This window comes from Parabacteroides sp. AF14-59, from assembly GCF_003479515.1.
Classification (GTDB): Bacteria; Bacteroidota; Bacteroidia; order Bacteroidales; family Tannerellaceae; genus Parabacteroides; species Parabacteroides faecis.
On sequence record NZ_QUHH01000007.1, the window covers coordinates 152,860 to 210,530 of the forward strand.

General features: G+C 42.5%; 40 protein-coding genes and 1 tRNA gene. 14 read left to right on the plus strand and 27 right to left on the minus strand.

The genetic code is table 11. From position 1 onward, the window contains the following. Nucleotides 1-250: 250 nt before the first annotated feature. Both DWW23_RS10315 and DWW23_RS10320 read right to left on the minus strand, forming a co-directional pair. Nucleotides 251-859, minus strand: a complete 609-nt coding sequence (locus DWW23_RS10315; RefSeq protein WP_122353200.1) for a type 1 glutamine amidotransferase family protein — start codon at nucleotides 857-859, stop codon at nucleotides 251-253. Nucleotides 860-986: 127 nt separating this feature from the next. Continuing rightward, on the minus strand, nucleotides 987-1,880 hold the full coding sequence (locus DWW23_RS10320) for a HEPN domain-containing protein (protein ID WP_122353201.1): 894 nt from the start codon (nucleotides 1,878-1,880) through the stop codon (nucleotides 987-989). A gap of 224 nt (nucleotides 1,881-2,104) precedes the next feature. Here DWW23_RS10320 and DWW23_RS10325 point away from each other — a divergent pair, with 224 nt between their 5' ends. After that, nucleotides 2,105-2,506, plus strand: coding sequence for a hypothetical protein (locus DWW23_RS10325; protein WP_122353202.1), 402 nt, complete (start codon nucleotides 2,105-2,107; stop codon nucleotides 2,504-2,506). Between the two features lie 690 nt (nucleotides 2,507-3,196). On the opposite strand, the gene DWW23_RS26425 is transcribed toward DWW23_RS10325, so the two are convergent. After that, on the minus strand, nucleotides 3,197-3,343 hold the full coding sequence (locus DWW23_RS26425) for a hypothetical protein (RefSeq protein ID WP_158583172.1): 147 nt from the start codon (nucleotides 3,341-3,343) through the stop codon (nucleotides 3,197-3,199). 91 nt (nucleotides 3,344-3,434) lie between these two features. Here DWW23_RS26425 and DWW23_RS10330 point away from each other — a divergent pair, with 91 nt between their 5' ends. Continuing rightward, nucleotides 3,435-4,004, plus strand: a complete 570-nt coding sequence (locus DWW23_RS10330; RefSeq protein ID WP_122353203.1) for a Crp/Fnr family transcriptional regulator — start codon at nucleotides 3,435-3,437, stop codon at nucleotides 4,002-4,004. 95 nt (nucleotides 4,005-4,099) lie between these two features. Then, nucleotides 4,100-4,492, plus strand: a complete 393-nt coding sequence (locus DWW23_RS10335; RefSeq protein WP_122353204.1) for a hypothetical protein — start codon at nucleotides 4,100-4,102, stop codon at nucleotides 4,490-4,492. A gap of 399 nt (nucleotides 4,493-4,891) precedes the next feature. On the opposite strand, the gene DWW23_RS10345 is transcribed toward DWW23_RS10335, so the two are convergent. The 5 genes from DWW23_RS10345 to DWW23_RS10365 all read right to left on the minus strand — a co-directional run bounded on the left by DWW23_RS10345 (nucleotide 4,892) and on the right by DWW23_RS10365 (nucleotide 10,083). After that, nucleotides 4,892-5,185 carry a nucleotidyltransferase family protein gene (locus DWW23_RS10345; RefSeq protein ID WP_122353205.1) on the minus strand — a complete coding sequence of 98 codons (294 nt, stop codon included), beginning with the start codon at nucleotides 5,183-5,185 and terminating at the stop codon, nucleotides 4,892-4,894. A 243-nt stretch (nucleotides 5,186-5,428) separates the two neighbouring features. Next, a tRNA-Leu gene (locus DWW23_RS10350) sits at nucleotides 5,429-5,510 on the minus strand. Between the two features lie 82 nt (nucleotides 5,511-5,592). Next, the gene (locus tag DWW23_RS10355) at nucleotides 5,593-6,603 is read right to left on the minus strand and encodes a S41 family peptidase (protein WP_122353206.1); all 1,011 of its coding nucleotides are present in this window, start codon (nucleotides 6,601-6,603) and stop codon (nucleotides 5,593-5,595) included. A gap of 9 nt (nucleotides 6,604-6,612) precedes the next feature. After that, on the minus strand, nucleotides 6,613-7,482 hold the full coding sequence (locus DWW23_RS10360; protein ID WP_122353207.1) for a DUF3316 domain-containing protein: 870 nt from the start codon (nucleotides 7,480-7,482) through the stop codon (nucleotides 6,613-6,615). A gap of 3 nt (nucleotides 7,483-7,485) precedes the next feature. After that, a complete protein-coding gene (locus DWW23_RS10365) occupies nucleotides 7,486-10,083 on the minus strand; it encodes a DNA gyrase/topoisomerase IV subunit A (protein WP_370449256.1) in 2,598 nt (865 codons plus the stop codon). Nucleotides 10,084-10,360: 277 nt separating this feature from the next. Between DWW23_RS10365 and ilvA the strand changes: the two genes are divergently transcribed. Next, on the plus strand, nucleotides 10,361-11,560 hold the full coding sequence (ilvA, locus tag DWW23_RS10370) for a threonine ammonia-lyase (protein ID WP_122353208.1): 1,200 nt from the start codon (nucleotides 10,361-10,363) through the stop codon (nucleotides 11,558-11,560). Nucleotides 11,561-11,623: 63 nt separating this feature from the next. On the opposite strand, the gene DWW23_RS10375 is transcribed toward ilvA, so the two are convergent. The 4 genes from DWW23_RS10375 to DWW23_RS10390 are packed head-to-tail and all read right to left on the minus strand — an operon-like array spanning nucleotide 11,624 to nucleotide 19,362. Further along, nucleotides 11,624-12,991 (minus strand): DUF3863 domain-containing protein, encoded by a 1,368-nt coding sequence (locus tag DWW23_RS10375; RefSeq protein WP_122353209.1) that lies wholly within the window; start codon nucleotides 12,989-12,991, stop codon nucleotides 11,624-11,626. A gap of 6 nt (nucleotides 12,992-12,997) precedes the next feature. Next, on the minus strand, nucleotides 12,998-14,431 hold the full coding sequence (locus tag DWW23_RS10380; RefSeq protein ID WP_122353210.1) for a DUF3863 domain-containing protein: 1,434 nt from the start codon (nucleotides 14,429-14,431) through the stop codon (nucleotides 12,998-13,000). A 24-nt stretch (nucleotides 14,432-14,455) separates the two neighbouring features. Next, a complete protein-coding gene (locus tag DWW23_RS10385; protein ID WP_122353211.1) occupies nucleotides 14,456-16,120 on the minus strand; it encodes a RagB/SusD family nutrient uptake outer membrane protein in 1,665 nt (554 codons plus the stop codon). A 20-nt stretch (nucleotides 16,121-16,140) separates the two neighbouring features. Further along, entirely contained in the window at nucleotides 16,141-19,362 is a 3,222-nt protein-coding gene (locus tag DWW23_RS10390) for a TonB-dependent receptor (RefSeq protein ID WP_233564306.1), read from the minus strand. A gap of 366 nt (nucleotides 19,363-19,728) precedes the next feature. Here DWW23_RS10390 and DWW23_RS10395 point away from each other — a divergent pair, with 366 nt between their 5' ends. Beyond that, entirely contained in the window at nucleotides 19,729-20,112 is a 384-nt protein-coding gene (locus DWW23_RS10395; RefSeq protein WP_122353212.1) for a helix-turn-helix domain-containing protein, read from the plus strand. Between the two features lie 51 nt (nucleotides 20,113-20,163). Then, on the plus strand, nucleotides 20,164-20,637 hold the full coding sequence (locus tag DWW23_RS10400) for an arsenate reductase ArsC (RefSeq protein WP_122353213.1): 474 nt from the start codon (nucleotides 20,164-20,166) through the stop codon (nucleotides 20,635-20,637). Nucleotides 20,638-20,779: 142 nt separating this feature from the next. Here the strand turns inward: DWW23_RS10400 and DWW23_RS10405 are convergent, their stop codons facing one another. Together DWW23_RS10405 and DWW23_RS10410 are read right to left on the minus strand one after the other, a co-directional pair. Further along, nucleotides 20,780-22,216 (minus strand): Gfo/Idh/MocA family oxidoreductase, encoded by a 1,437-nt coding sequence (locus DWW23_RS10405; RefSeq protein WP_122353214.1) that lies wholly within the window; start codon nucleotides 22,214-22,216, stop codon nucleotides 20,780-20,782. Nucleotides 22,217-22,356: 140 nt separating this feature from the next. Beyond that, entirely contained in the window at nucleotides 22,357-22,911 is a 555-nt protein-coding gene (locus tag DWW23_RS10410; RefSeq protein ID WP_122353215.1) for an NAD(P)H-dependent oxidoreductase, read from the minus strand. 574 nt (nucleotides 22,912-23,485) lie between these two features. Between DWW23_RS10410 and DWW23_RS10415 the strand changes: the two genes are divergently transcribed. The 4 genes from DWW23_RS10415 to DWW23_RS10430 all read left to right on the plus strand — a co-directional run bounded on the left by DWW23_RS10415 (nucleotide 23,486) and on the right by DWW23_RS10430 (nucleotide 30,766). Next, the gene (locus DWW23_RS10415; RefSeq protein WP_122353216.1) at nucleotides 23,486-26,776 is read left to right on the plus strand and encodes a SusC/RagA family TonB-linked outer membrane protein; all 3,291 of its coding nucleotides are present in this window, start codon (nucleotides 23,486-23,488) and stop codon (nucleotides 26,774-26,776) included. A 21-nt stretch (nucleotides 26,777-26,797) separates the two neighbouring features. Then, the gene (locus DWW23_RS10420) at nucleotides 26,798-28,462 is read left to right on the plus strand and encodes a SusD/RagB family nutrient-binding outer membrane lipoprotein (protein ID WP_122353217.1); all 1,665 of its coding nucleotides are present in this window, start codon (nucleotides 26,798-26,800) and stop codon (nucleotides 28,460-28,462) included. Between the two features lie 154 nt (nucleotides 28,463-28,616). Beyond that, nucleotides 28,617-30,161: a glycine--tRNA ligase gene (locus DWW23_RS10425; protein ID WP_122353218.1), complete on the plus strand. Its 1,545-nt coding sequence runs from the start codon at nucleotides 28,617-28,619 to the stop codon at nucleotides 30,159-30,161. 5 nt (nucleotides 30,162-30,166) lie between these two features. After that, nucleotides 30,167-30,766, plus strand: a complete 600-nt coding sequence (locus DWW23_RS10430) for an FKBP-type peptidyl-prolyl cis-trans isomerase (protein WP_122353219.1) — start codon at nucleotides 30,167-30,169, stop codon at nucleotides 30,764-30,766. A 373-nt stretch (nucleotides 30,767-31,139) separates the two neighbouring features. Here DWW23_RS10430 and DWW23_RS10435 read toward each other — a convergent pair whose 3' ends face one another. From DWW23_RS10435 to DWW23_RS10480, 9 genes are all read right to left on the minus strand, one after another. Then, nucleotides 31,140-33,482, minus strand: a complete 2,343-nt coding sequence (locus DWW23_RS10435) for a hypothetical protein (protein WP_122353220.1) — start codon at nucleotides 33,480-33,482, stop codon at nucleotides 31,140-31,142. 262 nt (nucleotides 33,483-33,744) lie between these two features. Next, the gene (locus DWW23_RS10440; RefSeq protein ID WP_122353221.1) at nucleotides 33,745-35,322 is read right to left on the minus strand and encodes a RagB/SusD family nutrient uptake outer membrane protein; all 1,578 of its coding nucleotides are present in this window, start codon (nucleotides 35,320-35,322) and stop codon (nucleotides 33,745-33,747) included. A 21-nt stretch (nucleotides 35,323-35,343) separates the two neighbouring features. Beyond that, nucleotides 35,344-38,436, minus strand: coding sequence for a TonB-dependent receptor (locus DWW23_RS10445; protein WP_122353278.1), 3,093 nt, complete (start codon nucleotides 38,434-38,436; stop codon nucleotides 35,344-35,346). Nucleotides 38,437-38,457: 21 nt separating this feature from the next. Then, on the minus strand, nucleotides 38,458-40,455 hold the full coding sequence (locus DWW23_RS10450; RefSeq protein ID WP_122353222.1) for an alpha-galactosidase: 1,998 nt from the start codon (nucleotides 40,453-40,455) through the stop codon (nucleotides 38,458-38,460). A gap of 17 nt (nucleotides 40,456-40,472) precedes the next feature. After that, the gene (locus tag DWW23_RS10455) at nucleotides 40,473-42,677 is read right to left on the minus strand and encodes an alpha-galactosidase (RefSeq protein WP_122353223.1); all 2,205 of its coding nucleotides are present in this window, start codon (nucleotides 42,675-42,677) and stop codon (nucleotides 40,473-40,475) included. A 446-nt stretch (nucleotides 42,678-43,123) separates the two neighbouring features. Beyond that, nucleotides 43,124-43,921, minus strand: coding sequence for a LytTR family DNA-binding domain-containing protein (locus tag DWW23_RS10465; protein ID WP_122353224.1), 798 nt, complete (start codon nucleotides 43,919-43,921; stop codon nucleotides 43,124-43,126). A 2-nt stretch (nucleotides 43,922-43,923) separates the two neighbouring features. Beyond that, entirely contained in the window at nucleotides 43,924-44,652 is a 729-nt protein-coding gene (locus tag DWW23_RS10470; protein WP_122353225.1) for a LiaI-LiaF-like domain-containing protein, read from the minus strand. A 395-nt stretch (nucleotides 44,653-45,047) separates the two neighbouring features. Then, nucleotides 45,048-45,632 carry a DUF417 family protein gene (locus DWW23_RS10475; protein WP_122353226.1) on the minus strand — a complete coding sequence of 195 codons (585 nt, stop codon included), beginning with the start codon at nucleotides 45,630-45,632 and terminating at the stop codon, nucleotides 45,048-45,050. Between the two features lie 259 nt (nucleotides 45,633-45,891). Continuing rightward, nucleotides 45,892-47,106: a radical SAM protein gene (locus DWW23_RS10480; RefSeq protein ID WP_122353227.1), complete on the minus strand. Its 1,215-nt coding sequence runs from the start codon at nucleotides 47,104-47,106 to the stop codon at nucleotides 45,892-45,894. Between the two features lie 239 nt (nucleotides 47,107-47,345). On the opposite strand from DWW23_RS10480, the gene DWW23_RS10485 reads away from it, so the two are divergent. Next, nucleotides 47,346-48,191: an AraC family transcriptional regulator gene (locus tag DWW23_RS10485; RefSeq protein WP_122353228.1), complete on the plus strand. Its 846-nt coding sequence runs from the start codon at nucleotides 47,346-47,348 to the stop codon at nucleotides 48,189-48,191. A gap of 392 nt (nucleotides 48,192-48,583) precedes the next feature. Here the strand turns inward: DWW23_RS10485 and DWW23_RS10490 are convergent, their stop codons facing one another. From DWW23_RS10490 to DWW23_RS10500, 3 genes are read right to left on the minus strand one after another with little or no spacing between them, the layout of a single operon-like run. Next, on the minus strand, nucleotides 48,584-49,339 hold the full coding sequence (locus DWW23_RS10490; protein ID WP_122353229.1) for a succinate dehydrogenase/fumarate reductase iron-sulfur subunit: 756 nt from the start codon (nucleotides 49,337-49,339) through the stop codon (nucleotides 48,584-48,586). Nucleotides 49,340-49,360: 21 nt separating this feature from the next. Next, a complete protein-coding gene (locus DWW23_RS10495; protein WP_122353230.1) occupies nucleotides 49,361-51,304 on the minus strand; it encodes a fumarate reductase/succinate dehydrogenase flavoprotein subunit in 1,944 nt (647 codons plus the stop codon). Nucleotides 51,305-51,335: 31 nt separating this feature from the next. Continuing rightward, nucleotides 51,336-52,061, minus strand: a complete 726-nt coding sequence (locus DWW23_RS10500; protein WP_122353231.1) for a succinate dehydrogenase/fumarate reductase cytochrome b subunit — start codon at nucleotides 52,059-52,061, stop codon at nucleotides 51,336-51,338. Between the two features lie 238 nt (nucleotides 52,062-52,299). Between DWW23_RS10500 and DWW23_RS10505 the strand changes: the two genes are divergently transcribed. Beyond that, nucleotides 52,300-53,697 (plus strand): phosphatase PAP2 family protein, encoded by a 1,398-nt coding sequence (locus DWW23_RS10505; protein WP_122353232.1) that lies wholly within the window; start codon nucleotides 52,300-52,302, stop codon nucleotides 53,695-53,697. Here DWW23_RS10505 and DWW23_RS10510 read toward each other — a convergent pair whose 3' ends face one another. Beyond that, on the minus strand, nucleotides 53,698-55,524 hold the full coding sequence (locus tag DWW23_RS10510) for a heparinase II/III family protein (RefSeq protein ID WP_122353233.1): 1,827 nt from the start codon (nucleotides 55,522-55,524) through the stop codon (nucleotides 53,698-53,700). 1,149 nt (nucleotides 55,525-56,673) lie between these two features. Here DWW23_RS10510 and DWW23_RS10515 point away from each other — a divergent pair. Beyond that, entirely contained in the window at nucleotides 56,674-57,150 is a 477-nt protein-coding gene (locus DWW23_RS10515; RefSeq protein WP_122353234.1) for a pyridoxamine 5'-phosphate oxidase family protein, read from the plus strand. A gap of 20 nt (nucleotides 57,151-57,170) precedes the next feature. Then, nucleotides 57,171-57,638: a hypothetical protein gene (locus DWW23_RS10520; RefSeq protein WP_122353235.1), complete on the plus strand. Its 468-nt coding sequence runs from the start codon at nucleotides 57,171-57,173 to the stop codon at nucleotides 57,636-57,638. The last annotated feature ends 33 nt before the right edge of the window (nucleotides 57,639-57,671 follow it).

Consider the following 57,671-nt stretch of genomic DNA (forward strand, 5'->3'; position numbering starts at 1 on the left):
GCCTCTAGCATAACTACCATACAGAATAATATATTCCGTCTGAGGTAATCTTTTCAGTATCTCTTTAACCAGAAATACCAAATCGTCCTGTTTGTCTTTCGGCAGATAAGCTATCGAGTCTTTCATTATGCTTGATTATGTACAACATTAAACACACAAATGTATAAAAAAAGCCGGACTGACTTAATCTTTTTATTCTAAATCATATACTTGCATTACGTTTCTATTTCTTGATCCAAGTATTTCATGTTTATTCTACCTCAGGTGCTTCCCAAACGCCTGTTTTATTCATTCGATAGCTTTTCTCTATCATTTTCGGAGTATATGCATCCAAAGCATAGAGTATTTCACGGCAGAACTCCAGTGCAGAAAATCCGTTGGCTGTTACAATGTTACCATCTCTTACTGCCGGGCTGTCGATATAGCGGCATTCACCTTTATAGCCTGCTCCGGCAAACGCTTTGATGTATTCCAATGCATTACTGGTGTGGTTCACCTCATCGAGAAACCCGTGCATCCCCAGAAAAACAGAAGCATTGCAGATACCTGCAACCAGTTTCTTATTCTCGATGGCATTTTTTACTAACGGTACAATCAGTTCGGCTTCCGGGGTAAACCAACTCATACCACCGATCAATACGATTCCCGCATAATCGGCAGGAATATCGTCGATGCTGTAATCGGGCAATATCTTGAAACCACCGCACGAAATGACAGGGTCTTTTGTCACCGACACCGTTTTGACCACATATTTACTCTTAATATCAGGCCCACAGCCGAAATTTAAGTACGGGCCAATATACGCGCCTTCCCAATCGGCAAAGTCTTTGAGCAGTATAAATAAAATCTCTTTTTTCATGATTTTGTTGCTGTTTAATTGTTGTTGTTAATAAACTGTTTTTCACATATAGATTTAACAATCTCTACAAACCGTTACGGCTCTTCGAGAATACTTAAACGTTGTACAGGGGTCAGGCTGGTATCATCTATATAGTACTCTGTTCCCCATACTCCTTTATCTTCGCCTCGCAAATCCGTTTCGCAATATCCCTGAGCAATTCGACTTTCGGGATAAGGGTATCGATATCCTCTTTCGTTACTACAAAATACGGGGTATACCTCGCTTCCACATAGGCTGCTTTTAAAAGTACAAAAAGTTGTTTTTCTTCAGGTGTATTTTGTGGAAACACAGTCCCCAGATCATCGGCATAGCGCCTTACAGAAGAAGATAACTTAGAAAGATTGTGTTGTTTGTTATTTCGTAAAGTAAAAGTCAAACGAATGGCATAATAGTAATTCTCACAAGCTTGATGTAAATAAAATGAAGACATTTGAAATCTCTCTCTTCCTTTATTCGTTACAGCATCATCAAAAAAGAAATTTCCCTTTTCAAATTTCTCATCAAAATACTCCTGCGCCTGTTCCTTTATTTCCGCAAAGTTCAGTTTTCTTCTACGTGATAATTTGTATTTACCACTGTTATACAAAACAATACCTTCCTGTTTAATCTGGGTATAGAAATACCGACCCTCTTCGAGATACTTATTTAACGCCTTAATATCATCAGTGATAAACTGAACAGGCGTATCGCGATCGAAATCTTTTCCGGAGAAGAAGATATCTTCTACATTATCCAGTACCGTTTCTGCCTTTTTATTGTTGAAACCGCTTGTTACCACATAGATATCGTAATCAGATATCTTGACTGTAGGAATACCACCGTCTTCAATTCGTACGCTACGACGCACATAATTACCTCTAGCATAACTACCATACAGAATAATATACTCCGCCTGAGGTAATCTTTTCAGTATCTCTTTAACCAGAAATCCCAAATCGTCCTGTTTATCTTTCGGCAGATAAGCTATCGAGTCTTTCATTATGCTTGATTATGTACAACATTAAACACACAAATGTATAAAAAAAGCCGGATTGACTTAATCTTTTTGATTCTAAATCATATATTTGCATTACGTTCCTGTTGTTATTTGTTTTGTCCACCAGTAGAAAACAAATAAGCCTATATAATACAGGTAATTAAAATATCATAGTATTAATAGAAGCTTGATTCTTCCGGATCAGGCATAAAAAGGAACGTATTCATATGGACAATAATAATATAATTGGTATAAAAAGCTATTACTATCTACTGCAACAAATTACTTCTTTATTAGATCTGTCATTACCAGAAATCAGACAGAAATATAGAAACTATCCATATTGCTTAATTGACTATTTCGAAAAAGATGTGGAAGAAAAATCGATTGAGATACGATTTGACCAGGAAGAGTTTACGATAACCTGTCTTTTTAGCGATGAAGGTAAATGCCAGTCCGTATATTTATTCCCTGATAAGAATGAATATGTAACAAAATTCATTTCTTATCTGGAGATAACCCAGAACTATGACTATGTAAAAAATAGATGGACAGCACCCAGTTGTTATATAAAAGCGGAAGCAATCAGCCATTTACCCTGTGATATTTGCCTGATGTTTTATAATTAATTGCATAGCCCTAAACAATAAAGGACTACCCCAAAAGCCTCTTTATACTTTTTTACAGGCACGGATTATACGGATTTGACAAATTGTTTATTGATCAGAACAATGAAATCTGTGTAATCCGTACTTGAGTTATATTATTATGAAGGACTCACAAATATCAAACTGTCAATTCAACCCACCTATGAAAAAGCTGTACGGGAGAGAATCAACACCTGTTGCCTTTTATGCCACTGTCAGCAACTTAAGAAATAACATAACCACCTTGCTCTAATCAAATAGAACAGCATTATGCCACCTATATCAAATAAAACAAAACAATCGACCAAATATTTATCGTACATACCACATATTGTCAATTTACTTACAACACTCATTCACCATGTTATAGAACAAAAAAATGTTATTCAACATGCTTTTATACTACAAAATAACTTCTAAAAAGGCCAAAATCAACATTCATTAACAAATAATTTTCCTTTAAATAAATCTCCATCTCGTTTAAAATGAAAAAAAACTCGTTTTAAACGAGATGTAAAATCCTTTTAAACGAATTACAAAAGTCATATACCTAAAAAATATTGTTAAATATTGTATCCAGCACTTTTCTATAATACTAATTTAGCACAACACACAAGTTACAAATAAGTCTATAATAAAATCTTTTTTATTGAAAATAGGAGCACTATTATTTCATTTTGTCAAATCCCACAACTTTACTTCAAAAGTCCGTGTTGCCATCTTACCATTGATCTGTTTCAACATACGGACTACATAATAATAAGCAACAGAATGAGTTATTAAAGCCTGTTCCTCTACATAGTCATAGTAAATATTCAATACATCTTTTTCAAAATGTGGTTTTAGATATACTTGCCGAAGCCTCCACTATTGAAAAATCATATCTTTGCAAATATAAACGGATTACAATATGGTGAACTTCAATGAATACATAAATGAGATTGACTTCTCAGAATTTGAAAAGTACTTTTTGGAAAAGGGAAAGTCTATTGAGATTAAAAAGAAGGATTATTTTGTTAGACAAAATGAACCATGTAAGTATGTGGGATTTGTCGAAAGTGGTCTTTTTAGATATACTCGTATTAATACTGTCGGTAACGAATCTATTGTCGGTTATAGTTTTACCGAAGAGTTTGTGTGTGATTACCCATCACTGATTAAGCATACGGGATCATTAACTAATATTCAAGCTGTTACAGATTGTTCTGTATGTGTGTTATCTATGAAAGAACTGAATGATTTTTGGGAAACAAACATAAATACTCAACGTTTTGGTAGATTGGTTGCAGAAGAAATATTTGTAGAAATGTATCAACGGCTACTTGGCTTTTATTGTGAGACAGCAGAGCAGCGTTATGTTGCGCTACTAAAACGCTGTACAAACCTCCCTCAGCATATTACTTTAAAAGAGATAGCCTCGTTTCTTAGTGTGACACCTGAAACCGTCAGCCATATACGGAGAAAACTACGGCAAAAATGAAAGTCTTGAAGTATTTCAAGCTTTTTTTTATTCATGTTCTCTAATTTTGCAGGTAGTATTATTCCTTGAATTATTATCAATTAAAATATAGTTACATGAAAAATTTATTCAGAACATTTGTAATACTATTTTTGGCAATCGCATCTACTTCTTGCAGTAATAATAATGATTTTAGATTTGACTCTGAATCATTGAAACAGACGACATGGGAGGGAGTTAATCTCGTAACCGATGGAGATAAAATTCTAAGGACAATAAATATTGAGATGCAATTCTTTGATACACAGAATGGTCAATATATTCTTCGGGAAGACGGATTCGGAACCGAGGTCTATGAGTTTAACTATTCCATTGAAGGTAAAATCATGAATATAGAGGACGGACCTCTTTTTAGTAAACGTACTATTTTAGAATTTAGTAAAGATAAAATGGTATTAGAAGCACTTAATTCATATAAATCGACACTTACCTTAAATCGACGATATTAACGAAACTGTTTATCGCCAATTATTACTACCATTTGATAATTAAAGGAAATCATAAGCAAGGGGGAACTTGCTCTCAAATGGGAGTAAAGTATCCCTTTGCTTGTTTTCGGAAGTTCGTAAATCCTCAATATCAATCTCATTATTAATCATTTAGAAATTAAAAACGACGAATAGATTAACAAAGATGAGCCACCGAAGCATTGACGACAGTGGTAAATTATTTTTGTTAATGTAGCATCTATTGATGAAAATATTTATTTCAATCTTATTTGTGTATCAATCTCTCAACTCCACTAGGTGTTGTTAAGAAATCATCTGGAGTAAGTATCGTTTCCGACCTCTTTAATATTCTGTCTAAAGCTGTCTGTATTTTCGTTAAAGAAGAACGGATTAACTCTGTCACACATAAATACCCTCCTTTTCAATTCGATTTTTCAAAAAGGAATCCATTTGGTCACGCAATCGGACAATATCAACATTACAACCGAACAGGTTTTGTAAATCTTCTTTTATATGAACTAAAGCAAACATATTTGGTTTTGAAGTCTCCAGATAAACATCAACATCACTATCCTCTGTTTGCTCTCCTCTGGCGACAGAGCCAAATATCCCCATACGAATAATGCTATATTTAGAAGCGTTCTTCGCCATATAATCACGCAAGATGTTTACATATTCAGCCGTTGATTTCATATCTTCTTAATCATTTGATACAAAAATACGTGTTCAAATGGAAAAATCAAATAGGATTACTCACAAATCACTTTTTTGCCTTCCTATTTATTAGTACCTAATCCCCGATTTGGCACCTGAAAAGTATTATTTCGACCTGATTTATCTATTTCAGAAAGAAGGAAGAAGATACTGTAATCACTTAATAAACAGTGTATAACAAAAAAATCCTCCCGAACGAATTCAGAAGGATTTTACATTTTGTGCGGCTGAAGGGACTCGAACCCCCACGCCGTGAAGCACCAGATCCTAAGTCTGGCGTGGCTACCAATTACACCACAGCCGCATTTGGTTTGCGGTGCAAAGGTAAGTCTTTTTTATTAATTTGCAAGTATTTCAGTGGAGATTTTATTTTTGTTAGGTTCCGGTTAATCGGCTGTAGATAAAACATGTCCGATAGCAGCCTCAATAATAGTATCTTTCCCCTTTTTCATATCCTCTTCGGTCATGGATACTTTTTCATCCGGTTCAATGCCAAACTCTGTATGCTTTTTGTCTGCATCCAGTATGGGACAGGCAGAAAAACGGATACCCCATCCAATAGGCAGCTCCGAGCTGAACGGGAAGCCGCTACCACCTCCGGTACAATCTCCCATAACTGTCACATGAGGTAATAAACGCATGATACTCACTAAATTATTCGTAGCACTGTAACACTGGCGATTTGTTAGAACAATCACCGGCTTAGTCCAACGAAGCCTGTCGGAAGGCGAAAGATACAGAGGATAGGGAGAGGAGAAATCCGTATGGCCGTTACCTGTTTTATAAGTGACATAACCGGTCAGTATTTTTTCTTCCAGAAAACGTTGGGTGATACGGTCGGAATTAGACATGGCCCCTCCTCCATTATTACGTACGTCCAGAATCAGCCCCCTACAATCTTTAAAATGAATGAACATGTTATCCAGATTACTCTCGCCGACTCCACTGGAGAAATTACCATAATATACATAGCCAACCTGATCATTGGACAGACGCTTGTATTTCAATCCTCCGGCAATTTTATAATCTGTCCCCAGATAATTCTTTTGTATCTCTGCATTGAAATTCGCCGGATAATCTTCATACCAGGCCCAATAACGCGCCACATCAAAGGAAGAGAACAGATTGGTATGCCCGTCTTTCAATTCTGCCAACATCTTACCCAAGACTTCAAACAGGTCATACTGGCTCATCGTCTCATTGATCTGCACGCTGTAACGGTCGTGCACCTCATCCCAATCGATATCCTTAAATTCAAAAAAACAATAGTTCTCATCCAGGATCTGCCAGAGAGCCTCGAAGTTATCGCGGGGAGAAGGGTTATATTTATCCGCCTTTTCGCAAGCCGAAAAAAGAATACCGACCAACAACAAATAATATATGATGCGTAACTTCATCTTCCGTTCTTAATAGTAGGCACTGCTGTACTCATGCGTCTTTTTCAGGCGCTTTCCTCCAAAAGAAACAAACTCCTTCACCAGCCCGATCATAAATGAATTGGATAGTACATGCGTTTTAACCCCGTTTACATCTGTCCGGTACATACTGTTCAGATAACCCGCCCGGACAGTAAAATTCGCTACTGGGAAATCGAAAGTAAAGTAATTCCTCATCGCGAATTTATTATGGAGCGAACTGAATTTGATCACGCCACCACGGTCTCCCTGACTAAGATAATAATAAGGTTGCCCTTTATGGATAGCGAACAAAGCACCGATAAAAGGTATCTCCATCTGGTAACGGAAAGTTATGGGATAATTCCTGATTTTAAAACCATAAATACCCATAGCAGAAAAGTTCAGATCCAGATCGGCCTTTCCCGAAGCCGGGTTATTGCTGTTACGGGTATTGTAGATAAAACCACCCGACAAGCGCGCCGAAGCACCGGCAAGCACTTTCAGGTTCGGTACTATATTCGTAAAACGATAATGATATCCAAGCGAGTAATCCACGAAGCCGATATAATCAGTTGCAACATCGGCTGCATTCCGGGTGGAGGCAAACTCGACATTAAGGAATTGTTGCCGCGAGACATTGTAATTCGCCAGGCGGACAACTTTCATCCGTTCGTTCAATATCCTCAGTCCCCACCCCGTATATTTAGTTTCTATTCCGGGAGTCAGATACGTATCCATTACATTATACCCACCCACTCCGATCATCGTTGCCTCATTCACTGACCGCGGAATATCATCCTCCTCACTTTCGTCCGTCTGGGCCGCTAAGGGAAACACCAGACAAGAGAACAAAATCATCAGAGAGGCAACCGTCTTCATAGGCTATTCGTCAAAGAGTTTCATCTGCCCGGTTATCTCGTCTATAATATCCGAATCACTTTCATTCTGTCCGGCATCATTATTATCAGGAGTTTCTCCGTTATCTCCGCCCGGTTGTTCCGCCGGGGCAAAGCGGGTTGGCTCCAGTTCGTTGACCGTCTCCACATCAAATGTAGAGATACGTTTTCCTTTCGCCTTGAAACCTTTCACGCCGATAAACTCTTCGGCATCCAATACCATCGGTTCACGGAAATCGTCATGCCCGCCGAATACCACTTCAATGCGCGGATACGTCTCATCCGTAAGCAGCAATAAACGACTTTTCGGATTTTCACCCAGGAAGTTCTGTTTCTTACTTCCGGCTTCCAGCACAAAACGTTTCAGATAAGGATATTTCTGGTCAGCATCATACAAAGCCGCTGTCCAGACTTTATTGGAATTGAATTTCTCTATAATCTGTATATTGTCGTCGTAATGGTTACTCAAATCGAAGTTCGTCGTATAGAAATCACCATTACGCAAGATTACCAGGATCAAGTCGTCACTCTGGAATTCACCCAGTTCATCACCACGGCCGTCATAGTTCAGACGCAACACATCCCAGTCGAACCAAACCTGACGTCCTCCAAGTGTAGAGCTACCTTTTTGTTTCAGGCTGATCTTGTGAACATCCGCTTTCGTCAGGATATTACCCATCGAACCACGTCCTTTAATAGCAATCTCACTGAAATCCTTTTCAAAGACAAGCAACTTCTGGCGTGGCTTCGGCTTCAGGATTACTTTAACCGTTTCGGCTTCTCCATTCGGATTCGCACTGAAATACAGTACACGTGAACCTTCCGTTCCTTTAGTTACGTCATATTCCTTATCACGGGTCACTCCGGTTACGGCAAAACGTTTGATGTAATTAAATCCGACTTTTCCGTCACGGTAAATAACATTATAGATGGTTCGGGTATCGTTCCGTTTGAAGACATTCACATACAAAACGTCTTTCCCGACAAACATCTTGTCGCTGACCTTTACGATCTTATAAGTTCCGTTCCGGTAGAACAGGATGATATCGTCTATGTCCGAACAATTACAAACATATTCGTCCTTTTTAAGGCTCATACCCATGAAACCTTCCGCACGGTTGATATATAGCTTTTCGTTCGCTTCCACCACCTTCGTTGCTTCGATCGTATCGAAGTTGCGCACTTCGGTCATACGCGGATAGTTCTTGCCGTATTTTTCTTTCAACATGGTAAACCAGTTGATCGTATACTCGACAATGTTATCCAGATGGTGATTGATACGCTCTATTTCTTCGCGGATCTGGGCGATCAGGGCATTACTCTTTTCCGAATTGAATTTCAGGATACGTCCCATCTTGATCTCCATCAGTTTGAGGATATCATCGCGAGTCACTTCCCGGATAAAATCAGGCTTGAACGGAGTCAGGCGCAAGTCGATATGGGCAACCGCCTCATCCATATCTTTGGAGTTTTCAAACTCGGCATCTTTATAGATACGCTCTTCAATGAAGATTTTTTCAAGAGAGGCGAAGAACAAGGTTTCTTCCTGCTCGGCCTTCTGGATCTGAAGTTCCGTACGCAGCAGATGCAGCGTATCGTCTGCCGAATGGCGCAACACATCACTAACCTTCAGAAAGTGAGGCTTGTTGTCCATGATCACACAGCAGTTGGGCGAAATACTGATCTCGCAATCGGTAAAGGCATACAGCGCATCGATCGTTTTATCCGAGGAAACGCCCGGAGCCAGGTGCACAAGAATCTCTACATCCTTTGCCGTATTATCGTCTACCTTCCTGATCTTGATCTTACCCTTGTCGTTTGCTTTCAGGATCGACTCGATCAGGGAAGAGGTTGTCCTTCCGTAAGGAATTTCACTGATAACCAAAGTTTTGTTATCCAGCTTCGTGATTTTGGAACGTACTTTTACCGAGCCACCACGTTCGCCGTCATTATATTTAGAGACATCGATATAGCCACCTGTCTGGAAGTCCGGATATAAAGCAAATTCCTCCCCTTTCAGATAAGCGATTGAGGCATCCAACAATTCATTAAAATTGTGCGGAAGTATTTTAGAAGAAAGACCGACAGCAATCCCTTCCACCCCCTGGGCCAGCAACAACGGGAATTTCACCGGCAAAGTGACCGGTTCCTTGTTACGTCCGTCATAGGAGAGTTGCCAAAGGGTTGTCTTTGGGTTGAATACTGTTTCAAGAGCAAATTTAGAAAGACGCGCTTCGATATAACGGGGAGCAGCAGCACCGTCACCGGTCAGAATATTACCCCAGTTCCCCTGACAGTCGATCAACAGGTCTTTTTGCCCTAGTTGTACCAGCGCATCGCCGATAGACTGGTCTCCGTGAGGATGAAACTGCATGGTATGCCCCACGATATTAGCGACCTTATTATACCGGCCGTCATCCAATCGCCTCATCGAGTGAAGGATACGACGCTGTACCGGTTTCAGTCCGTCATTAATATGCGGCACGGCACGTTCAAGGATCACGTACGAAGCGTAATCCAAAAACCAATCCTGATACATCCCTGACAGATGATAGGACACACGGCCTTCGCCCTTCCCGGGTATTTTATATTCCGAATGTGTAGCAGCATCAGATTGCCCGTTTTCCTGAGAATCTGTATTTGTTTGCTCTATTTCCTCGTTTTCGTTTTCCTCTGTGAATTCTTCAATATCCTCTGGTTTCATATACTTATATGGTGCTCTTTCTTCTTTTTCAGCCTCTAACCGGAAAACAATTTCCAGCGTGTAAATATACGAAATATTGGCGAGATAATAAAAAAGCATTCCAGTTTCAGTGAGATATCTGATTTCTGGCTATATTTGCTCCCTCAAAATTACATTCATGCTCACACTCGATAAGATATATCAGGCATCTTTTGCCCTGAAAACGGTTATCCGTCGCACAGACTTGATCAGTGCACCAAATATCAATCCGGAGTCACATATTTATCTGAAACCGGAAAACTTACAGATCACAGGATCATTTAAAGTCCGTGGCGCCTGCTTCAAAATCTCACAACTTACAGAAGAAGAGAAAGCAAAAGGTGTCGTAGCCTGCTCTGCCGGCAACCACGCCCAGGGAGTTGCATTGGCTGCGACCACTCACGGTATCAAATCCCTTATCTGTTTGCCGGATAATGCTCCGATCTCTAAAATAGAAGCCACCAAATGGTATGGAGCAGATGTCTGCCTGGTGGAAGGCGTGTATGACGATGCTTACCAGAAGGCGTTGAAATTAAGAGATGAAAAGGGATACACCTTCGTCCATCCTTTTGACGATGAAGACGTTATTGCCGGACAAGGTACAATCGGACTGGAATTACTGGAACAGCTACCGGAACTGGATGCTGTGATCGTACCGATCGGTGGCGGCGGACTGATCTCCGGGGTGGCTTTTGCGATCAAGCATTTGAATCCGAACGTAAAAATATACGGTGTACAGGCCAGTGGTGCCCCAAGTATGCTGAACTCGATCGAACATAACAAAATTGAGCGTATGGGGTTCGTCCGTACCATAGCCGACGGCATTGCCGTGAAGGAACCGGGCGAGCATACCTTCGAGTATTGCCGTAAGTATGTGGATGAAATCGTTACGGTCAATGACGACGAGATATCGACAGCGATCCTGGCATTGATCGAACAGCATAAACTAATTGCAGAAGGTGCCGGTGCGGTAGCTGTAGCCGCTGCGATGTTCAATAAAGTTCCCATCAAAGGGAAAAAGGCGATCTGCCTGGTTTCGGGCGGTAACATCGACGTTACGATCCTGTCACGCGTTATCGGACGTGGTTTACAGAAATCCGGCCGTTCCTATACCATGACTATCGAACTGGTAGATAAACCCGGACAGTTGCAACATGTCTCCGAGATCATTGCCCGTACAGGAGCGAATGTAGTATCCGTTCACCATGAACGGGTCAGCCATACAGCCGACATCAACGGTTGTTATCTCCGTCTGGAAATGGAAACCCGCAACCAGGAACATATCGACCAGATACAGTACACGTTGACGGCAGCAGGGTATAAAATCATTCCAGGGTAAAATAATCAGGCAGGATCAATCGATCCTGCCTGATTATTTTAGTAGATGCTATTGTTTTTCTTTTTAAAAACCAAGATTAATACCTTCTTTAAGGATCAGCGCCTTCTGTTCCTCAGATAGTTGATTCTTAGAAATTGGAGCATCTTGTTTACGAGTTTGCTTTTGATTAATATCACCAAACAAAGTCCAGTTACGAGTAGATCCGGATTTTGGTTCCTGCGCCTTTACATCATAACGAGTAAAATCGATAATCTGCTCTTTTTGCGTATTCAAATCCTTTAAAATAGCCAATCTGAAACTTTTATTCATATACCAATAAATCTCTTTATCAGCGTCAGAACCGCCAATTCCAGAACCTTTTTCATAAAACCGATAATCAAAGTTATTCTCTTTATATTCAGATCTCCACAACAATCCAAATTCACCCTGAGTAATAAATTTAACTTCCGGCCAACGATTCCGAATTTCCTGCAACCATTTTGTCAGTCCTTTTGTATCGATATCCAAAGAGAGCTCCCAACAATTTGTCACCCATGCAAAACCATTTCTCTTGAAACCATCATCAAAGTGAATTGCAGTTGAGTGCATCATCTCTTGTAAACCTTTATCATCCCCGTGAGCTCGCAATGTCTCGATCGGACCGACTCCCATACGACTGTTAAATCCATCTGCAAAACCTTCACGACGGGCAGCTAAAAAATCCATTGTCCAACCATCCAGATTCACACAATCGACAAAATCCTCTTTTCCCTGAGCCGGTTTACAGAAATGTTCTATAGAAGGATAAAACGGATAACTAACCGCCCCGTCACCATCCTGGTTGTCGATTGCATATTGACTCCAAATATTCCCCTGACAAACATGAACACCCTCTTTTTCAGCTAAATATTGCTGATTCTTGGCAGACAAAAAACCGGCAACAATACTATTGGGCCTGTACGAATCACCTACAATTTCCGATACACGTTGTAAGCCTTCATGCAAATCCTTATTAACCTGTTCCGTTGAATTATACGCATTTGCAAAATAAGCACCCGGAATAAAGGTAATCTCATCACCATATTTATGATGATAATCCACCACCAACTGACGAATTTTCTGATAATTGGCAGTCGTGTCATGCAAAGCCAACCAGCTAAATGCCCATGTTATCTTAGAACCGGGAAAACCTTTTTCAATCGCATCACGGAACTGTATTACCCTTTCAGGTGTATGCCATGCCCGTTCATCCTCTCCAACACTTTTATCTCTGGTCACTTCAATCTGATTGACTCGGATAATCGTATTAAATGTCAGAAAACGATTCTCTTTTAAAGTAAGTTTAGATTGATCAGCATCCACTGAACTATAAGAAGTTCCTTCCGCACATATATTATTCGACACAAATGATGCGAATAAGCAACAGAAAAGTATAGTTTTTATGTTTTTCATATGTTATTAAAATAATTCCGGATAATACTTTTTAATCAATGCCTGATCCTCTGAATCCAAAGCATTCAACTCTTTAGGTTCATCCTGCGGGCGAAGATTCTTTTGGTTGATTCTGTTTATCAAACTCCAGTCCCGAACCGGATGTTCAGGCGAGGGATCTTTCGGTTCTTCAGCAGGTAAATCATAACGAGTAAAATCAATCACCAAAGTAGGAGATTTCTTGTTATGCCAGTCACGCAACAATGCCAAACGAAATTCCTTGTTCATAAACCAACGGATTTCCAGATTATTATAAGAATCGCCTAGACCGGAACCTCTTTCAATGAATCTATAATTCCAATCGTCATTCGACTTATATTCGGCTCTCCATAATTCACCAAATTCACCATAAGTTACAAAATGGACATCCGGCCAACGTCTTTTTGTATCACCGACCCATTTCTCTAAAGCTCCGCAAATCAAATCTTTACCGAACTCATAATACATCTGAGTTTCCCAAATATTAGTAACCCATCCAAAACCATTCAGCTCCATTCCTTTGTCAAAATGAATAGATTGCGTATGCATTACTTCACGATGTCCTAAATCCAACCCCCAACCTTTATAGGTTTCGATCGGTCCGACACCACGACGACTATTATAGCCTGTAATTTCATGTCCGCTCTGTCCTGCACGACGGGCACAGATAAAATCCATTGTCCAACCATCCAGATTGACACAATCGATAAAATCATTCTTCCCCTGAGCCGGTTTACAGAAATGTTCAGTAGATGGATAAAACGGATAAGAAGGTGAGCCATCAGCCCCACCGCCATCAATACTATGCTGGCTCCAAATAACGGCATGGGCTACATGGATATTTTCTTTTTCAGCCAAATACTTCAAATTGTCTGCAGAAAGGAATCCCCCCATAATACATTTAGGACGATAACCATGACCAACCATATTCGAAATAATCTGAATGGCTTCCGACATTTCACGGTTGATACGTTCGCGGGGTAAATACATGGCAGGAAAATAACCTGGGAAATAAGAGATTTCATCACCATACCTCTTTTGACATTCCACCACATATTCACGAATTTCACAATAATTTTTGCGCTGGTCTTCCAATGCATTCAATGTAAATCCCCATGTCAAACGACCATCCGGATTATTTTTAGCAAATGATTCACGCAAATCACGAACCGATTCAAGTGTATGCCAGTCCACCTCATCACGCGGATGCAGCTTGACATCTCTAGATACTTCCCAAGGTGTAGTTCGGATCATGAAACATAATGTCACAAACCGACTCCCATTCAGTTGCATTGGTTTTACAGATATTTCCGATACCACGGGTGTCTCAGCCTTCACCTCAACAACAAAAGTCGACAGACATATCCCAACCAATGCGACCAAACAGCCTTTTAACAAGTTTTTAGTTGTTATATTTTTCATTCTACAAAACTAAAACAAATCAAATTACCAACCAGGATTATTCGGTGCCAAATTCGGATTTAAGAATAGTTCATCCAAAGGCAATGAATAATAGTAATGCTTCGGAGTTTCAAAATGACGATTTTCGGCTGGTTCTACAATTAAGAAACCATCCTTATCCGTCAAACCCGGATTACCATCGTTCAGTACATTTAGATTTTCATATTCAGAACCTTTCAGCTTAATACCACGAAGAGCTTCAGTTAATTCTTTTTCGGCAGTTTTCCAACGTCTCAAATCATCCCGCCTGAAACCTTCGAATGCCAACTCTATAGTACGTTCACAACGAATCTCTGTCTGCATATCTAAGCCATTACTTGTAACAAAAGCATTCGTTAACGGAGGCATCTCCACGCCTTTACGAGATCTGATAACATTGATCGTCTTATTCAATAACTCATCACTAATCGCTCCATCCTTTTCAAAAGTAGCCTCTGCCAAAATCAACAGTACTTCCGGGTATCTGATAATATGATAGTCGAAAGCATCCTTGTCCGATGGATTTGAGGTTTCCGCCATAAATTTGTATAATTTATATCCTGTACGAGTTTCAGGACGCACTGTAAATGATGCTGTACAAGAATCTGTTCCGATCTGCGGACTCCAATAAATGGTTTTAGGCATAAGAAATGTTTGTTTCATACGCGGATCCCGATTTTCATATTCACTTTCAATTGTCGCATAACCTTTAAATTCGGAATCAGCATTCTCAATCGGTAAACCGGTACTTTTGCATCGGTACATATCTGCCAATTTCTTCGTCGGCGTACCTCTCCAACCCCAATAAACAGAATGGGCTGTCCCATGATAGCGAATATCTTCATAATAGCGGCTATCCAAAATACCTTCCGGAGAATCATCGCCAGCATCGATAAACAAATAACGATAACTTTCATCCCCGGAACCTTCATATAACGCATACTCTTTACTGTCAACGACTTTTTGCGCTGCATCAATCGCCTGTTGTAATAATTGCTGATAGTCTGAACGATGTTGCTGATATTTTGCCCAGGTTCCGGCGAACAATGCCACTCTTGCTTTCAAAGCCAGAGCTGCCCCCTGCGTGACACGCCCTTTTTCTTCGGATGTTAATTCACTCTGCAATGGTAACGACTGCCAGACAGCATCCAACTCCGACAAAATAAAGTTCTCGACTTCTTCCTGAGTGTCACGACTACCATATAACTCCGAAGACTCGACATCCAGCACTTTCGTCAAAATAGGTACATCATTGAATTTTTTCATCAAACGCCAATGCGTGTAAGCTCTAAAAAAACGTGCCTCAGCCACATAGCGTTCTATCTCAGCCTGATCCCCTTCATATAGCGCTGCCTTTTCAATAATTATATTACAATGGCGCAAATCTTCAAAACGATCAGACCAGTCTGTATCGCTATTCGGTGCTATCAATGTCCCGTTACTTGTTGTATTCTCACTCATCTCATAACCTATATCACTATCCGTATCCTTGGTATCGAATGATTCCGTACGGGAATATAGCCAATTTGCTTCTTTCATAAAATCCTCCGGAGTTTTCCAATAAAGCTCGTCAGGCAAATTGTCTTTAGGTAACAAATCTATATCCTGACAGCCGGAAAACAATAAAGTCGCAGAGATTAAGCCTCCCAATAATATTTTATATTTCTTCATGATCTTTTGATTTTTAGTTTTTAAAATACAACATTGACGCCAAAAGAGTAATTACGGGCAAAAGGATAAGATGTAATCTGACCATCTTCTTCCGGATCCCAACCTCCTGGTGTATTATGAATTTCAAACAAATCCTCACCGGAAAAATAAACACGAAGCTTTTGTAATCCGATCTTGGCAGTAACAGATGAAGGAATAGTATATCCTAACTGCAAATTCTTCAAACGAGCATATCCTACATTATGTTTTGTGTTTGTAGAATAATAATAATTATAACCTCGCTTACTTGTCGACGTAATCGCAGGATACTGTGCATCAGTTCTTTCTGCCGTCCATGTTTTCCCATACCAATAGGCTGCCGACTGGAACCATGCTTCTGCCATTGGCTTATTGGCCACGTCTTCCAAAAACATTGTCCTACGACCAACTCCCTGGATAAATGCACTGAAATCAAACCCTTTATATGCTGCGCTCAGATTCATACCGAAATTGTATCGTGGATTCTTATCACCCAAATACTTCACGTCACCGCTCCCTTCTTTACCATCGCCTAAAACAGAAAGTTTTCCATCGCCTAAAACAGAAAGTTTTCCATCGCCATCCAGATCTTTATATTTAGCATCACCAACGCTTAAATCTCCGGGAATACCACCATTCGGGAAACGGGCAATATAATCTTTCAACTCCTGCTCATTCTGGATAATGCCATCAAACTCATATCCGAAAAAAGAATTTAGCGGATAGTCGGTCGGAGTTTCATTCAGTCCTAACTTGATCAAATTACTGCCGACTCTCTCTACCACCTGGTTACGAGCATCACTCAAATTAAAACGGACAGAATAACTGAAGTCATTTATTTGATCTCTCCAACCCAGTGCTACCTCCCAACCTCTAATACTCAAATGTCCGCTGTTCGTACTCGGAGCATCAGCTCCTAACATGGAAGGATACGTTTTCGGTATCAACATATTCTTATTCTCTTTCCAGAAATAATCAAACGATCCATACAGACGGTTTTTCAATGTTGCAAAATCCAAACCTATATTTGTCGTCTGGATAGTTTCCCATGTACGGGATGTCGAAACAATATTACCAGACTTTGCCATCTGCCCTTTTGTTCCGCCACCAAATGGATAATAATCGCTACTCAAAGAAATCAACTGGATATAATCATATAAGCCAATACCGGACTGATTACCCATCTCACCATAAGAAGCTCTCACCTTCAAGTCATCAAACAGATTCAGATTTTTCATAAAACCTTCTTCACCAAGCCTCCAGGCAGCATTCACTCCCGGAAAATATCCCCAGCGATGATCCGGATCAAATCTGGAGCTACCATCTGCACGAAGTGTTCCTTCAATAATATATCTGTTCTTAAACGTATAATTTACTCTCGAGAAGAAAGAATTGATCGTCCATGCATTGCCTTCACTCCACGCCGATTGATTTTCAGAACCACCCAATTGTAAAGACATGTTCTCCTGCTGATCAAAATTAATACGTTTAGCAGTGAACTTATCATAATTCTGAGATTCATGAGAAGTTCCCACCATTACGCTCAGGTCATGTAAATCGTTGAAATTCTTTTTATAATCAGCATATAATGTGAAATTCTTCGACAATGTTTTCGAATAACGGCGTTCTGCATTATTCGGTGTACGGGCAGTTCTATGATTTACATCTTCCCAATTACGGCTATAAATAATTTTATTTGTCACATTCTCATCAAAGTCATATTTACGGATAACAGCTTGTCCTACCAGATCCAAACCATCAATAACATTCCAACGAAGCTGATTATTCACAGTGACATTCCCTGTCGTTTTATTAGCCATACCACCTTCTTCCAAAACCTGGGCCGGGTTATCAAAACCTTCAAATGTATAAAAATTTCCAGCCGGATTACGTAATGGTGTCCATGAACGAGTTTTATAAATCAACTCCCATATATTCTGTCCCTCCGTTAAGCCTGAAGAATAATCCCGATTACTTGCTTCATAAGCAAGATTAAGGTCATAAGTCAAATTCTTAAAGATTTCAATACTGGATTTTGCACGAACAAAATAGCGCTTGTTGAGGTCTTTCCCGAATTTAGGTAATCCCTCTTCACGTTGATGTCCTAAAGAAACCAAATAAGAATATCTTTCACCACCACCGGAAATATTTACATTATAATTCTGCATATTACCATTCCCGATAACTATATCGTTCCAATCCTGGTTTTTAAAAAACTTAGGATAAATATTACCCCAACGCCCCCATTCTACTCCAGTCAATATCTGATCACTATTTTGCCTGATCAACTCCAAATCTTCTTTTGTATATTCAATAGGGAAAGAACCATCCGTTATTTCCAATGCCATTTCTGCATGTTGCAGCAAACTGGCTGTCTTCTTTAGCAGAGCAGGAGTCTTCACTGAATAATAAGCATCAAAACTAACTGTAGTTTTCTGATTGCGCTTACCACTTTTTGTTGTGATTAAAACAACACCATCGGATGCACGCGCTCCATAAATAGCAGCTGTACCATCTTTCAATACAGATACATTTTCGATATCAGAAGGATTAATTAAATTAATATCACCTTCCGCACCATCAATCAGAACAAGTGGAGTACCACCATTAATAGAAGACACATCACGAATCTTCATCGTTGTTTCCGCCCCCGGGGCACCACCTCCGGAACGAGTAATCGTCAAACCCGGAACTTCACCCTGCAAAGCTGTCACTGCGTTTTGAACAGGACGAGCTTCAAATGCTTTGGCATCCGCTGTAGCAACAGCACCACCTAGATTTGCTCTTTTCACAGTACCGTAACCAACAACAACAACTTCCTCTAAAGCTTGAGTATCTTCTTTGAGTACTATATTCAAACTCGTTTGTTGCTTTACTTTAACCTCCTGAGTTAAATATCCTATATAAGAAATGGAAATAACTGTTTCCGAAGGTACATCCAGCAAAAAGCTACCATTAATATCTGTAATAGTACCCAAAGTTGTACCTTTAGTCGAAACATTTGCTCCAATAATAGGCTCTCCATTTGTATCTGTAACTTTCCCGGTAATCCGGATAATTTTATCTGCTGAGTTACTTTTTGTAATAATTATTTGATCATCTTGATAGGAAGCTTTTTGTTCCTTTGCATTCCCAGCCAGGCAGGAAAACAGTAAAACAGTTAAAACTAACAGACTGATTTTATTTTTATTATAATCTGATAGTATTAGAAAAGTTAATTTCATATCTTTGTTTTATTAAAAGTGAAACTTTATTTTAATAGCATTATTAATGTGGGATCCTTTTGATGTCAAAAACCGGGAAGAAAGGTCGCAAACTTTGATCTTCCTGGTTTTCTTTTTTACATATTCTCTCCTCCTATAAGTTTATTGATTTATAATTATAGTCATTTTGCTTGCTTTCCTTTTTTAACAAGATGAACATTAGATATAAAGACCTTAGCATCAGTCTGCATTTTCTTCTTTTATTGAATTAAGAATTATAAAATATTTTTACTTTACAAAGTTAAACTGAAAAGAGATTATATTATATCCACCTAATTTGTTACTTTTGACCGATAAAAGAAGAATATTATTCAATTTTTTACTACTATGGCTACAGATTTAAAAAAATTAGTGGGGCAACGCCTTCAATTACTTCGCTTAGAGAAAAATCTCACTCAGGAACAAATGAGTGAAAAGCTCAATCTTTCTACCAGTGCCTATTGTAAAATTGAATATGGAGAAACAGACCTGACTCTTACCCGTCTGAACAAAATAGCAGAAGTACTCAATATGTCGGCTGTTGAACTTTTCACACGAATAGAGGGTGATACCTATAATAACTACCCCAAAGACCATGGTCGGGTATGGATCACACGTGACAGTAGCATAGTAAATGTCGACAACAATGATGATCTCCGCGAATTGGTTAAGTCAAATTCGCGTCTTATCGAAGTTCTTTTGAAAAGGATAGAGGATCTCGAGAAGAAATAAGGGAACAAATACATATCTTTGTTTTTTTGAAAAACATATATATTCCCAAACGTGAAAATATTAATATTATGTACCGGCAACAGTTGCCGCAGCCAAATGGCGCAAGGTTGGTTACAGTCTTTCGACAAGAATCTGATCGTTTGTTCGGCAGGAACAGAGCCGGAAAAAGAAGTGAATCCGCTAGCTATCAAAACGATGAGCAATTCTGGTATCGATATAAGTCACCATATACCTAAATCGATAAATGAATATCTGAACGAACCCTGGGATTATGTCATTACAGTTTGCGGTGAAGCTAATGACAACTGTCCGGTTTTCAAAGGAAAAGTCAGACATCGTGTGCATATCGGTTTTTACGATCCATCTAAAGCCAAAGGAACACCCGAATTTATAGAAAGTGAATTTCGTCGGATATGTAATCAGATCAAAACAAAAATGTATGATTTTTACACTGACGAAATACAAAATGGCGATGGTGGTCCCACATGTACCTGTGGAGCAAACAGATTTTGCAGGTGTAATTAATAGTCAAAGCCGGATCCTATATTTACCGGCTTTAGCCACTTTGTTTTCCCGGATATTTTATAACTTGTAATGTTTGAAGGTTGAAAAAATAAAAGCCCAAAATATATTTTGATTAATACACTTTGGGCTTCTGCTTTTTATATTATACATTATAATATTGTTCCCATCCTTTACGCGGAGGCTGACCGGACAGCATCTGGTTGGCGAAGTCGTCATTTACGATCTCCTTGGTATCGCGGTCGAATACCAATTTGCGGTTCAGATGTTGTGCCAATACGCCAAGACAGAATACCTGGCTTAACGGACCTGCTATCGAGAACGGTGAACGTGTCTTTTCTTTTCCCTGACAAGCCAACAGGAAGTTTGCATAATGGTTTGACGGGCTTTTCTGGTATTCAGGAAGAGTCGGATTCATTTCTTTGGCGATTTTATCCGGGATAACAGACAAGGTGCTACCATGAGAACCGCCCTTAAATGTCAATGTCTTTGAATATATTTCCTTTCCGGGATTCAGTTTCATCAACTGAAGTTTTCCACCGGCTACAGTCGGTATGTTCGGATCGACATCTGAAGAACCAAAGTTTTCAGGTACAGGAGGAATATTATCCAAACCATCATACCAGGTTACATCAACAGCCGGCATGTTTCCTCTTTCCGGGAATTTGAATAAGATCGTAGAAGACATCGGGAAGAAGAAATTGTTATGATCTTTCAGATAGATCGGATTCACTTCGGAAGGTAATCCCATATCCAGAAATTCATGAGCCGTATCGAGGATATGTGCTCCCCAGTCGCCCAGCGCGCCCATACCGAAATCATACCAGCAACGCCACTGTCCCATATGATAATCATGGTTATAATCGTGATGTTGCACTACACCCAGCCAGGTATCCCAATCCATTGTTTCAGGAACAGGCTCTCCCATCGGCATATGTTTGATATTCGGATTCCATCCGTGCCAGCGGCGCGGAGAGTTCATGTGTGCGGTGATGGCTGTCACATCCTTGATCAATCCGGCTTCTTTCCATGCCTTGAACTGGAAATAATTCGCTTCCGAGTGGCCCTGGTTACCCATCTGTGTAACAACACCGTATTTCTTTTCGCCCCGCATCATCAGCTCTATCTCCTGGAAAGTACGGGCCATCGGTTTCTCTACATATACATGTTTTCCATGTGCCATCGCTTCGATCGTGATCGGGAAATGGGCATGGTCGGGAACACCTACCGTCACCGCATCGATCTTTCCGGCCATCTGATCGAACATCTTACGGAAATCCTGATAACGGGGAACTTTCGGGAACATAGATATCAACTCTTGTGTATGCGCTGCACCCATATCCACATCACACAGGGCCACTACATTACACAATCCGGTCTTATACAATTCTTTGGCTATTTCACCACCACGGTTTCCAATGCCAATAAATGCAATATTCACTTTCTCGTTCGCACTAACGAACGGTACACCCGGCATTGCACCCGCTTTCGAAGGGATCCAAAACGAAGGAATTGCAGTTGCAGCCGATAAAGCCAATGCCCGTTTCAGGAACGAGCGACGTGAGATGTCTTCTGATTTCATGGTATTCTTTATTAGATAATTAATTACTGTTTGCGCAAACATTAAAAACATCAACTTCGCAAAAATAGATATTTTTTATTGATTTAAAAGAATTTGAGGAAGAAAGTTCTCAAATTAATCCGATCCTCATCATATAGTAATTACCAAATATTCTGCATCGTATGGTCTGTCAATGCAGCTTCTACCCTCTGTTTATAAGCTTCAGCCCCGGCCACAATGTTTCTGGAAGCATCCGCGCTACCTATTCCATAGACAACCAATGGCGTGTGCCAGGTCATTCCGGCATGTATCGCACAACCCTGGTAAGGACGTAGAAGTTCATCCATAGTAAAACCATTCCGCCCTCCACTGCGATAAGCAGCATACTCCGACCCTGTCGTCGTAACGATCTGCAACGGTTTACCGGCTACTGCAGGTGTTTTCGCCAGCGAAGTAAAAACTTCATCCAGCCATCGCTTTAAAAGCGAAGGAGCCGACATCCAGTAAAAAGGAAATTGAAAAATAATCATCGAAGCATCAGAGATGATCGTACTCCACAGATTTACATCGAAAGATTGATCCTGATATTCATACAGATCATATACCATGACACCGTCAATATCCTTTACCGCATCGGCTAGAGCTTTGTTTGCCTGTGATTCCTTCAGGTTAGGATGAGCCAGAAGAATTACTACTTTTTTTGAACCGTCATTCATAATATTACTTTTTTAATAATGTAAAGTCGCATTCTAATTATGTTTTTACAAAAATAAAGAAATCTATGAAATTACAACAAATAAAATAAATTATGATCGAACGATCATCGGAATTACAATCGATCTGAAAAAAGAGTTATTCCGGAACGAGGGAGAAATGAAAGCTATCTGATTTTAACATATAAAAACATTATTCATTTCCTATGCAGTTCCGATTAAAATTCAAATTAATTATATGGTTTACAAATATATAGTTACTATTTGATAGTTTTCCAAGTGATATTGTTCTAGTAGAACTTATTCATAAATTCTATTAAAATCAGATTTTCAGTTAACACTTAATTCTCGATCTCCTGATATCGTAAACTAATTACAACTAATTTGTTACAAAATTAACTCTTTTAAGACACGGAACTGCTCCGTTGACGAATTTAAAACATATTTAGCCTATTTTAGCCAAATAATGATACTTCCATTTTGACAGCATTCCATAGTTCTACTAGAACTATAACAATTTAAATATGCTGAAACAAACATACACACATCTATTTTTTTACCTATAAATCAAACGCTTATGTCTAAAAAATTAACATTTCCAAGCTTGATTTTGCTTGCCGGTGCATTGGTCTCTCCATTAGGAGCCTATGCAGATGTAGTACCCGACAAGCAAAGTGTAAACATTTCACAACAGAGTGGACAAGTCACCGGAGTTGTAGAGGATTCAATGGGTCCGGTTATTGGAGCATCTGTTATTATTAAGGGAACCACAAGTGGGATTATGACGGACCTCGATGGTAAATTCACGCTAAACGATGTCAAAAAAGGTCAAACCTTACAGGTATCTTTTGTTGGTTATAAAACAAAAGAAGTCGTCTACAACGGCCAGGCAACACTGAAAATCTTTATTGAAGAAGATTCACAAGCTCTGGAAGAAGTTGTTGTAACAGCTCTGGGTATGTCCCGTGATAAGAAATCACTCGGTTACGCCATGACAGAACTAAAGGGAGATGAAATCGCCAAAGTAAACTCTCCAAACCCAATCAATGGACTACAAGGTAAAGTTGCCGGTGTACAGATCAACATGGGTAACTCCGGGCCACAGTCTTCACAACGTATCATTATTCGTGGTAATACTTCTTTGGGAGGTAACAACCAGCCGATTTTCGTGATCGACGGTATTATCATCGACAATGAGGTAACAAAAACAGGAGCAGGACAAGACTGGGGTAATGACCTGAAGAACCTGAATGCCGATGACTTCGAGTCGATGTCTGTATTGAAAGGTGCTGCCGCAACTGCTTTGTATGGTTCGCGTGCTTCCAACGGTGTGATCCTGATCACAACCAAAAAAGGCCGTAAAGGTGAAGGTATAGGTGTTTCCGTTTCACATACGCAGCAATGGGAAAACATCTATGCGACACCGGATTTGCAAAACGAATTCGGATCCGGTTCTTCTCCGGCATGGGCACAGAACCCCGACGGTAGCGAAAACCGATACACTTCTGCCGGTCGTAGCTTCGGTCCTCGTTTCGACGGCAAACCGTTCTATGTGGATGGCCAGGAAATGATCTATTCCGCCAAAGACAACAACTTGAAAAATCTTTATCAGACCGGACACTACATGAACACCAACGTTGCTTTGCAAGGTGGTTCCGAAAAAAGTGCATTCCGTTTCTCTTATTCAAACCTGCAGTCAGAGGGGTTGACTTTCAACAATGAATTCAAGCGTAATTCATTCAGTTTAAACGCATCCCACGATATCAGTTCACGCTTGAAAGCTGAAGGCGGATTCTCATATATCGAATCGACCGCCCAGAATCCGACAAGACAGGGAGGCTCGGGATCTCCGATCTATGACTTCATGTACAGCATCGCCCGTGAATATGATACTGATTACTGGTTGAATAACAAAAACTATGTCAGTCCGGCCGGCGACGGTTACAACTCATTAGATCCGTATGGCTATTCTAAAACGATCTACGACTACCTGGAAAATATCTATACACAGGACGAAATGAGTGTACGTGCTTTCTTGAATCTGGATCTTAAAATATTGGATTGGTTGTCATTGAAAGTAAAAGGCGATATTTACAAGCTATATACCACTAACGAATCAAAAGTAATGGCTACAGGTGCCAGCAAGTACGACGGTGCGGCTTATAAAATCCATGAAAATAAGAAAGACCAGTACAAAATTACCGGTATGTTGACTGCTAACCATTCTTTCGATGATTTCAATATCAGCGGTAGCGTAGCAGTAGAACAGTGGGATACCAAAAGGGGATACCACAAAACCAACTCGGAGAATGGCTTGCGCGTTCCTGGTTTGTTCGATATGACAAACTCCGTTAATAAAGCGACAACAGAAGTCAGATATAATACTGACAGAAAACGCATCAACTCCATCTACGCTTTTGCCAATATGGATTATAAAGGGGTTTATTTCCTGGATATAACAGGACGTAACGACTGGTCGTCTGCATTGATCTATGAAAACGGAACAGGACACACCTCTTACTTCTACCCGTCGGTTGGTGCTTCCTGGTTGTTTGCCGAAGGTTTGCGCGATGCGATACCTGAATTTATCTCTTTCGGTAAGTTGAGAGCTTCTTATGCTATCGTAGGTAACGACTGTGCTCCTTATCTGACAACCGGTACCGGTTATTATGCATTCGACAACACATTCGACAACCAGCTTAACGGTGGAACTTATCCTTATTACAAATTCGACAAGGACGAATTACCGAACTTGAATTTGAAACCGGAGAAACAGCACTCCATCGAAATAGGTTTGGATATGCGTTTCTTTAAAAACCGTCTCGGCTTCGACTTTGCATGGTATAAGACCAATACAAAGAACCAGATCCTGGCATTGCCGATCGCATCCGAATCCGGTGTTTCAAAACGTTGGATCAATGCCGGAGACATCCAGAACAAAGGTATCGAATTATTGATTACCGGTACTCCGATCGAAACGAAAGACTGGCGCTGGGATTTGTCTTTCAACCTGACGCGCAACAGAAACAAGATCGTCTCTTTGTTTGAAGGCGTTGAGAAATACCAGTTAGTAGGAGGTGGTACGGATACACAGGCATGGGCTACCGTAGGCGGCGCTTATGGTGATATCTACACTTCTTATGCTTACACACGCAACGAAAATGGCGAAAAACTGTTGAACGCAGACGGTTCTTATCCTCGTTCAAATAAAAGTGAGAAAATCGGTTCTTTACAGCCTAAATTCTTGTGGGGAGCCACCACTTCCGTAAGCTGGAAAGGCATTACGCTGAATGCTGTAATCGATGCCCGTTTCGGCGGAGACGTCTTCTCGGCAAGTTACTATTATGGTATGAATTCGGGGAACGTTAAATCTTCATTGACCGGTCGTGACACACAATACGGCGGTTTACCTCGTACATTGAGCGATGGAAGAGTGGTTAACGACGGTGTAATCCCGGAAGGCGTATTTATACCGGGTACGGAAATCAAAGGAGTGGACGTTTCCGGCAAGAGTTATCAGTATGCTTACGATCAAGGATTAGTCGATCCGTTATCTGCTTACAAATATTATGACAACGTGTACAGTTGGTCCGGAGGTATCCGTGAAGAAGGTATCCATAAATGTTCATGGGTTGCCTTACGTGAAGTTTCCGTACATTGGCAATTGCCTAAAAAATGGGTGAACAAAGCCTACATTCAAAATGCAAGTATCGGCTTAATGGCCCGTAACTTAGGATTCCTGTATAACAGTCTGCCGGACAATATTCACCCGGAAGGCCTGAATACATCTTACAGCTCTGAATATATGGAAAGCGGTGGTGCCGTATTCTCACGCAACATTGGTTTCAGTGTTAACGTTTCATTCTAATCACCTTTATAATTAAGTAAAATGAAAAAAATTAAATATTATATTCTCGGAGCGTTAGCTTCCATGGCTGCATTAAGCTCCTGCGATGCCGACTTCACCAAAATCAACAAGAATCCTGATACGGTATACGAAGTTGATCCCGAAGTGTTCCTCTATCAGATTGAAAATGTAATGTGTAATGCCGGAGAAACATGGGCAGACTCATATGCCTGTCGTTTGAGATGGATGCAGTATTGTGCCGGAATCTGGGGATATAGCACAACTAACTTCACCGAATGCGCCGGTTTTTCCGGATCATTATACAGCAACTATGTAAACGCTGGTAAATATGCCCGTCACATACCTTATTACGTCAAAACCAATATGCCGGAACAGGAAGCTGCTTACAGCGACTTAACCGAAGTAGCCCGTATCCTCTTGATTACAAAAGGTATTCAAGCATCCGACGTATACGGTTCTTTAGTGTACACCGACGGTTGGGGAACCCGCAACGGTAACGTGGAAATTCTTGAACCGACTTTCCAAACTCAGGAAGAGTTGTTGACGACCTGGAACCAGGAACTGAAAGAAGCTGCCAATAAGCTGGCAACATCCAGCAACCAGGTGACTTTCAAGAATTATGACCTGGCTTACAGTGGCGACATGAGTAAATGGGTGAAGGCTGCTAATGCCGTACGTATGCGGATCGCTTTGAGATTGTTAAAACAGAAACCGGCAGAAGCTAAAGCCATTGCACAAGAGGTATTATCTTCCGGCAACATTTTCAGCAGTATCGACGATAGTTTTATCCTTTATTTCGATAACTACTGGACAACCCAAGGCGACTGGCATTCCGTCATCGACATGGATCGCGCTTCTGCTGCTTTTATGGCTTACTTACTGAAGTATAACGACCCGAGAAAACGTCTGTTTTTCCAGATCAACAATTTAACTCCGGAAAATGTAGCCGCATTCAATGCCAAAGAAACAACGACTCCTGCACAGGTTATTCCGACTCATTTAGGTCGCTGGACCGGTGGTAGCGTAAGTTACGACAAATGGGCAACCGACTCCTGTCGCACATCTCGTTATCTGGACGATATCGACATGCGTCCGATGAACAGACCTCAGACTCGTTTGTGGAAAGGTGCGCAAGACAATGGTAGTGCCGGTGGCTGGATTCCTTTGGTAACATATGCAGACTTCTGTTTCATGGCTTCCGAATTTACGTTGGAAGGCGTTGCCAACAGCAAAACAGCTCAGCAATGGTATGAAGAAGGCGTAAAAGCCTCTCTGAGACAATGGAGTAAAATTGCCGACTACTGCAAAATCAATGACTACGAAGCGGTTACAGAAAGTGAAATCGAAGCATTCCTGAAACAGGATGGTATCGCATGGAACAGTGCCATGGCTAAAGAACAGATCTACTGCCAGACTTGGGTAGAACATTTCAAGAATAACAGTGAATCATGGGCCATGTACAAACGTACCAACTATCCGAGCACTACATCTACATTGGTTACCTGGGAACCGATCAATGTATACGGTGAATTGCAGCAAGTACCGCGTCGTAAAAAATTCACCATGCCAGCCGATGGTTCTGCCAACTATGCAAATCAGGTAAAACGCCTCGAGGACATGCAGAAAGAATCGAACTTCGGTCGTCTGGACAGCGAATTTGGTCGTATATGGTGGGATAAAGAATAAACCCAGAACTAAATTTTCAATATAATTTTTGATGGTGAAAGGTGGCCGGGATGGTCACCTTTCTTTATATGTATTAACTAATAAGCCGCTGAAAATGCTGTAACTTACAGAAAAAATCATTTACTTTGCAGGTTGATAATAATTACATATACTTATGGCACAAGAAGATGTTTTCAAGAAATTAGTTTCACACTGTAAAGAATACGGATTTGTATTTCCCTCTTCAGAAATATATGATGGTTTAGGAGCAGTGTATGATTACGGACAGTATGGCGTAGAGCTGAAAAATAATATAAAGAAATACTGGTGGGACAGCATGACCCTGCTTCACGAAAATGTAGTAGGCCTCGACTCCGCTATTTTCATGCATCCGACTATCTGGAAGGCATCCGGCCATGTGGACGCATTCAATGACCCTTTGATCGACAATAAGGACTCTAAGAAACGGTATCGTGCCGACGTACTGATCGAAGATTATCTGGCTAAGATCGACGAAAAGATACAGAAAGAAGTCGACAAAGCTGCGAAAAAGTTCGGTGAAGCATTCGATGAGACCCAATTCCGTGCTACCAACGGCCGCGTATTGGAACATCAGGCTAAACGCGACGAGATACACACCCGTTTTGCGAAAGCACTGAACGATTCCAACTTTGAAGATCTCCGCCAGATCATTATCGACTGCGAAATCGCTTGTCCGATCTCCGGAACACGCAACTGGACGGAAGTACGCCAGTTCAACCTGATGTTCTCCACAGAAATGGGATCTACTGCCGACGGCGCTTCCAAAATCTACCTGCGTCCGGAAACTGCACAGGGTATTTTCGTAAACTTCCTGAACGTGCAGAAGACAGGCCGTATGAAAGTACCTTTCGGTATCGCTCAGATCGGTAAAGCATTCCGTAACGAGATCGTTGCCCGTCAGTTCATCTTCCGTATGCGTGAGTTCGAACAGATGGAAATGCAGTTCTTCGTTCGTCCGGGAGAAGAAATGGAATGGTTCAAACAATGGAAATCGACTCGTCTGAAATGGCACAAAGCAATGGGACTGGGTGATCAGAAATATCGTTACCACGATCACGAAAAACTGGCTCATTATGCCAATGCAGCTACAGACATCGAATATGAAATGCCGTTCGGTTTCAAAGAAGTGGAAGGTATCCACAGCCGTACAGACTTCGACCTGAGCCAGCATGAGAAATTCTCAGGTAAGAAGATACAGTATTTCGATCCTGAATTAAATAAAAGCTATACTCCGTACGTTATTGAAACATCTATCGGTGTCGACCGTGTATTCCTGAGCGTTATGGCCGGATCTTATTGCGAAGAGACACTCGAAAACGGTGAAACACGCGTAGTATTGAAATTGCCTGCAGCTCTGGCTCCTATCAAGTTAGCCGTATTGCCGCTGGTTAAGAAAGACGGGCTTCCTGAAAAAGCGGAAGAGATTGTCAACATGCTGAAATTCGATTTCCGTTGCCAGTATGATGAAAAAGACTCTATCGGCAAACGTTACCGCCGTCAGGATGCCATTGGAACTCCGTACTGTATTACAGTTGACCACGATACTTTGAAGGATAATTGTGTAACGATCCGTTTCCGTGATACCATGGAACAGGAACGTGTAAGCATCGACAAGCTGCACGAGATTATTTCTGAAAAGGTTAGTATGAAGTCATTATTAAAAAAGATAACTGAATAAATTAAATGAAGAAGTACCTGCAATTCGCGTTGATGATTTTTTGTATGTCCGTAGTCTTTACCTCCTGTAAAGATGACGATGACAGTGATGATGCAGCCGTTGAAGCATACAAACTGAAAAATGAACAGGCTTTCGCGGCAAAGGAAAAAGACACCGATTTCTTTAAAGTAAGTATACAAGGATCCGGAGATGATTTTGTTTATGCTAAAAGGATAAAACAAGGAGACGGCCCTGTAATCTATTACAACAGCCGTGTGACTGTTTATTACAAAGGATGGTTGATCGATAGCAAAGAAGGCGAGTATTTCGATCAGTGCGTTCCCTATGCAGCACCAGCTAAATTCGCTGTAAGCTCCGCTTCCTCCAACTATAACTATACTTATGGCTATGGAGTTCCCTCTCCTATAACTGGATGGACCATTGCTTTGCAAAATATGGTAGTTGGTGACAAATGGGAAGTTTGGATTCCTCAGAAACTAGGATATGGTTCTAATAAAAAGGATAACATTCCTGCATACTCTACATTAATTTTTGAGATAGAGGTCATGGAAAGAACATCTGAAGTTGCAGGAACCGATGATAAAGAAGATTATCCAACATCTTAAATTCACTTTAGAATGAATAGAAAAGGGGACATCAAATATTTGATGCCCCCTTTTTATTATTTATAAGTTTGATATAAAAAAGGCTGCCTCATAAAGCAAACCCTTATAAACAATTAAAGCCTGTCTCACGACAAGCCCTAACCAAACTTTGTTAACCTTAAATCTAATACTATTATGAAAAAACCACAGTACAAAGATACAGGAGTAAAGGGCTTTTGTCAAGTCTTTTCTGACTAATAAACGTTAAGCAGAACACTTATTCCAGTCAAATTTTGTTATCGAACACAAAACTATATAGATTACAATCAAATTCTACTAAAATTAACAGCCTAGAGCCCTAATTTCAGTAGATTTGATTGTATCGACATGGATCTTATTTTATGAACTTCAAACATTCGGAATCCTGTGGGGAAGTGACTGCCTGAACCAGGAATATACCTTTGGGCAGATCAGCAATATTGATGTCATAGCAGGTTTGCGAAGATAAAGCAGGATACTTTTTCAGTAACGCTCCCTGTGTCGAGTAGATAAGAATATCTTTCAGTTCTTTTTCCGTCTGTATAAACAAATGATCGTCCTTTACCCAGCCGGTTATCTTTCTATCCGGCGTAGTAAGATCGGACACACCCGTTCCCGTGCCTTTCTTATCTATTCTGTATAACTTCACACCAAAATTAGGTAAAGAGAAAGGAATTTCTTCACCTTTCAGCGACACGCCCTGACCAGTCCAGAGCTCTTTAATACCTTTCACATCGGAAGAAGCGATTCCCAGTCGTGACAACTTGATATCTTCCGAGACTGATTCAGCTTTATAATTAAATGCAGCGACATACATATAATCATCCGTATCCAACATAAAAAGACTCTCGCCACGGTTCCTTCCCCAACTGTTTTTACCTGAAGCCGTGGCACCTTCCACCGGGTAAAAAGATTTACCGATGCGCGCAATTTCGTTCACGTCGGCATTCGTCGCAAACTTTTCTGCTTTCTGGCGGGCAGCGAGATCCCCTATACAAGTTCCTTTCTGGCTGAAATTATCACCGAGAATATAAGTTCCCGTGATCACTCCCGATGTAATACGCATACGGTTTTCATCTTCATTATAAGCATCTTTATGAAGAACCAGATGGTCGGCATCATTGAAGTTGTAGACCTTGTCGAGCCACCAGCCAAAAGAAAGTCCGTTCATTACATATTCCGTATCTTCCTTAGCTCCCCAGGCATCGCAACTGATGCGGCGGGAGTTCCCGTATTGCGCAGGAAAAGCAGGAGCAATGGATAAAGCCATGAACATGTCATCCCCGCACAATTCTGTCAGATACTTCATACCACTGTTATAAGCCTGCACACCGGTCGTAACGTTCTTATCGTAATAAGAGTCCGCTTCAAGGATCGCATTGTTCAGGAAGTCGAATTTGATGTATTTATATCCCAACTCTTTAAAACGGTTGATGAAGTAACTCATCCGTTCACGGGTACCGGGATGGGTCGGGTCTAACGCACGGGAAGCAATCTTCTTCGGTTTTCCGTTCACATAGAGGTAAGCGTCTCCGTATCTGTAGCTGCTACCTTCCATAGAACGGCTACCGTCTTCTCCCCAATCGGAGAAAGGAGACCAATAGATGCCCGGAACCTGTCCGTTATCGACACATTGCTTGGCAAATGTCTTCAACTGATAATCGTTCAGGTTATCCCAGTAAGAATCGAGGATCACATAAGCCGTGCCGTCATTATTGAAATGATTCGGTTGCAGGTTCGTACTGATATAATCGGAAACATCGAGAGCACCAGTAAAATTGAGTTTTTCGGCCATTGCGCCCCAACTGTTCCATCCGAAGATATTTCCTTTCGCCCATTTACGGGGAGGAGCAACCAACGCATTTGCTTCGCCGTATGCTTCAAGCCCTTTGCGCCAGTCATCGAACATGCCGACCAGGAGTTTCGGAGATTTCAGTTTCGTACCGGAGATGCTGCCGTGAGGTTTTGAACCTTCGGCATCGATATCGTGGGTAAGGCGGTGGCTGATCCCGCCAAAACATTCCAGACGGTTCAACTGCTGGTTGCCGGAGGTTGAATAGCGTACGCCGGTCTTCCATGTATCATGTTCAACGGAACCGAGCACCAGTCCTTCACGTGTATCACCAGAATAGATGGAAGTGACCTCGAAAGAAACAGAGTCTACCGACAATGCCAATGAGGAATAACCGATCCAGGCATCATTGTCGAACGGTACAGATAAAACCCGGTTGGAGGCATTTGCATTCAGGAAAGAGCTGGTCGTTTCTGTGACAACCGGAGCAATATAATTACTTGAGGTTGCAGTCTCCGAAATGATATAGGCTTCTGTTAGAAAGTAACTTTTATCCGGATAGAAATAGAACGACTGTTGCAGAGCCGGTTTTCCATCGTGTGCTGCATAGGTAAATGTGTATTTATGTCCGGCACCGAAGACATCATCGACAGTTTCCTCCGAAAAAGCAGGCTGTCCGTACTCCGTGCTTCGCAACCATGTTTCCTTCTCTTTCGCCTGAACAAAAACACCCGCCAATATGGTCTTTTCCTTATGGATAAAGTCGCATGTCTTTGTTCCTTCATTATAAACGATCTTCCAGCTACCGGAAGCGATCACTTGCTGTTCACCTGCAAAAGCCTTTGCCCCCAACAAGAGACATACAAGACCAAAAAGCAGGGATGTTCCTGTTAAATTATTTTTCATGACCTACTATTATATTAGTTTGATTCGGTTTTTTTATTAAACAAAACACCGGGCAAAGACATGCCTTCCCGGTGCTTTCTCCTTTTACAATCCTTTTGCCTTTAGTTTATTAAACATCAATCAATTACAGTTTCCTTGTAGTTTCGCTATTTGGAAACTGTAGTTCCCTGCGGAGGGAACTGTAATTTCCTGCCTGGGAAACTCTAGTTTCCTAAGGAGGAAACCGGAGTTTCTTCCCTAGGAAACAGAAGTAACTTTATAGTTATCTGTATCCGGGGTTCTGATCATCCTGAGTCATGTCCGGATTCTGTTCGATCTCTTCGTTAGGGATCGGATAGCGAACGTTATAATCCTGGATCGTACCTGAGCGTTTCGCCCATTTGTTGCGTGCTTTGATATACTCAACGAATTTGCCTGTACGGATCAGATCGGCACGACGCCAGTTCTCACCCAGAAACTCACGCATACGTTCATCCATGATCTTCACACGGAAGTTATCCTGAGACATACCTGCATCCCATTTCTTATCAGCCGGGATATTAAAGCCCCATGCACGGTTACGCACTTCATTCACCTTTTCTACCGCCTGTCCGGTTTGTCCTAATTCATTCAGACATTCGGCATAGCTAAGAAGGACATCCGCATAACGGAGAGCCGGGATATTCTTCCCTGAGTTCCACATATTGTTGATACCCAAGCCTGAATACTGGTCGGTACGATAATCTTCATATTTCTTTACGTGCGGTTTCAATTCGTCATGGTCTTCACCCAGATCTTCCCAGGCAACACATTCGTAGTTAGGGACTTCACCATGATACGTAAAGTCGTAACGGATACTTTCCTCTTTACGGACATCACCGTCTTCCCAGATACCACCGTTTTCCACCGTTTCATATCCATATTCAGTAACAACGACATGGTCGTAACCGGCAAAGTAACAACCGTCTTTCCACCAGTTCTGCGCCACACGTGAACCGATCTGGAACTGGATCTGGTTACGGTTCGGATTATTATTGAACTGGAATTCATAAATAGATTCCGCCGTATTCGGTTTCTCGTAATTCCACAGGTCGGCATAGTTTACCAATGAATAGCCCATCCCCATTACTTTCTCGAAACATTCTTTCGCCTTGTTGAAGTCGCGCAGACCGGTTTCTACCGGAGCAGACATATAAGCCTTACCCAACATCGTATAACCGGCACCGGAAGTTGCCCGTCCAGCCGTATTTGTCTTAGGAGCATATTTAGCCGCTTTTTCCAGGTCATTGATAATAAACTGCCAGACATCGGTCAAAGACTGACGGCCGTAGCCGGTTTCTTCCAGCTTATCCAGGTCGATGATAGGTATTTCACCCCAGTATAACGCCAGTTCATAATCGACGAAACCACGCACGAAACAGGCCTCACCCAACAGTTCAGCTTGTTTGGTTCCTTCTGCCAGATCAGGCGTATCCAACGCACGGACGATCTTGGCAGCAGCGGTAACTATCGGGAAACGTTTGTTCCACTGATCTTTCACCTTGCTATGCAGGGAGTTCATATTGGCATCGTAACGGTCCATAGCCGCTCCTTCGCCACCCCCTTTATTCTGTAATGCACCGCGCTGTATTTCGTCGGTACCGGTCATCAGGAACCAGGCACGTTCATCCTGGCGGGTATTGTCACGCCAGGTATTATAGATACCCTTCAGATTCAGTTCGATAAACTCTACATCCGAATAGATCTGCTCTTCTGTCAATGCTTTCTTGTTTTCCTGTGTCAGGAAATCGGAACAAGATGTGGTGATTCCGGCAGTAAGCGCCAAAGCCAGCAATCCGATCAAATTATATCTCTTTTTCATAATTGTAATCCTTTTAAATCATTAAAAACTAAAGTTCAAACCAAATACATACATTTTTGTCGGAGGATATCCGTAATCGCCTGTTTCAGGATCGAAGCCTTTATATTTGGTTGCGCAGAACAGGTTGGATGCCGTGAAGTAAACACGCAGGTTTTCCACTTTGAGCTGGCTTAACAAAGGTTTCGGGAATGAATAAGCCAATGTCAGGGTAGACAAACGCAAATAAGAGGCATTCTGGATCGTGTAATCCATATCGGACGGATTATAACGGTTATAACCGCTGGTCGTATTGGCAATCACACGCGGAACGGAAGCGCCGGTATTTTCCGGAGTCCAACGGTCCAGTAGGTCGATAGACGACATGCCTGTACCTGTACTGTTGATCAAACCTTCGTAATATGAACTGATTTTCTTTGCACCGTAAGAATAGTTGAATACAGCATTCAAGGTAATTCCCTTATAGCTGAAATCGGTGGCAAACCCGCCGTAGAACTTCGGATCCTTCTTTCCTACCACTGTGCGGTCAAGCTGGTCGATTACGCCGTCAGGCACACCGTCAGGGCCGGAAATATCTTGCGGGAACAAATCACCAAGGCTTACATGTTTTCCATTGAAATCCAGATTTTCCCATTCGCTACGGTTCGATTCGTTCGCGATACCGCCAGTCTTATAAGTATAAATGTTATTCAATGATTCGCCCAGGAAGATATTCTTTTCACGATCTGAACCGTTCAGGATCTCCGTCACCTGGCCATACAACTTAGACACCTCATTCTTATCGAAAGAGATATTGGCATTCACATTCCATGTAAAGTCTTTTGTCTGTATCGGAGTAGCGTTGATCGTCGCTTCAAAACCTTTATTCTTTACAGAGCCGATATTTTCCCATGTTTCACTGTAGCCGGAAGTCAACGGCAGAGAGTGTTTCATCAACAGATTATCATTCTTGATAAAGAATCCGTCCAGAGAAACGTTCAAACGGTCATTGAGGAATGCCATATCGACACCGATATTGGTTTGTTTCTGTTTTTCCCAGGTAATGGCAGGCGTACCTCTCAAACCGCTGGTTGCGTAGGAAGCTTCGCCGTTGCTGACAGAAGAGAAATACAATGTACGATATGCATAGTTTTCGATATCCTGGTTACCAACCACACCATAACCTACACGGAACTTCATCCGGTCGAAAATAGTCTGGTCTTCCATGAACGCTTCATTCGTTATATCCCATGCGGCAGAGAAAGAAGGCAGGATACCCCAGCGGTGGCCTTTGGCAAACTTGGAAGAACCGTCGTAACGGGCCGTTGCCGTCAGGTAGTAACGCATATCATAGTTGTAGTTCACTCTACCCAGGACAGAAACGAGGGTATTGCCTTTGAAGTCAGAATCGAGTTCTTTCTTATCGTTAGCGGCAGCACCTTTCAGGTCGTACCACAGCAAATCGTCGCTGGCATAACGGTCGCCCTGTGCTTTAGTATAGTTTTCCGAGTTCTTGGTCGTACTTGTACCGAACAGGAAGTTCATGCGGTGTTTGTTGATCGTCTTGTCGTAAGTGATCGTATTATCCCACTGCCAGTTCAACTGTGACCATCTTTCGTGTTTTGCTCTCGCATCACCGTTATAGTGGCGGATAGCTTCCTGGATATAGCTCGGTGTATATTCGAACCAGGTCTGTGAAGAAACATCCAATGCGAACGTTGAACGGATATTCAGTCCTTCGATCGGATTGATATTGATGTAATTGGAAGAAAGGAAACGGTTACGGGCACGTTCGCGGGCCACTTCCTGCGAGTTGAACGGGTTATAATCGTTATTGTTTCCTTCGTTGTGCACACGGTAGTACAATGTCAGATAATCCCAGGTGTAACGGGTTGCCGGATCTTTGTAAGGTGCCGGATTCAGCAATGGGTTCGCATTCAGCGCCTTGTCATACACATCGTCTGTCGGCAGGTTATTTTCCGTACGGGAGAAAGAAGAGTTCGTACCGACCTTCAACCACGGTTTGATCATCGATTCCGCATTGATACGTCCGGAATATTTCTTTTCTTTCGAATCACCGATCAGACCGTCGATATTGGCATAATCAAAGCTGATGTAGATATTGTTCTTTTCCGTTGCATTGGAGAAGCTTACGGAGTGGTTCTGCTGGAAACCGGTGCTTGCCACCTCATCCAACCAGTTATAGCTCTGACCTGCATTGTGAGTGGCAAACTCCTCATCAGAGAAAGCGGTATTCGTTTTCATCAATGTGTTATTGATGTAATCCTGGCGGTTTGCCGTAGGATTGTCCTGCATGTACCCATTGGCAAAAGCATCTATACGCAGGTCGAACAACTGGGAAGCATCCATTGTCTTCGGACGCTGGGTAATTTTTGAGAAACCTACCCAACCGTCGTAAGTAACACGTCCCTCGCCTATTTTACCTTTTTTGGTCGTGATAAGAACGACACCGTTGGCACCACGTGATCCGTAAAGGGCTGTAGCCGAGGCATCTTTCAACACCTGTACGGAAGCCACATCGTTCACATTGATGGCGTTAAAACCACCGTAACCGTTGCCCATAACCAAACCGTCGACAACGTAGATCGGGTCTGAACCGGAATTGATCGTATTCACACCACGGATCTTGATACTTGAATCGTCACCCGGACGAGTTCCTTTGGTGATCAAAACACCGGCTACACGTCCCTGAAGGGCTTCATTGACGGTCGTTACCGGGCGTTCTTCCAACACTTTCGCGTCGACATGCGCAATAGCGCCTGTCAGGTCGCTCTTCTTCATGGAAGCACCTACGATCACTACTTCGTCGATAGATTGTGAGTCTTCTGAAAGTGATACGTTGATCACGTTCTGGTTACCGACTTTTACTTCCTTGGTGTCATATCCGATATAGCTGATCACCAGGGTGGCGCCCGGTGAGGCTGTCAAAGAATATTTTCCATCCATATCCGATATAGTCCCTTGCGTTGTTCCCTTGAGAACAACGCTCGCTCCCGGGAGCGACTCCGACGTTTTTGCGTCGGTGATCGTACCTGTAATTGTTATGCCTTGTGCGAAAACGGTACCGCAGCATACTACAAGCATCATCAAAATACTAAAAACCTTGATCTGTTTCATAATTGATAAATTTAAGAACATTTAGTTGTTTTCTATCTTGTAAAGCAACGCATCCCTGGCGGGGACCGTCACTGTGAGTTTTTCCTTGACAGGCTGTTCATATCCGCTCCAGAGCTCTCTTGCCCTGTAAGTAACCGTCGGCTCCAATCCGAGGCGTTCAAGCGAAACTGTGGCATTCATCTCCTCTTCCGAATAATTAAAGATAGCGAAATAAGATGATCCGTCTGCATCATGGCGAATAAATTGATTTTCAGAACGTTCTCCATTTCCTTCCACCGGAGCGAATGAAATACCTCTGGCGACATCATTCACTCTTTGGTTGGTCATGAATTTCATGGCACGGTCCTTGTCGATCTGTTTACCGCCCTTACTGAAATCGTCACCAACGATATACAAGCCGGTAATAGCACCGGAAGTCATACGGGCCCGGTTCTCGCCTTCGGTCGCTTCGCGCAGCACCAGGTGGTCGGCATCGTTATACTGGTACACCTCATCCTGCCACCAGCCGTAAGAAAGGGCATTCAGCGTGTATTCGGTATCTTTGATCTTATTCCAGGCATCACAGGCAATACGGCGTGAATTAGCGTAATGAGCCGGGAATACAGGAGAGATAGACAGATTGATGTACATGTCGCCGAAGTATTTGTTCAACAGCTGCATGCCGTAGTTGTAGGCCTGGATACCTGTCCGGATCTCCGGATTGTACCATTTGTCGGCTTCCATCGCCCCGTGTGTCATAAAGTCCATCTTCACGTATTTGAAACCGCAACGATGGAATAGCTCAGACGTTTTCTTCATCATTTCCTCAATAGCCGGATGAGTCGGGTCGATCGCATAGGCACCGTCCAGTTCCTGCGGCTGGCCATTCGCATACAGATAAACATCTTTATACTTATAATCAGGAGCATCCTTGATGGTCCGATCCGGACGTCTGCCCCAATCGGTAAACGGCGTCCAGTATACGCCGGCAATCTGTCCGTTAGCCGTACAATGATCTACGAAATCTTTCAGTTCTTCATCCTTAAAGCTATTCCAGCCGGAGTCGAGGCCGATCGTCACATTGCCGTCGGGATTCACAAAATGGTTGTTCTGCAAATTATCCCTGAAGAAATCGGACACCTCCAGCGCCTTCTGGTAAGTCAGCTTGAACTGAAGTGCACCCCAACTGTTCCAACCGAACGTAACGGCACCCGGCCATTTCTTCACGGGAGCTACTACAGCATTCGCTTTTCCGTATTCTTCCAGTCCGGCACGCCAGTCATTGAAGAAACCGACAAAGACCTTCGGCGACTTCACTGTTTTCCCTTTCAGGCTACCATGTGCTTTCGAATCACGTGTCAGCGTATCGGCAACACCCCCGAAACAAACCAGCGAACCGATATTGCTGCGGTCGCCTTTGACCATATCGATACCTGTCTTCCAGTCGGAATGCTCTACCGAACCGATGACAAGACCTTTACGATCCTTATTATTGAATACGGTAGCCACTTCATAACTACGCAACTGATCGAAAGTCAGCGGATGAGACTGATAACGAATCCAGCAATCGTTATCGAAAGGCTGGAACAACGCACGGTTATCCCCTTCGGCGAGTAAAGCAGGCATACGATCGATGTTGACCGGAGCCATATAATTCGATTCGACATCGGCATTCCCTCCCTGAAGGGTAAATTCCGTCAACAAATAATCTTTCTCCGGATAGATGTAGAAAGATTGCACCAGTGTAGGCAGGTTGCTATCGGTATAGGTAACCTGTAATAACGATCCTTCGCCGAATGCATCGCTGATAGCGGTTGCTTTCGAACGACTACTCCTGTAGTCACGGGTTGTGACCAATTTGTCGCCTAACTTATACGAAGCGTAGACCCCATCGGAAAGAAGCTGGCTCTCTTTTTCGATACGGTGGCCTTTCTGCTCCTGATCGTAGCTGACCGTCCATTTCCCCGAAGAGACGAAAGGTTCGCTACAGGATACAACAAGGGCGAGCAATAGCAGCAGATTTAAATTGATGAGTTTCATGTATTGATAATTAAATATTACTGTTCTGTAATCAGCAGGACCGTACTTTCATACGTATTCCCGATTGTCAGGCTGATACCGGCATTCATCAGATAATCACCGGGGAATACCTGCCCGTCGCCGTAGAAGGAACTGTTTCCGGCTTTATTCAATTCAGTGATCTTATACATTTTAGCCGGATCCAGTCCTTTCAGTTTGGTCTCAAAGAATGTTGTACGTCCGTGATATTTCAGGCTGTAAGCAAAAAATACAGATTCCTTTTTATCTTTGGATATATACATATGCGAAGCCCATCCGGTTCCGTCGTAAGGCGATTTGAGACGATAAAGATCGCCCAGCTGTACGATCGGGCGGATACGTTTATAGTTCTTTATGGCCTGTTCTGCAAAAGGCAGTTCATCACCTGTCAAATCCTTCGGTTGCAATTCCATACCCAGACGCCCCGTCATGGCAACATCAAAACGGAATTTCAGCGGTGCCATCATACCCGTTTGATGGTTCGGAGTAGTCGAAACATGGGAAGCTGTGGCTTTTGCCGGGAAGAAAAGATTCGTACTGTACTGGATGAATATACGGTCGAGCGAGTTGGTGTTATCGCTTGCCCAGAACTCATCGTGATATTTCAACGCTCCGAAATCCAGGCGGCCGCCACCGGCCGAACACAACTGGATCATAACATCCGGATGCTTTGCACGGATCCGTTCGTAAGCACTATACAGTCCTTTTATATACTCGATCCAGAAATGGGTCTGATCCTCTTTAGAAAGGTAATCGGAACCGAAATTGTCGACGTGGCGGTTCGCATCCCATTTAATATAGGAAATATGAGGAGACAAAGCGATTACATCGTCGAAAGTCTTCACCACAAAATCCTGTACAGCCGGATTGCTCAGATCGAGCAACCATTGGTTACGCATCGGGATAATATCACGCTTACCGCTCTTTACAATCCATTCCGGATGTTTTTCTGCCAGTTCACTCTTTGGACTTACCATTTCCGGTTCGATCCAGATGCCGAATTTCAGTCCTTTATTTACTGCATACTTCGCCAGATAATCGATCCCGCGCGGTAATTTTTTCTTATTTACCTGCCAGTCACCCAAACCGACCTTATCCGAGTTACGCGGATATTTGTTGGCAAACCATCCGTCGTCGAGTACGAACATTTCAACACCGAAAGCAGCAGCATCATCGATCATATCCGTGATTGTCTTCTCAGTAAAGTTAAAATAAGCACCTTCCCAACTGTTCAGGACGATCGGCAATTCCTGATCGCCATGAGCCAATGCATAGTTACGCGACCAGTCGTGCAGATTTCTGGAAACCTGTCCTTTACCGGTAGAACTATATGTCCATACCATTTCCGGGGTTTGCAATATTTTACCCGGTTCCAGATTATAAGTAGAGGCAAAATTATTCATACCGGTCAACACATGCAGCATGCCGCATTCATCCACTTCAAAAGAGGTCAGATAGTTGCCCGACCAAGCCAGTGAACCGGCATAGACTTCACCCATATCTTCATAAGCCGGTCCGTTCAGAGACAACAGGAAAGAAGAGTTTTCAGACTGCGTGGTCCGTATGCCTTTCTTGGATTCCACCCGTTTGACACCGGGAGTCAGTTGCTCTTCCACCAATTGCATTTCAGAAGCCCATGCGCCATGAAAATGAGTCAGATAGTAAGAGTCTGCATGTAAGGGAAGATAAGCGGAAGATATATTTTCGACAGCCAGCCGGGTCTTTTCCTGATGAGAGATGGAAACAGACTGACAGATCACATTTTCCTTTTGGTAAGCTACAAAATTGAGATTGACGAAAACCGGGTACAAAGGATCTTTCAACTGTATTACGGTTTCTATTCTATTATTATCGATATTCTTTACGGAATGGTCCGCATATATCAATTCTGTAGTCTGAACACCGTCATTATGCGTCAGCTTCAATGCCGGATTCAGGAAAAGGCGTCCTCCGTAAGCAGGATAGATTGCCGGAGCATAACCGATACCGTTATCCGGTTGTTCTTTATACTTCTTATTAAGGAAAGGGGAAACATGCCGGAATTTATCTCCAAAATAGTTATATACTACTTTTTTATCCGAAGAGATAGAAAAGATCATGCTCAAGTCATTTGTAGAGACGGATATGATGTCCGCATCTTTCTCCTGGGAAGAAACATTCATACACCCCAGTAAAAGGGCTACAGTTAACAATAGTGCTTTCATGTCTATCAGTTTTATTTTACTTATTCAAGGTTGATGGTGCAAACTAAGCCAATAAAGAGAAGTACGGAAAGCACGGATTCGCCAATAATTTGTATTTATGCATTTAATTCATAGAGAATTAACAGGATTGCAACATTTACGTCATTTTTTGACGCATTTGTTACAGGGTAGAAAACAAAAAAGGCTCACATCCGAAAATGCAAACCTCTATAAAACATTAAAGGCTGTCTCACGACAACCCCTAACCAACTTTGTTAACCTTAAATCTAATACTATTATGAAAAAACCACAATGCAAAGATACACTCACGACAAGCATTTGTCAAGCCTTTTACAGACAATATATGTTAAGCTCTTCACACATTCCGGCTAAAAAATGTTTCTGAAGACAAAACTTTATACAATACAGACAAAAACTGCTAATTTTAACAATTAAAGTGAGCTATTTTACAGGGAAAGGCGTTCTTTAAGCAACCGATAGCCGGTCAGACTGGCACGCAAACAGACACCTGTTTTCAAACGAACCTGGTAACTGTCTTTCCCGAACAATTCCACACGGATGATCTCCCCGCTATTCACGATACAAGACCGGTGAATACGGATAAAAGCATTCTCCGGCAGATGCGTTTCAAAATATTTCATCGTCTGTTCCTTGACATATTGACCTGTCGAGGTGAACAACGTCACATAATCGCCGCTTGCCTGGATATAGAGCAGTTCGTCCAACCGGATCAGATGGATACGGGTGCCGTCTTTCACAGAGATACGATCCAGTAACGCTTCTTCAGGTGGCAGTGATGTTTCAGTCTCAACAGAAACAAGAGAATCCTCAGACGGTTCTTCTTTCCGAATCTCCTTCCAGCGAATAAAATACCATTGAGCCAGAATAATCCATCCCAGCAGACCAAACAGAAAACGGAAAGGGATAGTCGAAGCAAACCATTCCATCCGACCGGGACAAATCAATGTCCCCACCATATACCCTCCTATAATAGAAATCGCCAGGACACCGATAGTTAATGCAATCTGGGCCTGTATCGGACGCAATACTCCGGTAACATACCAGAGCAGAAAACCGGAAACAGAGAATAACCCTACCGAAACCAGACTGTCAAGCCATGCAAGCAGCCACCCCGTATGTTCGTAGTAATACAACAACAAAGCCCCTGTGCAACAGACGATCGATGCCAGCGTGATACCGGCAATCCTATAAAAGACAGAGTTTATAAACGGATGCGTCTGCATAATCAACTTTTGAATTCGATTCCGCCAAAAGTCGCATTTCCGCGTACCACCAATACATGATCGTTATCCATGTTTACAGAAGCATTGAAACGTTTATCTTCACAGCCTCCCATCAGGGTACGGACATTAAAATGAAGCCGCCAGTCATTGGGCACATATATTTCCACCCCGGCAAACGTACAATCGATGTCAATATAGGTCCGCGGACCTTCCAGCTTTGTTCTTCGCAAATCCAGAATGGTTCCCCCGAACAAAACCTTGATCCGTGCTCCTTTGAAAACCGGATCCAGAATGATCTGCTCCACGGAACTAAACGTATTATCCGATTCCACATAACCGTCTATATTGATAAATTCACTTTTTGTACCAGTGTCTGCCTCGTTACCTGTCGTTCCCCTTCTATTTCTCCAATGAGTATTGTTTTTCTTCCGTGGCGAAAAGAGTATCACGATACCGGCCAACACCAGAAGTAGCGGCCAGATAGTCATTCCACTGCCATCCATCCAGTCCAACTCAGGCATCAGAAAGTATAGTCCGAATAAAAAGGTGATCAATCCTCCGACATACTGGCGGGAAAAAAAGGTAGAAACTCCCACATACATCACCAGCATCTGCCAGGATACTATAATATCAAAGATATCGGTAGCAATCATACCCATGTTCTTCAGCAACCATACAATCCCGACTACGATAAACGGGATTGCCCAAAAGATGTTTTTTCTAAGATTCATAATCTGTATTGTTTAAATGTTTGAAACAAAAGTAGGTATCAGCCACCTCCCGGACAAGAGAGAAACGTCCTATTACAGTCAAAGATCGGTGAATCGCCGAAAATAACCGACAAAAAAAGGAAATATTCAATGCAGAAAAACAAAAAGGCCTGCATCTGTCCTGAATGCAAACCCCTATAAACAATTAAAGCCTGTCTCACGACAAGCCCTAACCAACTTTGTTAACCTTAAATCTAATACTATTATGAAAAAACCACGATACAAATATACGGCTTAATCCAAATTTGTCAAGGGGTTTTATGCTAAATCATGTTTCGTGTCGTATAAGAAAAGCTAACAAGTTTCAATATGTTTGTTTTTTACTTCCGAAGTGTTAAAATAAACACTTTCTGTTCCTATTTCTTCTTCAATATCCGCTGAGCGCAATCAGACAGGACAACGATCGCCCCGGCAATAATCGCCGTGTCTTTTATCACCAGACGACCTGCTCCCGTAAGCAACGGGAAGCCATGCTCTCCGCTACCCAGATCCGGAACCCATACCTCCGGCGTAGTGACGAGGAACGACAAGGTGCCTATCGTCATTATGATAGCCAGTAGGGAGCCTACCAGACCAATCTTCGGAGAAAAGATCCCCAGAAAGGTCAGTATACCGATCGCCATGATCAGGATACCCAGCCCATGTGAGAAACCATATGTATTGTTTTCTACATGCCACTGATGTTTGGCTTCATTGAATTCACCCTCTTTCAATTTATATTCTTTGTATTCAGGTGCGCTCTTGGTATAGAAGAAGCTCATAAACGGGCTGTTTGCCACAAAGGGAACGATCCCTTCCGCTTCATAATTCCAGAATTTCAGTCCGCCGATCCATACGAATATGATCAGAATAGCAACACGGATCAGGTTAATACCCAGTTTCTGTGAAGAAGCTGCCATGTTCAGAAATGTGTCAAATAAATCCTTTAGTTTAGTAGTCATGTCTTTCTTTGTTTATCAGTTTAACTTATGATGCAAAGATCTGACATTTTTACCCTATAGGAAATGGCAATTCTGCCGGATAACTTGACAATTATTCCCTAAAGACAAAATAGAGGGTGTGCCAAAACAAATAAACCGGACGCAGATTACGCAGACGAGCGCAGAGTAACGCAGATATATTAATTATCAATAAAATAAGTCTGCGTTAATCTGCGCTTTCTGCGATATCTGCGTCCGGTAAATACCGTCTTAAATCTTTTTAGTTACGTATTCCCAGTTCTACCAATTTCTGTTCGTCCAAAGCATACTTCCGTTCGATGCTCTGCAACAAGTCTTCACTGATATCCAGCGGACGGTTCAGTTTCTTCATTTCGCGGTATCCTTTATATACATGGGTGATCATCTTACGCGGATTGAAGACCAGCGATGAAGTGATCCAACATCCATGCGTACACCAGCAATTCGCCTTATCCCCATGACCGATAGCAGCGATCTCCTGCTTCATGGCATCACTCTGCATGATCTTAGCGATATTACAATCGTAATCCTTTACATTACCGATCGGCTCGCGAAGCTCGCAGGCACGGAAACGGCCGTCATAGTCGATCACCAAGGTGGTCTCTCCCGCCGTACAATCCATTCCCCAGGGAGTCGGATGATCGATATTGGTCGCACGTACATTATATAATGTACGGATGAAGCCCAGATAGAAGAAACGGGCAATCGGTTTTCTGAAGCCACCGGTCTCTTCCGCCATACGTTCCCCATAGACATTATAGATAGGCACAACCTCGTCCTGCAAAGCGCGTAAAGTAGGCTCGGTAAGCACCTTCACCCCGTCGTCGCGCGTCATTCCGCGTGCAGCCTCGATAATATGGTTGGACAGATGGAAACGGCCTAAAATCCAAAGCATCAAATCCTGTACCTCCTCCAGGTTATATTTTGTAATTACGGTGGCAAGGTTTTTCAGCACCCTGCCGTCGTCAGCAAAGTTTTTCTCAATCATCTTCAACGTCCCCATCGCTTTGTAGAAGTTACCGGGGACACCGCGCTGTATATCGTGTGTATCACCGAAACCGTCCAATGAAAGACTGAGGTTGATATTCAGTTCCGGACAATTCCGGCGGATTTGTTTCACCCAGGCAATGATCCGGTCGGGCTTCAATCCGTTGGTAGGAATGTTCACGTCTTTTATCTCGTTATTCTTATAGAACATCTCTATAATTTCAGGTAATTCCTCACGCAGTGTCGGCTCACCGCCGGATACCCACAAACGATTGAACTGTCCGGCTGTTTCGGAGATCTTCTTTATTTCTTCAAAAGTCAGGTCTTTTTCTTTTTTATCCATGTCTTCCGCATAGAAGCACATTTTACATTTGGCATTACACCGCCCTGTGACAAACAGGAAAACAGATTCTAATTTTCTGTTTGTGCTCATTGTTCTGAAAGAGCTCTTTGTTCGTTTTGTACCCATTGTTATTATGATTAGATTTCTCTATTAGTATTAGCTCCCATATCTTATTAAGCAGACAGACAAATATATACCATACCCATAAATCTATCAGCCAGACTTGAAAACATTCGCAAATTTCACCTATTATATATCATAAAACAATCTCCATTTGTGGGATTCGATGTTCTATATTTAAGAATATCAGTCAGAAAATCTAAATAGTCTTATATTTGTACATTTAAAATAGTGGAGATAACAACATGGAAGACAACATTCCTAAATTCGACATTCCTCTGGATTTTATCGTCGGAGACAGCATTACGGGTGAAATATTAAATCAATACGGCCGCTTCCCCTGCAAGATCAAAGCCGGTGTTTTTGTGCTTTGCGTACAGGGCAGTGTACAGGCCACCGTCAACCTGACAAAATTTATTATCAAACCCAATGATTTCATTACGCTTCCTCCGGGATGCTTTATCCAGATACACGAAGTATCCGACGATGTCAAACTGTGTTTTGCCGGATTCTCTTCTACGTTTGTGAGTCATATCAACTATATCAAAACTATCACGAACTATCTGCCCGTTATCTTCGACAGCCCGGTGATGCCTCTGCCCGTACCGGTCTCCCAGTTATACCAGGAGGCTTTTTCCTTGCTGATCAAGGCGTATTCTTTGCCTAAGACCATCGAGAACAAAGAGATCATAAAGGCTATCTTCACCATCTTCATGCAAGGAGTAATCGAACTGTATAAAAACCATACGCCATATAGCAATGCTCCGATGACACGCAATATGGAGATATGCCGCGAGTTCGTGCAGCTGGCGATGGAGAACTATACGAAAGAGCATAGCGTCTCCTATTATGCCAAGCGGCTTAATATCACCTTGCAACATTTCTGCTACGTAATAAAGAAAGTCAGCGGACGAACCGCGTTGGATATCCTGAGCAATATCATTATCATGGATGCGAAAGCACAGCTTAAATCGACCGATATGCCGGTTAAGAAGATTGCATTCGCTCTGGGTTTCGACAACCTGTCGTTCTTCAATAAATACTTCAGACAACACGTGGGAATGACCCCTCAAGAATACAGGGAGAGCTAAAAAAAGGGATATGCCGGATGCAAACCCCTACAAACAATTAAAGCCTGTCTCACGACAAGCCCTAACCAACTTTGTTAACCTTAAATCTAATACTATTATGAAAAAACCACAGTACAAAGATACAGGTATTCTCCAACTTGTCAATAGTTAAAATGCTAATTAGTGTTGTATAGCATATAAGAAAGGCTAACAAGGTTCAAGATATTTATTATTAGATTTCGAAATGTTAAAATGAGGCGTTCGTTCGTGAAATGACACACCCCCTGCCCCCTCTCCAGAGGGGAAAAGTTAGCATCGGTCAATACGATAAAACAATAAAAAAAGCTGGGCATAAAAAAAGAGGCGCTGCATAAAGCAACGCCTCCCAAGCAATACATATATTATAATGTATATTAGTCTTGTAATTTAGCAACGATGAATTCGCGGTTCAGGCGAGCGATGTTGCTGACAGAGATATTCTTCGGACATTCCATTTCGCAAGCGCGAGTGTTGGTACAGTTACCGAAGCCCAGTTCATCCATCTTGGCAACCATTGCTTTTGCACGGCGAGTCGCTTCAACCTTACCCTGAGGCAACAGAGCCAGCTGGCTAACCTTTGCAGAAACGAACAGCATAGCCGAACCGTTCTTACAAGCAGCAGCACAAGCACCACAACCGATACATGCAGCAGCATCCATAGCCATTTCAGCATCTGCACGAGGGATAGGAATTGCGTTTGCATCAGGCACACCTCCTGTATTAACAGAGGTGAAACCACCAGCCTGGATGATCTTATCATAAGCATAACGGTCTACCATCAAGTCGCGGATTACCGGGAAACCGGCAGAACGCCACGGTTCGATCGTGATTGTTTCACCATCGTTGAAACGACGCATGTACAGCTGGCAGGTAGTAGCACCTGTTGCCGGTCCGTGCGGATGTCCGTTTACATACAATGAACACATACCGCAGATACCTTCACGACAGTCATGGTCGAAAACGATAGGATCTTTGCCTTCGTTAATCAGCTGTTCGTTCAGGATATCAAGCATTTCCAGGAAAGAAGTACCCTGGTTAATGTTTTTCAGCTGGTAAGTTTCGAACTGCCCTTTTACGTTAGGACCTTTCTGACGCCAGACTTTGAGTGTGATATTTATATCTTTATCCATGATTCTAATTTTTGAAAATTGTTACTTCTTGTAGTTACGTGTCTGAGGTACTACGAATTCATAATTCAGATCTTCCTTCAGCATAACAGGATCTTTGTCTTCACCCTGATATTCCCAGCAAGATACATACATAAATTTATCATCGTGACGAAGAGCTTCACCTTCTTCAGTCTGATGTTCAGTACGGAAGTGTCCACCACAAGATTCAGCACGATCCAGGGCATCATGAGCCATCAGCGCACCGATCTCAATAAAGTCTGCCAGACGCAAAGCCTTTTCCAACTCAACGTTCAGGTCATCAGCTTCACCCGGGATATGTACATTTGTCCAGAATTCCTTCTTCAGGTCTTTCAATTTCTGGATAGCTTCTTTCAAACCTTCGGCATCGCGAGCCATACCGATGTATTCCCACATGATGTGACCCAGTTTCTTATGGATAGAATCAACAGATTCTTTACCCTTGATGCTCATCAATTTCTTGATACGGTCCTTGATAGCCTTTTCTGATTCTGCGAACTCAGGCAGGTCGGTGCTGAAACGCGGAACCTGAATCTGGTCGGACAGATAGTTCTGGATAGTATAAGGCAATACGAAGTAACCGTCAGCCAAACCTTGCATCAAAGCAGATGCACCCAGACGGTTAGCACCGTGGTCAGAGAAGTTGGCTTCACCGATAGCGAACAGACCCGGGATAGAAGTCTGCAATTCATAGTCTACCCACAGACCACCCATCGAGTAGTGCAGTGCCGGATAGATCATCATCGGAGTTTCATATGGATCGTCGTTGGTAATTTCTTCGTACATGTCGAACAAGTTACCATATTTTGCTTTCACAACATCCTTACCCAGACGGTTGATAGCGTCGGAGAAATCAAGGAATACAGCCAAACCTGTGTTGTTTACACCGAAACCGGCGTCGCAACGTTCTTTAGCAGCACGTGAAGCCACGTCACGCGGAACCAGGTTACCGAATGCCGGATAACGGCGTTCCAGATAGTAGTCGCGGTCTGCTTCAGGAATATCTTTACCTTTCTTGGTTCCGGCCTGCAATGCTTTTGCATCTTCCAGTTTCTTCGGAACCCAGATACGACCGTCGTTACGCAGTGATTCAGACATCAACGTCAGCTTAGACTGGTAGTCGCCGTGTACAGGTACACAAGTCGGGTGGATCTGCACCATACAAGGGTTAGCGAAGTAAGCACCTTTCTTGTAGCACTGCCATGCAGCAGAACCGTTGGAAGCCATTGCGTTGGTAGACAGGAAGAATGTATTTACATAACCACCTGTTGCAACCACTACGGCGTGAGCAGAGAAACGTTCGATCTTACCGGTGATCAGGTTACGGGCAATGATACCGCGAGCGCGGCCATCCACCTTAACAACATCCAGCATTTCGTGACGAGTGTACATCTTTACTTTGTTCAAACCGATCATACGGCTCAAAGCAGAGTAAGCACCCAATAATAACTGCTGTCCGGTCTGACCACGGGCATAGAACGTACGGGATACCTGAGCTCCACCGAATGAACGGTTATCCAGCAGACCACCGTATTCGCGAGCGAAAGGTACACCCTGTGCCACGCACTGGTCGATAATAGAGTTTGACACTTCAGCCAGACGATAAACGTTTGCTTCGCGGGCACGGTAGTCACCACCTTTAATTGTATCGTAGAACAGACGGTAAACAGAGTCACCATCATTCTGATAATTCTTTGCAGCATTGATACCACCCTGTGCAGCGATAGAGTGTGCACGGCGGGGAGAATCCTGGATACAGAAATTCAATACATTGAATCCCATTTCAGCCAGAGAGGCAGCAGCAGAAGCACCGGCCAGACCAGTACCAACTACAATTACGTCCAGGCGACGTTTGTTTGCGGGATTCACCAGTTTCTGATGATCTTTATAATTTTTCCACTTCTCAGCCAACGGGCCCTGAGGGATTTTAGAATCTATCTGAGTCATAATGATTTATTTTCAATTGTTACACCTTAAATTAATGTCCTGCACAAACAGCTACATAATCACCGCCTACACCATTCAGGTAGAATACGATAGTAATAATAGCAAAGATCACGCAGATAGCAGTTGCTACGATCTTTGAAATGCAGATCCAACGGTTCATCCAGATCGTATTGTTCCAACCGATTGTCTGGATAGCGCTCCAGAATCCGTGAGTCAGGTGGAACCACAAAGCCACGTACCATACCAGGTAAAGAACTGTGTTCAGGATATTACCCTGGAAATAGTAGTTGATAAACGCTGCACCGTCCTGAGGAGATACGGTAGTCGTTCCGTCGCAAAGAGTTACTGTGTGATTGCCCATCAGTTCGGCGAACATCATCTTATACCAGAACTGGCTGAAGTGCAACACCATGAACAGGACAATGATAATGCCCAGTACCAGCATGTTCTGAGATGCCCATTCCACACCTTTCGGACGAGCGTTGATTGCATAACGGTCGTTACCGCGAGCCTTACGGTTCTGAAGTGTCAACATCAAAGCATACACAAAGTGAATCACAACGCCTGCAGCCAGCACCAGTGTTGCTGCAACGGCATACCAATTAGCTCCCAGCAATGAACAAATCATGTTATAGGCTTCTCCCGAGAAAGCAGCCGCCACATTCATTGACAAGTGGAACAATAAGAACAAAACAAGAAAAAGCCCTGTAATACTCATAATGAGCTTTTTCCCGATAGAAGAATTAAGTAACCACATAAGATAATAATTTAAGTTATTTAATTGTTTTTAAAGATTCATATCAATGTACCCAATTGTCAGGCAAAGGTATGCTAAATACACGTATCACGCAAACGATTAAAGAAATATTTCGCCAATCAAACCCATACATTTCGGGAGCAGTAAAACGCAATATTTGATCAAGACAGAATTTAACTAAAATGTAACAGGCACGCACCTGCTTTTTCATATCTTCGCAAAATAATTAGAGGATTGCATGTTACAACGTAAAGCACTAAGCATCTTATTTATAATGCTTATCACATCGACTGTCGATGCCCAGCGGAAAGACAGCTTGATATTCAGGAATTCAAGAAATGAGTTTGAAACCACTTACAATAAAATATCAGAGAATAAGGTATACCAGATGCTGCGCGTTCCCGTGCCTCTTTTTGTCATATCGGCCATCACCTACGGGCAGGGAGATAAATTCCGGACATTACGCAATACCCACGTACCTGATTTCCATTACAGGTATGACGATTTCCTGCAATATGCCCCGCTGGCAGCCGTGATCGGGATGAAACTGGGAGGTGTAGAAAGCCGCAGTTCGTGGCCTCGCCTACTCGTATCGGACCTGTTTGCCGCCGGTATCATGGCGACAGCCGTCAACAGCATGAAATACACCATCAAACGGGAACGGCCGGACGGTTCAAAAAACAATTCGTTTCCTTCGGGGCACACGGCAACTGCTTTTATGGCGGCCACCATCATGCACCGGGAGTATGGCCTGACACGCAGCCCGTTATACAGCATAGGAGGATATACGGTAGCGACCGCCACCGCTTTCAGCCGCCAACTGAACAACCGCCACTGGCTGAGCGACGTACTGGCAGGTGCCGGTATCGGTATCTTATCCGCCGAACTGGGCTATTTCCTCGCCGACCTTATTTTCAAAGACAAAGGACTGAATCTGCCTGATAAGCTCAGGGAATCTGCCCCTAAAGGCGGAAGGCCGTCTTTCCTTGAATTTTCAGTCGGATACAGCATCATCAACGGGAGCGTCGAGATCGGCAAGAACATACGGCTCAGTTCTCCGGGGGCAACCAACGTAAGCGTAAAAGGCGGTTATTTCTTCAACCCTTATTTCGGTATCGGAGGTGAAGTGACGGCACTCGCCAGTCCGATGGCTTTCGATATGTCGCTATACACCGGGACAACCCCTTCGACCAAATATAACATTACCCGTGTCCATGCAGATCCTACCGGTATTTTTACCTTTACGGCAGGGCCTTATTTCTCCTTGCCGGTAGCCGGTAAATTGCTCCTGGGAACAAAGTTCCAGGCAGGATATTCCCACCTGGTTAAAAATGATGTCGAAATGGACCTGCAGGAAAAGCAAGCTCCTTACACAACCGTGAACAATATCGCTTTCATGAAAGGGGAAGGCAGCAGTAATTACATCCTGCGCACAGGTATTTCAGCAACCGGAATAGTCAATCGCAATCTGGGGATACGTATGTTCGTGGATTACGATTATACCTTCCTGAAAGCCCCTTACCAGCTATTGACCAGCCTCACCAGCGATAAACCGACTTACAGCGAATCCCATTTAAGCAAACATAAGATGCACTATTTTACGATCGGTGCCACAGTGACGGCCCTGTTCTGGTAGTTATCGATCGGTAGCAGGGACGAGCCGTACCTTGATTTCTTTTTCCTGTCCGCTTTCCAGGTTCACATCGAAAACGACCCGGTACGTTCCTTCATTGGGAGCATCATAACTATTCTTCGATACATTATCCAGGATAGATACGGCTGTGGCGGACGGACTATCCACGATCAGTTGCATGCATTTACCGTCTTTTTTCAGTTCCACCATATGGCTGTCCAATACACGGGGAACGGCTCCGGTCACGATTGTCCACCTGACGGAAGCAGGCTGGTCGTCTGCCTGTACCCGGTCGGTCACCGAAAGATATTTTTCATTGATTAGCGCGACTTCGCGGACGGCACTTTTCAAATCTCCCCCGAACAATTCCGTCATTTCCAGAGAAGCACCGAGCTTATGATCATCCGAGTATATATTTGTCACAGGTACGAAGCCTTTTACACGGTGATATTTGCCATTTACAGTCAGCGTACTATGAGCCAGGTTATTATAACGGAATACATCCCAGCGTTGCCCTTCCTGTGAAGAGTTCCACAAATCTACATTTTCTTTTTCCAGCGAATAGTATTCCTGCATGCCCAAATCCTGCACCCAGCGGACACCCAAAGCATCAAAAACAAACGATCCGGCATCCATATGGGCATGACTGGTCGAAGCTGTTCCCCCTTTTATTCCCAGATAAAAACCTTCACCGTCCTGCCATCCCGTACGAATCAATACGACAGGCGTTTGTCCGTTTCCAACCCACAACTTAGTTGCAGGAGGCATCAGTTCTTTCATTTTATATCGTGATCCATAGATGGGGATCAATGGTAAAAAGCGGTTTTCTTCATCGGAGAACGACAACTCGGCCCGGCTTAAAATATCCTTCTCATTCCATAACAAAGAAGGGTCCTGCAATTTATCGGCAAACCAATACATAGCGGGCAAGGCAAAGACCGACTCACGCGAATCGCTGAAATTAAAACATTTGCCGGTCGTCCCGGTCATAAATTGCATAAAGCGCGCAGAAGCCAAAAAACCTTCTGCCTCAGAAAGTCCGCCATCAGCCCCCAGAGTCGATTCGAGTGCCGCATTCATAAGTACCTGGAAAGTAGTTCCATATCCCCAATAATTATATCCTTCGGGATAAGCACCATCGGGAGCATACCCTTTCAATGTCAAACCGACTGTAGACAAAGCCCGCTCAATGATCTCGCGCGCCTCCCCCGGATGATCCTCCAGAACAGCCAATGCACCGTAAACCAATCCGGCATTACAGACCTGGTTCCAGTTGTTGGATGCACTCAGGAACCAGTTATACCGCTTATCGCGCGACGGGGCAAAACCTTTATTCAGAATAGCCTCTTTCACCAGTTTCCGCGTATCCGTAGATAGTTTATCGAACAACCAATCATAGCCGAGAGCAACCGCCATGGTCATTTCACCCGTATCAAGAAAATGCGAGGGATTCCAGTCATCGAACGAACAAACGGCAATCATTTCCTGCTCGGCACGCAGGAGGTATTTCTCCTCCCCTGTCATGCGATAAGCATAAGAGAGATAGAAAATGCGCCGCAAAGCTTCCCGTGATACGGCAAGCAGGCGCTTCCCTTCTTTTTTATAGGTCAGCATCGGCTTCATCGCGAAAGCATCGCATTGCCGAAGAAGATATTCATGCAACCGGAGTATCTCCGGATTATGTGCCAGACCGGATTTTATCTTCTGTTCTTCTCCCTGCTTAACCAGCAAACGGGGATGAGAAGGATAAGAATCAAAGTGTATCCCCTGCGCACAAACAGGGACGAACAAAGTCATACAAAACACAACAAGAAGGGCAGCTTTATTCATAAGTCAGTATGTTAACGAGTTACTAGGTACAAATATATAAAATAACCTCTCAGCAAATTCATATAGACTCACATTTTATCAAAATTGAATGTTTCAAAAATTGTCTGTTTGAACTATCCTTTTATCAAAGAGACTTCGTCATTACAGGTTCATTTGCCGTCAGTTTTAACTGACGGTTTAGTAAATGATTTATTTCTTTGGACTTTAGTCCCATTTTAAACACACTCTCTATGCTTAGAGAAATGTGGCTAAAGCCCCAAAAAGAAAAAACTTGTAATCCGTCAGTTAAAACTGACGGCAAATAAACCTGTAACAAGGCATGTCTTATTTATGACTGAGACTTGCTTGGATAGCTCACCTTTTTCTAATTGTGAAACGGCTTAATACAATATTTGTTGGAGAAGCCTACTCTAGCTGTCATATAGAATAATAACAAATGATCAGCAAATAGGACATTCACTTTCTATATAATTAGAAAAGATCATATTTGCTAACACATGCAAATTCATATCTATCACTTCCAGAAGAGCCAAATAAACATATATTAACACCAAAGAATACTAAACCATCTTCCCCATCTCGTTTTAAACGGATTAAAAATTCGTTTAAAACGAACTGACATTTTATTTAAAACGAAATGAGGCTTCTCTTCAGGTGAATTTTTGTTAATAAACCATCCGGGTAAGCTCCTATAACAGAACAAAAACATGTTATCCGGCATATTCGACACGCTAGAATAGCTAATAATACGATCAGACAAGAAATATCAAAAAGAGCACACATCGCAGTCATTTAAAAAGACCACGCCACCAAAAACGACTACATAAAAATCACAATATCGTAATAATTCCTTTTGACATAGCAAAACATCAACCATCCATCCCTGCACAAGCCCATAAAATACACAAGTCCCTATACTCTCCTTACAGAAGCTACCCAGACAAAGATAAATTATCATTTTGTCATCCAAATAGAAGCACAACATCCTGACATTTCATTTTGAACAGGACTTTCTTTTTGACAAATCACCGCAACATCTCCAATAGAACAATACGCCTATCCTTCCTCTGAAAAATTATTTAGTGCCCCTCTAATTCAGGAGAATTGAACTTTTTTAGCTATGTTTGCAAAAGCATAATTAAAAAAGTAATGAAAACACTGGTACACACAGAGAAAGAACATATCGAGGAGATTATCCGTAGCTGCGACGTCTGCTTTGTCGGGCTGGCAGATACAGATGGCACACCTTACGTCATTCCCATGAACTTTGGTTATCAGAATGGTGTTATTTATTTACATTCAGCGCAGGAAGGTAGAAGTATCTCTATCCTGGAACGGAACCCGAAGGTGTGCGTCACCTTCAGTACCGACCACGACCTGGTATTCCAGCATCCCGAAGTGGCTTGTAGTTACCGCATGCGTTCCAAAAGCGTCATAGGCTGGGGAGAAGTGCGGTTTGAAGAGGATTTCGACAAGAAAACAGAGGCGTTGAATATTATTATGAAGCAGTATTCGGACAAAGAATTTCGTTATTCCGATCCGGCAGTAAAGAATGTAAAAATATGGCTGGTAGACCTCGATGAAGTAACATGCAAAGAGTTCGGGGCTCCACACAAGAAATACTAAACATTTAAGAGAATGAATTTATGAAGAATTTGTTAGCAATATTTTTAATGGCACTCCTGTTCGCTTCATGCGAAGGACCAATGGGACCTCCGGGAAAAGACGGAGATGATGGTAGTAAAACCTATTGGATATTTGACAAGGATATACCTGTCGAGTCAGGTGACTGGAAATTAGTTGATAATGGGGGTGAACCTTTTTATATGTTCCAGTACAGGATTTCAGATGAAGATTTCGATCTGTATCAGGACGCTTATAAAGAAGGACTGATTACCTGTTATATGTATCTGGATTTTAATACAAGTAAAGAAGCACAAACCGCATTGCCTAATCCTGTTAATCGAATAGATAAAGAAAATAATATCTGGACAGAGACTTATGCTGCCGAATATACAAAAGACGGATTCATCATCTTTAAGGTGACATTCTCCGATTTCTTTACTGATCAACGGCCGCCGGAAACACATTTCAAAGCAGTTATTACCTATTAAAAAGTACGCATATATCAGATATTTAATGTACTT

What these genes read in the sequence shown, in the direction of transcription:
- DWW23_RS10315 (WP_122353200.1), bottom strand. Translation starts at nt 859, where the DNA reads ATGAAAAAAGAGATTTTATTTATACTGCTCAAAGACTTTGCCGATTGG.
- DWW23_RS10320 (WP_122353201.1), bottom strand. Translation starts at nt 1,880, where the DNA reads ATGAAAGACTCGATAGCTTATCTGCCGAAAGATAAACAGGACGATTTG.
- DWW23_RS10325 (WP_122353202.1), top strand. Translation starts at nt 2,105, where the DNA reads ATGGACAATAATAATATAATTGGTATAAAAAGCTATTACTATCTACTG.
- DWW23_RS10330 (WP_122353203.1), top strand. Translation starts at nt 3,435, where the DNA reads ATGGTGAACTTCAATGAATACATAAATGAGATTGACTTCTCAGAATTT.
- DWW23_RS10335 (WP_122353204.1), top strand. Translation starts at nt 4,100, where the DNA reads ATGAAAAATTTATTCAGAACATTTGTAATACTATTTTTGGCAATCGCA.
- DWW23_RS10345 (WP_122353205.1), bottom strand. Translation starts at nt 5,185, where the DNA reads ATGAAATCAACGGCTGAATATGTAAACATCTTGCGTGATTATATGGCG.
- DWW23_RS10355 (WP_122353206.1), bottom strand. Translation starts at nt 6,603, where the DNA reads ATGAAGTTACGCATCATATATTATTTGTTGTTGGTCGGTATTCTTTTT.
- DWW23_RS10360 (WP_122353207.1), bottom strand. Translation starts at nt 7,482, where the DNA reads ATGAAGACGGTTGCCTCTCTGATGATTTTGTTCTCTTGTCTGGTGTTT.
- ilvA (WP_122353208.1), top strand. Translation starts at nt 10,361, where the DNA reads ATGCTCACACTCGATAAGATATATCAGGCATCTTTTGCCCTGAAAACG.
- DWW23_RS10375 (WP_122353209.1), bottom strand. Translation starts at nt 12,991, where the DNA reads ATGAAAAACATAAAAACTATACTTTTCTGTTGCTTATTCGCATCATTT.
- DWW23_RS10380 (WP_122353210.1), bottom strand. Translation starts at nt 14,431, where the DNA reads ATGAAAAATATAACAACTAAAAACTTGTTAAAAGGCTGTTTGGTCGCA.
- DWW23_RS10385 (WP_122353211.1), bottom strand. Translation starts at nt 16,120, where the DNA reads ATGAAGAAATATAAAATATTATTGGGAGGCTTAATCTCTGCGACTTTA.
- DWW23_RS10390 (WP_233564306.1), bottom strand. Translation starts at nt 19,362, where the DNA reads ATGAAATTAACTTTTCTAATACTATCAGATTATAATAAAAATAAAATC.
- DWW23_RS10395 (WP_122353212.1), top strand. Translation starts at nt 19,729, where the DNA reads ATGGCTACAGATTTAAAAAAATTAGTGGGGCAACGCCTTCAATTACTT.
- DWW23_RS10405 (WP_122353214.1), bottom strand. Translation starts at nt 22,216, where the DNA reads ATGAAATCAGAAGACATCTCACGTCGCTCGTTCCTGAAACGGGCATTG.
- DWW23_RS10410 (WP_122353215.1), bottom strand. Translation starts at nt 22,911, where the DNA reads ATGAATGACGGTTCAAAAAAAGTAGTAATTCTTCTGGCTCATCCTAAC.
- DWW23_RS10415 (WP_122353216.1), top strand. Translation starts at nt 23,486, where the DNA reads ATGTCTAAAAAATTAACATTTCCAAGCTTGATTTTGCTTGCCGGTGCA.
- DWW23_RS10420 (WP_122353217.1), top strand. Translation starts at nt 26,798, where the DNA reads ATGAAAAAAATTAAATATTATATTCTCGGAGCGTTAGCTTCCATGGCT.
- DWW23_RS10425 (WP_122353218.1), top strand. Translation starts at nt 28,617, where the DNA reads ATGGCACAAGAAGATGTTTTCAAGAAATTAGTTTCACACTGTAAAGAA.
- DWW23_RS10430 (WP_122353219.1), top strand. Translation starts at nt 30,167, where the DNA reads ATGAAGAAGTACCTGCAATTCGCGTTGATGATTTTTTGTATGTCCGTA.
- DWW23_RS10435 (WP_122353220.1), bottom strand. Translation starts at nt 33,482, where the DNA reads ATGAAAAATAATTTAACAGGAACATCCCTGCTTTTTGGTCTTGTATGT.
- DWW23_RS10440 (WP_122353221.1), bottom strand. Translation starts at nt 35,322, where the DNA reads ATGAAAAAGAGATATAATTTGATCGGATTGCTGGCTTTGGCGCTTACT.
- DWW23_RS10445 (WP_122353278.1), bottom strand. Translation starts at nt 38,436, where the DNA reads ATGAAACAGATCAAGGTTTTTAGTATTTTGATGATGCTTGTAGTATGC.
- DWW23_RS10450 (WP_122353222.1), bottom strand. Translation starts at nt 40,455, where the DNA reads ATGAAACTCATCAATTTAAATCTGCTGCTATTGCTCGCCCTTGTTGTA.
- DWW23_RS10455 (WP_122353223.1), bottom strand. Translation starts at nt 42,677, where the DNA reads ATGAAAGCACTATTGTTAACTGTAGCCCTTTTACTGGGGTGTATGAAT.
- DWW23_RS10465 (WP_122353224.1), bottom strand. Translation starts at nt 43,921, where the DNA reads ATGCAGACGCATCCGTTTATAAACTCTGTCTTTTATAGGATTGCCGGT.
- DWW23_RS10470 (WP_122353225.1), bottom strand. Translation starts at nt 44,652, where the DNA reads ATGAATCTTAGAAAAAACATCTTTTGGGCAATCCCGTTTATCGTAGTC.
- DWW23_RS10475 (WP_122353226.1), bottom strand. Translation starts at nt 45,632, where the DNA reads ATGACTACTAAACTAAAGGATTTATTTGACACATTTCTGAACATGGCA.
- DWW23_RS10480 (WP_122353227.1), bottom strand. Translation starts at nt 47,106, where the DNA reads ATGGGTACAAAACGAACAAAGAGCTCTTTCAGAACAATGAGCACAAAC.
- DWW23_RS10485 (WP_122353228.1), top strand. Translation starts at nt 47,346, where the DNA reads ATGGAAGACAACATTCCTAAATTCGACATTCCTCTGGATTTTATCGTC.
- DWW23_RS10490 (WP_122353229.1), bottom strand. Translation starts at nt 49,339, where the DNA reads ATGGATAAAGATATAAATATCACACTCAAAGTCTGGCGTCAGAAAGGT.
- DWW23_RS10495 (WP_122353230.1), bottom strand. Translation starts at nt 51,304, where the DNA reads ATGACTCAGATAGATTCTAAAATCCCTCAGGGCCCGTTGGCTGAGAAG.
- DWW23_RS10500 (WP_122353231.1), bottom strand. Translation starts at nt 52,061, where the DNA reads ATGTGGTTACTTAATTCTTCTATCGGGAAAAAGCTCATTATGAGTATT.
- DWW23_RS10505 (WP_122353232.1), top strand. Translation starts at nt 52,300, where the DNA reads ATGTTACAACGTAAAGCACTAAGCATCTTATTTATAATGCTTATCACA.
- DWW23_RS10510 (WP_122353233.1), bottom strand. Translation starts at nt 55,524, where the DNA reads ATGAATAAAGCTGCCCTTCTTGTTGTGTTTTGTATGACTTTGTTCGTC.
- DWW23_RS10515 (WP_122353234.1), top strand. Translation starts at nt 56,674, where the DNA reads ATGAAAACACTGGTACACACAGAGAAAGAACATATCGAGGAGATTATC.
- DWW23_RS10520 (WP_122353235.1), top strand. Translation starts at nt 57,171, where the DNA reads ATGAAGAATTTGTTAGCAATATTTTTAATGGCACTCCTGTTCGCTTCA.